This is a genomic window from Pseudomonas sp. GW456-L12 (genome assembly GCF_059424045.1).
Genome location: NZ_JBWKZA010000043.1, coordinates 1 through 40,585 on the forward strand (window position 1 = coordinate 1; position 40,585 = coordinate 40,585).

Genomic DNA, 40,585 nt, shown 5'->3' on the forward strand with positions numbered 1-40,585 from the left:
GAAGTGAAACGATGCATCGCCGATGGTAGTGTGGGGTTTCCCCATGTGAGAGTAGGTCATCGTCAAGATTAAATTCCAAAACCCCAATTGCGAAAGCAATTGGGGTTTTGTTTTTGTGCGCGGAAAAGCCTTTCCAGTCACCGGAGAGCAGTGCGCTTCGACTCAAGAACTACCTCAAGCCGAAGGCACCCTTGGCGGGCGTTAATGTCCCAGGCTGCTGTGGGTCAGCCGGGCTACCCACTTGCCATGCTGCTCGCCATTCTTCAATGCCCGCAGTTTCTCCGGCAGTTGGTTGAAGTCGAACTCAATCAGCGGTGCAGGTTGCAGCAGACCCGATACAGTCCCGCTCATCAGTTGCTCGGCGTACTGACGTAGCTGTTGCCAGTCGGCCCGGCTGCCGTAAACGTGAATACTGTTGAGGGCCACTTCGTGGAGTGAGATCGCGGTGCTGAACGCCGGCAATGGCGCTGCCTCCTGACGATCCTGAATACACACCAAGTGCCCGTTGTAACCCAGCAGTGCTGCCAGCCTGCGCGCCTGAGCCCCGCTGACGGTATCGAACAGCGCATGCAGGCGACGCTCCCCCAGTCGCGATTGCAGCTCGGTTTGCCAGGTGCCTGCCCGATAGTCGAAAACCCCGACCGCGCCTTGCGCCAGCAACCGCGCATGGTGCTGGGTAGACGCCGTCGCCCACACCCGCAAACCGCGTTGCACCGCCAATTGGACCAGCAACGAACCCACCGCGCCTCCGGCCCCCACCACCAGCACATCACGCGCACCCACTACGGGGACCTTATCCAGCGCCTGCAAGGCGGTCAGGCCGGGGCAGGGCAGGCTGGCGGCAACCGCATCATCGAGCGCCTCAGGAACCGGCAACGCCGCATCGGCATCGAGCAGGCAATACTCGGCGAAGCTGCCATCACGGCTCAACGACTGGTGATAAGCCACCCGCGTACCGATCTTCAGCGTCACCGCGGACCCCGCGGCCACCACCACACCAACGCCATCGACACCAGGCACGCGGTCGGTATGCCAATCGGCATGTCCCCACTCGATGATCTTCCAGTCCACCGGGTTGAGGGCGATCGCGCTATTGGCGATCAGCACTTCATTCGCTCCCGGTTGCGGCAATGTCTTGCGGATCAGTTGAAGGCCTTCCAGGCCGGCTCCTGCGGTCCAGCCCCAGGCGTTGTATTCAGTTGGCATGGTGAAACCTCGGCAGTACGAATTCGGCAATTTCCTCGATGGCCTCGGCCACCGGGCGTTCACTGCGGCGCAGATGCAGGCCGACATGCTGCACGCCTGCCTCACGCAGGGCCTGCAGTTCCTCGATCAGTGCCAGGCGCCCACAGCGGCCACCAAAGCGCAGGCGCTGCATGGGGGCATGCGGGTCAGCGGCAAGGTCCAGGTGGACGAAACTGATATAGGGTTTGTCGCCACCGACCTCACGCCAGAGCGCGACGCGTCGGCGATGTTCGTCCGGGGTGCCCGGGTAGGCGAGCCAGCCGTCCATGTGTTCACCGATCCAGGCCGGCGATTGCTGGCCCAGCCCGGCCACCAGTAGCGGTGCGGCTTCAGGACGCTGTGGCAGCAGATGCGCACCCTCGGGTAAATGATCCTGTCCCTGGCTGTGCAACAGCTCGACAGCATCGCGAAAGAGCTCTCCGCGCTGGGCGTAATCGACACCGAACAGCGGATACTCCATCGGCCGGTCACCACTGGCGACCCCCAGCAGCAAGCGACCATCGCTCAACTCGTCGATGCTGTTGGCGGCCTTGAGGGTCAGCCACGGCTGACGCAACGGCAGGACCACCGCGGCGGTTCCGAGCATGATGTTCTGCGTGATGCCGGCCAGATAGCCGAGGTAGGAAAAGGTTTCGAAGACCTGAGCGGCATCGCCGAAATTCGGGTCGTACACCGGTACGTCACGTACCCATAGCGCGCGAAAGCCGGCCTGGTCCGCCAGGCGGGCGAGGGTTGCGTGCTGCTTGAGGTCCGGCACGCCGAAGGGGCGATCTTCGATCTTGCGCAGGCGTTGGCCATCGCTGGACCAGTCGTTATCGAGCGGCAGTTCCAGGCCGACGGAAAAGTTGTTCCTGCCAAGCAGGCGTTGAAAACGAGGATGCATGAAGGGCTCCGGCGTCTCGCCCGTGGCAAGACGGTCATAGGGATCACAGCGCAGCAGTATCCCCAGGCCCGGCCCACAGAAAAATGCATGAATCGGAACAACAATCTTGAGCGGGCATCACGAATCGGCCGAATTCTTCATGAAAGCGCCGGGACGGTTTTTGGTATGGTGCAGCTCGTTTTTCAAGGGACCGACATTCACCCGCACGGATCAGCGTTCACTATTCCACGAGAAGCTGTAGCAATGCCTGAACCGATACCGATCAAGGACCACGAAAAAGAGACGCGTCTGGTCAACAAAAGGCTGTTGGCCTGCGCGCTCCTGGTGGTCGCTATCACCTGCACCCTGATCGGGCGCCTGTACTTCCTGCAGGTGGTCGAATTCGACTATCACTCGACCATCTCCGAAAACAATCGTGTGCACGTGCTGCCCATCACCCCGACTCGCGGCCTGATCTACGACCGCAACGGCGTGCTGCTGGCCGACAACCGTCCCAGCTTCAACCTGACCATCACCCGCGAGCGCACCACCGATCTGAAGGGCGAGCTGGACCAGGTGGTCAGCCTGCTGCACCTGCCCGCTGAAGACCGTGTGCTGTTCGACAAGGCGCTGAAGCAGTCACGCCACCCGTTCGTGCCGGTCACCCTGTTCTATGAGCTGACCGAAGAGCAGATCGCCGTGCTGGCGGTCAACGAGTACCGCTTGCCGGGGCTGGAGGTCGAGGCCCAGTTCGTGCGGCACTATCCGATGGGCGCGCACTTCGCCCATTCCATCGGCTATGTCGGGCGCATCAACGAGAAGGAAGCCAAGGTCCTGGACTCGGTGGAGTACCGCGGCACCCAGTCGATCGGCAAGACCGGGATCGAGCGCTTCTACGAGTCCGAACTGCATGGCCATGTCGGCTACGAAGAGGTGGAAACCAACGCCCAGGGCCGGGTCATGCGGGTGCTCAAGCACACCGATCCGATCCCTGGGAAAAACATCGTGCTCAGCCTCGACGTGAAGTTGCAGGAGGCGGCCGAGGCGGCCCTGGGCGACCGTCGCGGATCGGTGGTGGCCCTCGATCCGCAGACCGGCGAAGTGCTGGCGATGGTCAGCAAGCCGAGCTTCGACCCGAACCTGTTCGTCACCGGCATCAGCTTCAAGGAGTACAGCGCGTTACGCGACTCCATCGACCGGCCGCTGTTCAACCGGGTGCTGCGCGGCCTGTATGCGCCGGGTTCGACCATCAAGCCCGAGGTGGCGATCGCCGGGCTGGATTCCGGGGTGGTCAACGCCTCGACCCGAGTGTTCGATCCGGGTTACTACCAACTGCCGGACGTCGACCACAAATACCGTAACTGGAACCACAGCGGCGACGGCTGGGTGGACCTGGACGCGGCGATCATGCGTTCCAATGACACCTACTTCTACGACCTGGCGCACAAGCTCGGTATCGATCGCCTGCACGATTACCTGGCGATGTTCGGCCTGGGCGAGAAAGTCTCCCTGGACATGTTCGAGGAGGCGTCGGGACTGATGCCGTCCCAGGCCTGGAAGCGCGCCACCCGGCGTCAGCCGTGGTTCCCCGGCGAGACGGTGATTCTCGGCATTGGCCAAGGGTATATGCAGGTCACGCCGCTGCAGCTGGCCCAGGCGACGGCGCTGATCGCCAACAAGGGCGTGTGGAATCGCCCTCATCTGGCCAAGACCGTCGATGGCGTGGCGCCGGTGGACGAACACCCGATGCCGAACATCCGGCTCAAGGACCCGGTCGACTGGGACCTGGTCAGCCACGGCATGCAGATGGTGATGCACGCGCCTCGGGGCACCGCGCGCGACGCGGCGGCCGGCGCGCAATACCGCATCGCCGGCAAGAGCGGTACGGCGCAGGTGGTGGCGATCAAGCAGGGCGAGCGTTACGACCGTCTCAAGACCCGCGAGCGCCATCGTGACAATGCCTTGTTCGTCGGCTTCGCGCCGGCCGAGCACCCGCAGATCGTGGTGGCGGTGATGATCGAGAACGGCGAGGCCGGCGGCCGGGTCGCGGGCCCCGTGGTACGTCAGGTCATGGATGCCTGGCTGCTCGATCAGCAAGGCCACCTGAAGCCGCAGTACGCCAGCCCTGGCAAGGGGCCGGACGTTCCCCACGCCTGAGTCATTTGAACATCAGGCTGTCCGGCACCTGCTCACGAATACTGAGCATGTGCTGGATGTTGTCCAGGAACAGGGTTTCGGCCTGGCTCATCTTCTGCTCCCGGTGCCACAGCAGCTGGATATCGAAATCCACCACGCCTTCGTCCGGCGGCAAACGCCAGAGCAGCCCTTGCTCGACATCCCGCCTGACCAGGTGGATCGGCAGGCAGCCGATCCCGAACCCTGCGCAGATCAGGCGATAGATCTCTTCAAAGCTGGTGGAGGAGGCGACGATCTTGCCGGTAAAGCCCTGCTGGTCGCGAAACAGCGTCAGCGGTGACAGGTTGCCCCCCAACTGGTCGCTGGTGAAGCTGACGAAGTTCTCGTTGGCCAGTTGTTGCAGGCTCAGGTCCTGCTGGCCGAACAGCCGGTGGCGCTGGCCGCAGAAGTAGGCATACCGCTCGCGAAACAGCACCCGCTGTTCCAGCCTGGGTTGTGGCAGGCGGCACAGCCCGACCCCCAGGGTCGCGGTCTTTTGCAGCAGTGAACTGATGATGTCCGAGCTGCCCATCACCTCGACTTCCAGCTCGATTTTCGGGTGGGCCTCATGGAAATCGGCGAGGAACTCGTCGTAATGCGGCGCTTGCACGCCGCTGACGGTAAGGATGCGGATCTTGCCCACCACGTCGTCGTTGCGGCTCTCCAGCACCGTGCCCAGGCGCGAGATATCGCCGTAGATATCGGTGGCGATGCGCAGCACTTCCTCCCCGGTTTCCGTCAGCTCGAAGCGCCGTCCGCTGCGCGCGATCAATACGCAGTCGAGCTGTTCCTCCAGGCGCTTGAGGGCCTGGCTGACCGCCGACTGGGTGATGTGCAGGCGTGCGGCGGCGCGGCTCATGCTGCCTTCCTGGCCGATCACCAGGTAGGTGCGCAGCAGGTTCCAGTCCAGGCGATCGTTGAGGAAACGCCGACCGACCCAGGGGTTGGAGGTGGAGAGCGGTGCGGGCATGGCGGCTCCATGTAGTAGCAGTGCTAATAGCAAAGATAAGAATTTGAAAATTGACTAATCCTTGCACGACGGCGATAAAGCCCACAAGCGCCAGAGAGCGCCGCGTGATCAGCCTTCCGCACCTGCCCAAAACTACAAATACACAGGGTCCTTGCATGCACAGCACTCCTCAGCCGCGCCGAGCCGCGGCGGCGGCCTTTATCGGCACGACCATCGAGTTCTACGACTTCTACATCTACGCCACGGCCGCGGCGCTGGTCCTCGGTCAGGTGTTCTTTCCCAGCAGCGACCCGGTGATGAGCACCCTGGCGGCCTTCGGCAGCTTCGCCGTGGGCTTTATCGCCCGGCCCATGGCCGGCATGGTGTTCGGCCACCTCGGCGATCGCCTCGGGCGCAAGAAGATGCTGCTGGTGACCATGGCGCTGATGGGCCTGGCCACCACCGGCATCGGCTTGCTGCCCAGCTACGCCAGCGTCGGCATCTGGGCGCCCGTCAGCCTGATTGTGCTGCGCATCATCCAGGGCATTTCCGTGGGCGGCGAGTGGGGCGGGGCGGTGCTGATGGCCAGCGAACATGCCCCGGCCAAACGCAAGACCTTCTACGCCTCCTTCGCCCAGCTCGGCAGCCCGGCCGGCCTGCTGCTGGCGTTGATCGCCTTCCGCTTGGTGACCAGCCTGGACCAGCAGGACTTCCTCGACTGGGGCTGGCGCCTGCCGTTCCTCGCCAGCGGCGTGCTGATGATGTTCGGCCTGATGATCCGTTCCGGCGTGCATGAGTCGCCGGAGTTCGCCAAGGCCCGGGACAACAACGAAACCGCCAAGTACCCGGTGATGGAGGTGCTGCGCAGCTGCTGGAAGCAGATCCTGTTCGCCGCCGCCGCGGTGACCATCGGCTCGGCCGGTTTCTTCTTCACCAACACCTTCATGATCACCTACGTGACCCAGTACCAGGGCATTTCCCGGGCGACTATTCTCGATTGCCTGTTCCTGGTGACGATCATCCAGCTGCTGTCCCAGCCGGTCTCCGCGCTGCTGGCCGAGCGTATCGGCGAAGGGCGTTTCCTCAAGTGGGTGGCGCTGCTGTGCATGGCCACGCCGTACCCGATGTTTCTGTTGGTCGGCACCCAGAACATTGTGCTGATGACCCTTGGCATCGCCCTGGCGGTGGTGATTCTCTCGGCGCTGTACGCGGTGATCGCCGGCTACATGACCCAGGCCTTCCCGGTGCACCTGCGCTACTCGGGGATCTCCATCGCCTACCAACTGGCCTGCGCGGTCGCCGGTGGCAGCACGCCGCTGATCGGCACCCTGCTGGCCAGCCAGTTTTCCGGACAGTGGCTGCCGCTGGCGGTGTTCTTCAGCCTGCTGTCGGCCCTGTCATTGATCGGCGTCTGTGGCCTGGCCCGGCTGCGCGCCAACCCGACTGTCCACCACGTTCCTAAAGAGGTGTATTCGTGAGCAAACCCGAACACATGAGCCCGATTGAATGGCAGGCCCGCTGCGAGCTGGCGGCCCTGTATCGACTGGTCGCGCACTTTCGCATGACCGACCTGATCGACACCCACATCACCCTGCGCATTCCAGGGCCGGAGCATCACTTCCTGATCAACCGCTACGGGGTGATCTTCGACCGTATGCGTGCCAGCGACCTGGTGCGTATCGACCAGGAGGGGCGCATCGTCGACCCGCACTACGCCGGGCACCGGGTCAACGCCGCCGGCTTCGTCATCCACTCGGCGATCCACATGGCGCGCCCGGACCTCAACTGCGTGATCCACACCCACACCGCCGCCGGCATCGCAGTGGCCGCGCAGAAACAGGGGCTGTTGCCCATCAGCCAGCACGCGCTGAAGTTCTACGGCAAGCTGGCGTACCACACCTATGAAGGCATTGCCCTGTCCCTGGACGAGCGCGAGCGCCTGATCGCCGACCTTGGCCCGCACAAGGCGATGATCCTGCGTAACCACGGCCTGCTGGTGGGCGGTGCCAGCGTCGCCCATGCGTTCCAGGAGATTCATTTTCTCGAACGTGCCTGCCAGGCCCAGGTCCAGGCGCTGGCCGGCGGTTGCGAGCTGAACTACCCATCGCCGCAGGTCTGCGCCCACACCGCCGAACAGTTCGAGCGCGACGACGCCGACCACATCATCGAGCTGGCCTGGGAGGCCGCCCTGACCTTGATCGAGTCCCAGCGCGAGTCTTATCTGTCATGAGCATCGTGGTGCTGCTGTCCCGCGACAGCCTGTTGCTCAAGCAATTGCAGGCCGCCTTCGCCCGTTGTGCGCCACAGGTCCAGGCGGTGCTGGCCGACGATCCGCGTGCCGCTCAGGCGCAGGTCGCCGCTTGCTGGTTTCCACCCGCCGGCAGCCTGGGGCGCTTGCCCAGCCTGCAAGTGATTCATTCGGTGGCGGCGGGCATCGACCACCTGGAACACGACCCTTCGTGCCCGGACCTGCCGGTGTGCCGGGTGGTGGACCCGGGGCACCGCCAGGGCATGACCGAGTACCTGCGCTGGGCGGTGATCCACTATCACCGCGGCTTCGACCGGGTGCTGCAGCAGCAGCGCGAACGGCACTGGGAGCGGCCGCTGCAACGGCCGGCGCGGCAGTTCAAGGTCGGGGTCATGGGCCTGGGTTCCCTGGGCAGCGCCATTGCCCTCGACCTGGCCGCCGCCGGCTACGACGTGCGCGGCTGGGCTCGCAGCGCCAAGCGCCTGGCGGGGGTGCAGACCTTCGTCGGACCGGGGCAGTTGGAGCCCTTTCTCGACCAAGTGGAACTGCTGATCAACCTGCTGCCCCTGACCGCCGAGACCCGCGGCATTCTCGGGCGCGACAGCTTTGCCCGGCTGGCCCATGGCGCGGCGCTGGTCAACGTCGGGCGCGGCGGCCACCTCAACCTCGACGACCTGCAACAGGCCCTGGCCAGCGGCCAACTGCGTGGCGCCTTGCTCGATGTGTTCGAACAGGAGCCGCTGCCGGCCGATGATCCGCTGTGGACGACACCCGGGGTCATACTCACTCCGCACATGGCCTCGGCGGCCTCCCACGATTGCATCGCCGAGCAGGTGACGGACAACCTGCGGCGCCTGCAAGCCGGCGCCGCGCTGTTGAACGAGGTGGACAGGGCCCAGGGTTACTGAGCGCCCAGGCCGGCCTGCAAGGCCTCGATAAAGACCGTCTCGGCGCGGCTCATGCGTTGTTCGCGGTTCCACAGCAGATGGATGTCGACGTCGGCGATGCCTTCGTCGGGCGGCAGGCGCCACAGCAGCCCGGCTTCGACGTCGGCCGCCACCACATGCTCGGGCAGGCAGCCGATGCCGTAGCCGGCGATCACCAGGCGCCGCACTTCCTCCAGGCTCGGCGACGAGGCGACGATGCGCCCGCTGAAACCCTGCTGGTCGCGAAAGATGGTCAGCGGCGAAAGCATGCCGCCGATCTGGTCGCTGGTGAAGCTGACAAAATTCTCCCGCTGCAAATCGCCTTCGGACACGTTCTGCTGACCGAACAGCCCATGGTGCTTGCCGCAGAAAAACGCATAGCGCTGGCGCAGGAACAGCCGCTGTTCCAGGCGCGGCTGGGGCCGGCGGTTGAGGCTCAGGCCGAGGGTCGCGGTTTTTTCCTGCAGGGCGCTGACGATGTCCGAGCTGCGCAGCACCTCGATCTCCAGGTCGACCCGCGGGTGCTGGCGGTGGAAGTCGGCGAGGAAGTCATCGAAACGCGCGGAAAAGATCCGGCTGATCATCAGCAGGCGCACCTTGCCGATCACCTCGTCGGCCGGCTGCTCCAGCACGCCACTGACCTGGGACATCTGCCCGTAGATCTCGCCGGCCAGGTGGAAGATCTGCTCGCCGACTTCGGTCAGGGCAAAACGTGGTCCGCGCCGGGCGATCAACTGGCGGCCCAATTGTTCCTCCAGGCGCTTGAGGGCCTGGCTCACCGCCGGCTGGGTCAGGTGCAGGCGAGCGGCCGCGCGGCTGATGCTCAGCTCCTGGCCGATCACCCGAAAGGTGCGCAGCAGGTTCCAGTCCAGGCGGTCGTTGAGCAGGCGGTCGGGCAGGCGGTTGGACATGGCGCGGGGCTCTGGGTCGAAGGACAGGGCTGATAATAAGCAGCAGTAATAATTAGCATAATAAATAGAAAATTGACTAATTATAGCCTCGCGACGATAAATCCCTCCCAGACAGGCGCCGTCAGAGCGCCTCTGCATTCCCGTTCTCTCCTGCCAGAAAAATAATCAAAGGAGCACGATCCATGAAGCCTTCAGCTTCGCCCCAGCCGCGCCGTGCGGCCGCCGCCGCCTTTATCGGCACCATGATCGAGTGGTACGACTTCTACATCTACGCCACCGCCGCGGCGCTGGTGTTCGGCGCCTTGTTCTTCCCCTCCGACGACAAACTGTTCAGCACCATGGCGGCCTTCGGCACCTTCGCCGTGGGCTTCTTCGCCCGGCCATTGGGCGGCATCGTGTTCGGCCATATCGGCGATCGCATCGGGCGCAAGAAATCCCTGGTGATCACCCTGCTGATGATGGGCGTGGTCACGGTGTGCATCGGCCTGCTGCCGACTTATGCACAGATCGGCGCGGCGGCGCCGGTGCTGCTGATCCTGCTGCGCATCGTCCAGGGCATCGCCGTCGGTGGCGAGTGGGGCGGGGCGGTGTTGATGGCCGGCGAGCATGCGCCCAAGGGCCGGCGCAACTTTTTTGCTTCCTTTGCGCAGTTGGGCAGCCCGGCCGGGTTGATCCTGTCGCTGCTGGCCTTCAGCGCGGTCACCCGCCTGCCCGAAGAAGACCTGATGAGCTGGGGCTGGCGCCTGCCGTTCCTCGCCAGTGCGCTGTTGCTGGTGGTGGGCCTGGCGATTCGCCTGGGGGTCAATGAGTCGCCGGAATTCCTCGCCAGCCGCGAGCAGGCGCACAAGAGTCTGCGCAAGGAACAGGCGCCGGTGATGGAAGTGCTGCACAGCGCCTGGCGCCCGCTGCTGCTGTGCATCGGCGCCAACACCTTAGGCATCGCCGGGGTGTATTTCACCAACACCTTCATGATCGCCTACAGCACCCAGCAACTGGGGTTGCCGCGTTCGCTGATCCTGGAATGCCTGTTCGTGGTGGCGATCATCCAGTTCTGCATCCAGCCCCTGGCGGCCTGGACCGCCGAGAAGATCGGCGCCACGCGCTTCCTGTGCCTGGTGTCGTTGCTGGCCATGGCCTCGCCCTACCCGATGTTCGTGCTGGTGAGCAGCGGCCAGGCGCCGCTGATCATCCTCGGCATCGCCCTGGCGGTGGTGTGCATGGCGTCTTTCTATGCGGTGATCGCCGGCTACGTCAGCGGCATGTTCGAGACCCGCGTGCGCTACACCGCGATCTCCCTGGCCTATCAGATCTGCGGCGCCGTGGCCGGTGGCCTGACGCCGCTGATCGGCACCTGGCTGGCCCATCAATTCGCCGGCCAGTGGTGGCCGATGGCGTTGTTCTACAGCCTGATCGCGACTATCTCGCTGCTCTGCGTGCTGGCCCTGGCCCGTCGCCATGCAGCCGTCCACCGCCTGGAAATGGCTTGAGCCCCGGCTCTGTACGAAAAGTGGCTGCGCTCGGTCATGCTGCGTTAAAAACAGGCTCGGAATGCTCATTTAGGCCCCTAAACTCCGCTTCCTCGCCTGTTTTTGCCTTGCCTGACCTTCGCTCGCCGACTTTTCGTACAGACCCTAATCGAATCCGGAGAACCGAAGCATGTTGAAGATCAACGGTGAACGCCTGTGGGCGAGCCTGATGGCCATGGCCGAAATCGGCGCGACCGCCCGTGGCGGCAGCTGCCGCCTGGCCCTGAGCGAGGAGGACAAGGCCGGGCGCGAGCTGTTTGCAAGCTGGTGCCGCGAGGCCGGCATGAGCCTGAGTGTCGACCCCATCGGTAACCTGTTTGCCCGGCGTCCGGGCAGCGACCCCGACGCCGCCCCGGTGATGATGGGCAGCCACCTCGACACCCAGCCCGAAGGCGGGCGCTTCGATGGCGTGTACGGCGTACTCGCCGGCCTGGAGGTGGTGCGCCGCCTCAACGATCTGCGGATCCAGACCCGCAAGCCGCTGGAGGTAGCGGTGTGGACCAACGAGGAGGGCGCGCGTTTCACCCCGGCCATGTTCGGCTCGGCGGTGTTCACCGGGATCATGGACCTGGAGAGCGCCCTGGCGGTGCGCGACGCCGATGGCATCAGCGTCGCCGAGGCCCTGCACGCCACCGGCTACGCCGGTACGCGGCCCCTGTGCGGGGCGGTGGATGCCTACTTCGAGGCGCATATCGAACAGGGGCCGATCCTCGAAGACAACGCCAAGAGCATCGGCGTGGTCAGCGGTGGCCAGGCGATCCGCTGGCTCGACGTGCAGGTCGAAGGCCTGGCGGCCCACGCCGGTACCACGCCGATGCCGCTGCGCAAGGATGCGCTCTACGGCGCCGCGCAGATGATCCTGGCGATCGAAACCCTGGCCACGGATTTTGCCCCCGAGGGCCTGACCACCGTCGGTGAGCTGAGCATCGCCAAGTCTTCGCGCAACACCATTCCCGGCCTGTTGCAGTTCACCGTCGATCTGCGGCACCACCGCGACAGCGCCATCGCCGCGATGGACCAGGAGGTCCGCGCGCGGCTTGGCGCCATTGCCGGACAACGCCAGTTGAAGGTGACCATCAGCCCGCACTGGATCAGCCCGGCCACACCCTTCGATGCCGACTGCGTGGCGGCTGTGCAGCAGGCGGTGGACGGCCTGGGCTACGCTCAGCAATCGATCGTCAGCGGCGCCGGCCATGACGCGATTCACCTGGCGCGGTTCTGCCCCACGGCCATGGTCTTCATCCCGTGCGTCGGCGGCCTGAGCCACAACGAAGCCGAAGACGTACTGCCCGAGGATGTGCGCCAGGGCACCGACGTATTGCTCAACGCCGTGCTGGCCCGCGCCGGCCAGGTCGAATGAAAGGAGAAGGTCATGCGCAGTTTTTTCCACCCCGAACAGCTGCTGCACCATCCGCGCAGCTATTACTCCCGCGGCCAGATGCGCACCCCGCAGGAAGTGCCCGAACGCGCCCAGCGCCTGGTCCAGGCCGCGCACTCCCTGGGCTTTGAGGTGCTGCAACCGGAGGATGCCGGCCTGGAGCCGCTGCTGGCGGTGCACGGCGCGGCCTATCTGCAATTCCTCAAGGAAGCCCACCAGCACTGGAAGGAAATTCCCGAGGACTGGGGCGACGAGGTGATGTCGAACATCTTCGTCCGCGAGCCCAACGCCCTGCGCGGCATTCTCGCCCAGGCCGCGCGTTACCTGGCCGATGGCAGCTGCCCGGTGGGCGAACTGACCTGGCGTTCGGCCTACTGGTCGGCACAAAGCGCGATTGCCGGCGCCCGCGCTTTGCTTGACGGCGAACCGGCGGCCTACGCCTTGTGCCGCCCGCCGGGCCATCACGCCCGGGCCGAAGCCGCCGGCGGTTTCTGCTACCTGAACAACGCGGCGATCGCCGCCCAGGTACTGCGCGAAAAATTCGCCCGGGTCGCGGTGCTGGACACCGACATGCACCACGGCCAGGGCATCCAGGAAATCTTCTACGAACGCGACGACGTGCTGTACGTCTCGGTGCACGGCGACCCGACCAACTTCTACCCGGGTGTCGCCGGTTTCGCCGACGAGCGCGGCAGCGGCTCAGGGCAGGGCTACAACCTCAACCTGCCAATGGCCCACGGCGCCAGCGAAGCCGATTTCCTCGCCCAACTGGAAACCGCCCTGGCGGCGGTGAAAAGCTTCGACGCACAAGTGCTGGTGCTGTCCCTGGGGTTCGACATCTACGAGCTCGACCCGCAAAGCAAAGTGGCGGTAACCCGCGCAGGTTTCGCCCGCCTCGGCGAACGCATCCGCAGCCTCGGCCTGCCGTGCCTGATCGTGCAGGAAGGCGGCTACCACCTGGAAAGCCTGGAAGACAATGCACGGGCATTCTTTGCCGAAGCAGGGGCCTGGAAGCTTTGATCGAGGGGATTGTGAGATCGCTTCGCGGGCAAGCCTCGCTCCTACGCAAGCACAGGCGCCGCTGTCCGTAGGAGCGAGGCTTGCCTGCGATGGAGGTCAACGATAACGCGGGGCTCGCCCTTCATGGGCGGTGCTTCGGCAGACAGCCGCTGAGCGGTGAACCACACATATTGCAGATTGCCGAACCCCTCCAATTTGTGCGAAAACCGCACAGACCCTGTGCTACCTGCGCTGTGTTCGAGCTTGAGGTATTTCCCTAGCATTTGCTTATTCACTCGACCGAAGAAGGAAATACCCATGCAACGTTTTACCCGTCGTTTCCTCGCCGCCTGTGCATTTTCCGGCATTGTGGCCAGCACTGCTGCCTTGGCTGAAGGCCATCCGACCATTCGTGCCATGTCGGGCGCCATGCCGATCAACGAGTTGCCGGCCGGCAAGTCCGCATTGCTGGTGATCGACTTCCAGAACGAATACTTCACCGGCAAGATGCCGATCCCGGACGGTGCCAAGGCCCTGGCCAATACCCGTGAGCTGATCAAGTTCGCCGACAGCCACAACCTGCCGGTCTATCACGTCCAGCACGTTGCACCGGCCGGTTCGGCAGTGTTCGCCATCGATGGCGAAACCGTGAAGTTCCACCCCGACATGCAGCCGCGGGCCAAGGACAGGGTGCTGCAGAAAAGCACGGTCAGCGTCTTCGCCAGTACCGATCTGGATAAGCGCCTGAAGAGCGCCGGGATCGAGAACCTGATCATCTCCGGCCTCATGACCCACGCCTGTGTCGCCGGTGCCGCCCGTGATGCCGCGCCCCTGGGCTACAAGGTCATAGTCGCCTCCGACGCCTCGGCCACTCGCGACATTACCCGGGTCAACGGCGACACGATCGACAAGGACACCTTGCACAAGGCCGCGCTGGCCGAGGTCGAGGACACCTTCGGTGACGTGATGACCACGGCCCAGATCCTTAAATTGCCGGTGCGCTAACTCGCTATGAATCAGATGCTCGCCATGCGTGTGTTCCGCTGCATCGTCGAAGCCCAGGGGTTTTCCGCTGCTGCCGAGCGGCTGGACACCACGCACTCCTCGGTGTCGCGACACTTGCAGCAACTGGAGTCCACGCTCGGCGTGCGCCTGATCAATCGCAATACCCGGCGCATGAGCCTCACCGCGGCGGGCGAGCGTTATTACACCGCCTGCGTGGACATCCTGGATCGCGTCGATGCCGCGTCCCAGGCCGTGACACTGGAGCAGGAACGTCCCTCCGGGTTGCTGCGCATCAGTGCTCCGCTGGTGGTCGGCACCCTGGAGCTGGCCCATTGGCTGCCGGCGTTCCAGCAGCGGTATCCGGACATCCAGGTCGACCTGTCCTGCTCGGACCCTTTTGTCGATCTGGTGGCCGATGGCTTCGATGTGGCCATCCGCATCTGCGGGCCCTTGGCCGACAGCAGCCTGGTCGCGCGCTTGCTTACGGTCTCGCCCATGGTGATGGTCGCGTCATCGGCCTACGTCTTCAGGTGTGGCCTGCCACGCAGCGTCGCCGAGCTCAGCGAGCATCGGCTGCTGACCTTTGCCTCGGCCACGCAGTGGTCCCTGGTGAGTGAAAAGGCTGAGCCGGTCACCGTGACCGCCGACAGCCGTTTTCACACCGACACCATCACCGCGCTGCACGCCTGCGCCCTGGCCGGCGGGGGTATTGCCGCCTTTACCCTGGCCACCGTGCAGAACGACCTGCTGGCCGGCAGGCTGGTGCGGATTCTTCCCGACTACACCCTCGGTGTGCGTCATTACTATGCGCTGTATCCCCATGCCCGGAACCTGCCCGCCAAGGTCAGGGTATTTGTCGATTTCATGGCCGAGTATTACCGGGCCAAGTCATGACCTTGGCTCTTCGTCCTGCAACGCGTAAACAGGCCCGCTCCTGTGTGGATTGCGCTTGATTGGCATTGGGAGCGATTGATTACTTTTGCTGTGCATCCTTAGTTAATTCATTGTTCAGCCGCAAAATAATACGTTCAATAACACAGGCCGAAACGTTGTAAGACTCAACGCTCGGGTGTGAAGCGATCCACCCATTGTCTTTGAACTTATGCAGCAGATCATCCAGGCTCATTTTCTGCTCTTCGAATTCCACCCAGGTATTCTTTTCCGCTTCGAAGAGCGCCTTGAGGGTCTGGGTACGGCCTTCGTTCCAGTAGACATTCGGGGTGTCCGCTGGCCCCTGCAGCTCCTTCTTGATGATTCTTTCTTCTGGCAAAACCGTATTGCGCCCATCTTTGCTCAGGCCTAGCTCCTTGCTCATCAACATGTCTTCGCCACCTGCAACCATGTAAGGAGGGTAAATGCCATCCTCCCATTGCTTGCGAAACGGTGCCTTGATTGAAACGAACTGTTCCGCTGGCCCGTTAAGATCTGCTGGCGTGGGCGGGAGTGTTTCTCCGAAAGGTGTGGGAGGCGACTGTCGCGCCGGGTAACCAATACCGTAGCCGGCAATCGGCTGATGGCTTGTCTGGTGCAGACCTTCCACTGCAGTTCGCACCCTTGGGTTGGTATGTCTGGTCTGTTCCGTCTTTACAACATCCTGATCGATCATCATGACTCTTTCAGGGCGATACGAAAGGGAATCGGCAAAGGCCAGGGCCGATGCTCGCGCAGCGCCAAACCCTGTCAACTTTCCACCATCCCAACCGACCAGATGCAGATTCGGGTACTGTTCAAGCAGCTCTTTCATCGTCGAGGCATAGGTCGGGTAATCGAGCTTGTGGACAAGAAGATAGACAGGCTCGGCATGCGTGCCACGCTCATTCGTCATGTTTTTCGGGTGCCATGCCAGGCTGTAGTCCTTACTGAGGTCTGCACTCAGCTTGCTGGCACTTCCACCACTGATGACCAGTGCCGGAACAGTGCCTTTGTTCAGGTGTGGCTCATGTAACTGCGGGCCCCTGACAAATGAAAACCAACTGCCAGCACTGGGTATTGCGCGGTCCATGGCAAGCTCCCGGCAGGTATCAATGCGCTTATCAAGAACCGCCTGCATACTTTTAATGGCGTCTTCCCGAGTGTTTTTAATGGCGTCTTTATGCGGCAGATCGCCTACTTTGACCGGGGAGTATTTACAAGCCGGCCTGGTCTCGGGATTGATCCAGCGCGGATTGCGCTCCAGATTGATAGGCACGGCATTCACAGGGTTCTTGATGTTTTTTGCAGCAGTGACAGCGCCTGTACCCTCCAATTTCACAGGCTCCTGGAGTCCCTCTTGCCACAGCGCTCCCAGCACGGTGCGCTGTTCAAGGGCATTGCTAGCCAACTGTTTGCGAAACTCGGCGGCTTGTTTGTCACTGATCGCATCTACAGAGACATCCCCCCTGACGGCCAGCATCGTTTTAAAAAAAGCATCTTCGCCGCAGGCTGCCCAGACCTCTCCGGATTTGCTTGCCAAGTAGTTGTCCTTGCCGTCGTGGCATATCTCAATACTCTGTTTTTGTTGGTCCGCGGATAACATCCCGACATCCACCCAGCATTTCCCCTCCCCAGGGACAAATGCCGTATAGGGCCGGGTATCAGCATCATGTTTCCAGACCAGGGGCACATCGACGGGCCAGTCCTTGTCCTTGACCAGCGTCAAACTCAATAACTCCAAGGTGCTGCCGTTCAGCGAGCAAGGTGCATCTTGTGCAAGTCGATGGGAGGCATCATCGACCTTGCACAGCATTGCCGCTGATGTGTTGTACGCAAATATGCCGGTGTTGGCTGAGTTGCATTTTTTTTCAGCGGTGTTTTCGTTCTCGGAGAGTTCATGGGGACGACTGGCGGCGTGCAGGTTAGGTAGCGAATGACTCGGCGTCAGCATGGGGGATTTCCTCTTGGGTTAGTTGTTGCTTTCGACTGCTCGTGGAGGCTGGTCATTCAGTTTCACTGTGGTACGAGGCGCTGCTCCCAACTCAATACCAGCCATGTTGTTTACTGCTTTACCCATCCTGGTGTTCCGGCGAAGCCAACAGCAGCGAGCCCAGGGTGTGTAGGAACACCGCGGCACTGCGCAGTGCTGTCGATGGATTTTCCGTTGCGCGGACTTCGGATTGGCGCGCCTGGTCAGGAGCAGCCCCCCCCATGGGGGTTCCCCGGTAGCGGGCCATGACGCGAGTGACATAAGTCTGGGTTTCGGGGTAAGGCGGAATTTCCCGGCCGTACTTTTTTACCGCACCTTCTCCTGCGTTGTAGGCGGCGATGGACAGTTCCAGGTTGTGATCGAAATGATCGAGCAGCCATCTCAGGTAGGCCGCGCCGGCGCGCAGGTTGTCGGGTGCGTTGCTCAGGTCGGTGTAGCCAAATCGCGCGCCTGTGAGGGGCATGACTTGCATCAGGCCGATCGCGCCTTTATTTGAAACAGCGTCCTGTTGATACCGGGACTCCACGTGAATCATGGCGTGCAGCAAACGTGGGTCGAGGTGGTACTCCCTGGCCACGCTGTCAATCAGTGGGCCGTAGGGGAGGAGGGGCGGGGATGGCGCTACGCTGATCGCAGAAGGAGGAGGCGAAGAGGGCGGGACAAGGGTGGCCGGCGCAGGAGAAATATCGCTTTGAAGGTCACCTCGGGTCCAGGTCAGGGGCGCGTCCAACTCGATGTTCTGGGCACAGACCAGGGCAACCGGGCCACAGGCCAGGAGCAGCCCCATGCCGACCACTAACCTTCGCCAGCGGATCATGGCGCTTGCTGCTCGTAGTCCAGCTGCATGGCGATTCGCAGAATATGCGCCACCGGTTCGAACAGCTCGGCGGGAATGTAGCGGCCCACGTCGCACTGGGCAGCCAGGGCGCGGGCGGTGGCGATGTTCTCGACTACCGGAATACCCGCCTTTTCGGCAAGGGCGACGATGTTCAATGCCACATGGTCGTGACCGATTTCGATCACCCGTGGCAAGGGGGTTTCGCCGGGCTTGAAGTACAGGCAGACCGCAATGTGGGTGGGGTTGCGCACTACCGCTGTGGATTTGGCGACATTCGCCGCCAGGCTGCCGCTTTGCACTTCCCGGTGCGCTTCCTTGCGTTTTTGCTTCATGTGCGGATCGCCTTCGGCGTTCTTGTACTCCTGCTTGATGTCCTCCAGCGACATCATCAATTGCTGGTTGGTGTTGTAGCGCTGGAAGGCGAAATCGGCGATGCCGACCATCACGTAGAACCCGATCAGCACCGACCACATCCAGTACAGCAACTGTGTGCTGACCTCCAGGCCGCACGCCACGCTGCATAGGGGAAGGAACTGGATGGACGGCGCGTACTGTCGGATCAGGTAGAAAAATATCAGCGACAGGACCCCGACCTTGGCCAGGGATTTGCCGAACTCGAACAGGCTGTGCATGGAAAACATCTGCTTGGCGTTGGCCAGCGGGTTGAGTTTTTCCAGTGAGGGTTTGAGCGCCTCGGGCGCGAGTAACGGTCCGGTCTGGGCAACGATGGCCACCAGGGTGGTGAGGATGAGCATGGCCGCGATGCCTCCTGCCACCCGCACAACGATCGCCGCGAACAGCTCGCCCAGCTGCTTGAGCGCGGAGGCCAGGTCCAGGTTGATGGCGTTGATCGTGGTGTCGAGCAGTGCCGTGAAGCTGTCGAGCAGGTAGTCGCCTTCGAACATGAAATAACCGAGCATCACCGCCAGTTGCACGCCGCTGGTGACCTCCGTGCTTTTGGCGACCTGGCCCTTGGCGCGAGCTTCGCGGATTTTTTTCGCCGTGGGTTGCTCGGTTTTTTCGCTCATCGCAGGTGGTCCATCAAGGTGAGTACCTGCCGCACCCATTGGCTGCTCTGTTCAAGGGGCGCCTTGAACGCGAAGCCCAGGCTCATGATCAGCATCAGCAGGGCGAAGGCGCTTTTGATCGGCATCGACAGAAAAAACACGTTCAGTTGCTGGGCCGAGCGGTTGACCAGGCCAAGGGCCATATCCACCAGAAGAATGGCGACAATCGCCGGCATCGAGAAACGCAGGCACAACTCATAGGCCAGTTGCCACTGACGGGACAGGAACGCCAGAAAACCCGGGCCGAAATGAAAGACTTCGCCAGGGGGCAAGACGCTGTAGGAGTGATAGATCCCCGCGATCAACTGGTTGAAACCGCCGGTCACCAGGAACAACACGCCAAATACCTGGGTAAACAGGATGCCGAACAGTGACGATTGCTGGCCCAGCAGGGGGTTGAGCACGCTGGCCATGGAAGCGCCCCGCAAGGTGTCGATCAGAAATCCGGCCATATCCATGGCCCAGAACGGGATGGCGGCGCAAAAACCCATCATCAGGCCGATGCTCAACTCACCGCAGATCAGCATCAGGTAGCGTCCGGCCGTGGCGTTCTGGCGAGCGCTTTCCAGGGTTGGCCAGGTGTCATGAAAGGGAATCAGCGGCAGGGCAATCATCAGCACCAGGGCATTGCGCACCAGCGTGCCGCCGAGGGTGGCCTGGTTGAACAGCGGCACCATCAGCATCACCCCCAGGGGGCGCAGCATGCACAGGCCGATCACGGGTAGCCATTGAGCCAGGGTATCCACGCTCAGGCCCTCATCTGGTTGATCAGCTCGAACGACCGGTTGGCATAGGCCAGCAGGATGTCGCCCATCCAGTTGAAGGTCATCGCCAGGGTAATGGCCACAGCCACCAGTTTGATCAGGAATTGAATGGTCTGGTCCTGCACCTGGGTCAGGGCCTGCACCAGGCTGACCAGCACCCCGACCACGGAGGCGACCACCACCACCGGCAACGACAGCAGCAGGACCAACCACATCATCTGCATGGCCAGTTGAGTAATCAGCGCTTCACTCATCCGCCATGCCCTCAGTTGAACGACAACATCAGTTGGCCCAGCAGCTTTTCCCAACCATTCATCAAGACAAACACCAGCAGCTTGAGGGGCATCGAGATGGTCATCGGCGAGACCATCATCATGCCCATGGCGAGCAGGACGTTGGAGACGATCAGGTCGATCGCGATAAAGGGCAGGTACAGCAGCAGGCCGATCTTGAACGCTTCGATCAACTGGCTGACGGTGAAGGCGGGCATCAGCACCAGCAAGGAGCTGTCGGGGAGGCGATCGTGGTACTTCTGTGGCCAGATGTCGCGGCCGATACTTGAGAAGAAGTGCGCCTGGTCCGGCGCGGTATTGCGTTCAAGAAACACTCGATACGGCGCGAGTATTCCACTGTCGACCTGCCTGATGAAATCGTCGGACTCGCTTTGAATGGGATTGGCCGCCAGGTTGTCCTGAATCTCCAGGCCGATGGGCGCCATGATGAACATCGTCAGGATCAACGCCAGGCCGTACAGGGCAATGTTCGGTGGAATCTGCTGGATGCCCAGGGCGTTGCGCAGGAGCGAGAACACCACCGCCAGTTTCAGGAAGGACGTTCCAAGGATCAGCAGCAACGGCAATATGGAGACCGCGGACAGCAGAAGAATCAGGTGCAGCGGCTGGTCCAGCAGGTTCATCGATTCGCTCCGGGGGCTGTTTTTCCATTATCGGGCGAGGACCGCACAGCTCCCATCCGGCACATACCTGAGATTTTCGCCGGGTCAGAAAAGCCGGTCGATCCGCACAGCCAGCCTTCCATCGATCTCCAGCAGCAGGCCATGGGCAATGGTTTTGCCGGCGACCTTCAGGGTGACGAAGTCGTCGATACAGGCCGGACCTTGCAGTACCTCTCCCACCTGTAGATGGGCCAGTTGGTGCAGCGGTACTTCAAGCGAGCCGACTTGAACGACAACGGTCACCAGCAGGTCGCTGCCGAGGGGGGAACCGGGGGCGCCGGGCCCCGGGGTGATGTCCATCCAGTCGTTGAAATCGTCCAAGACAGTCTCCAGGGCAAGGGGCGCGGCATCGTGAGCCGAGAGGGTGGCCAGCGGGCGAGACAGGAACAGCCCCAGCTGGCCCTCGGTCGTCCGGTAGGCGTGGTGTAACAGCAATCCGTCACCGGGCCGCAAGCGTTCAAGAGTGTCTCGATCGACATGGCTCCAGCCGGCGATCAGGGCCGCGGGGAGCGTGCGATGGTCGCTGTCGTCCTGGGTGTCCATCGGCTGGAACAGTTCACTGAGGCTATCGAGCCATTGCACGGGGGCTTCCAGAACCGAGGCGGCCAGCGACCGGCCCTCATGCTCGAAGCACAGGCACCAGCTGGGGGTTGTCTCGACCGTTGCCGCCTCCAGGTGGCTGGCCGTGGGCCAGGCAACCGTGCTGTCCGCCAGCCCGGCTCCCGCCGAGGCGAGGGTCCAGCTCGCCAGGACCTCGTGCAGTTCAGTCGGGGCTGCCGACCAGTCCGGTACATCGAGCAGCGGGCGGATCCAGCGGCACCAGGCAGGGGCAGCGACCCAGAGACGAACCGGTTGGTTCAAGACCTGGGCGTGCACGATCAGTCCGTCGCCCCCGGCCATGTCGTAGGTGAGGGTCATGCCCCCCTCGAGCAGTTCCAGCCGCCGTCCACGACCGAGTTTGCGCAGCAATCGGCCCTCGGCCTGACTCAGTTTCGGCAATTTCACCAGGGCTCTCCGTTCAGCTGTTGCAGCGTCAGTGCCACCGGACGATTGAAGATCGCCGCCAATTGGTTTTCGAGTGACCCGCGGGTGCCGACGATGCGTTCAAAGGTGTCGCGGTCGGCGACCTTGATGTTCAGGCTCAACAGGCTGGCCTGGGCGCTGGCCTGTATCTCCAGTCCCGCCAGCGGGCCGTTGGTCAGCCGCAGGTCGAGGGTACCGGGATGGCGTCGGCCCAGGCCGCGCAACTGGGCGATGGCGGGAGCGAAGGCTTGCGCCAGGGCCGAACGCGGGTGTCGTGGCCACGCAGCCTCGAGGGCCGACGGTGTCGAAGGAATGCTCCTGGGAGTCGCCGGGTTCAACAGTGCGTCGAAGTCTCGTTGCTGTTGGTGGTCCGGGCGCGGGTCGCATGCAATGTGCGATGTGTCGCGCCTCGATGGGCTGGAGAGTGCTTTCAGGCAAGGCATGGTCATTCCAGAAGCCAGTTCAGTTTTTCTTGTTCCACCAGCAGCTTGCGCAGTTGTATCTGCCCCTGCGCCTGTTCACCGCGGATCCGCTGCTGTTCGGCGTGCAACGCTTCCAGCCGTTCGGTCATGGCATGGTCTTGCTGGTGGTATTGGGCGAGTTCGATCTTCAGGTCCCGCAGCGCCCGGTGATCGAGGACTTGTGAAACCTCGCAGCATTCGCGCCACTGGCGCCACAGTTGGCGGCGCTGCTGCAGTAGCTGGGCGATGCTGTCCTGCAGTTGGCTTTCCTGTCGGGCCAGCGCGCTCAGTGCGGCACGCAGGCTTTGTTCGCGCCGCTGCTTGAGTGACAGCAGGCGCCGCAGGGTCAGGCTGTCAGTGTCTGGCATAGGTGCTGGATGGTTTCCTGGAAGCTGTTCTTTTGCGTGGTGGATTGGCACAGCAATCCCCGGATCGCGTCACGACGGGCGAGGGCCTCATCGGCTTCGCTGTCTTGGCCGGCCTGGTATTCACCGACCCTGACCAGCAACTCGATGTCCTTGTAGGCCGCCATCAGGCGCCGCACTTTGCCGGCCATCTGCCGATGCTCGGGATCGACGATCTGGCTCATCACCCGACTGACGCTGGCCCCGATATCGATGGCTGGATAATGGTTGGCCTCGGCGAGCTTGCGTGACAGCACGATATGGCCGTCGAGAATCGAGCGCACCTCGTCGGCCACCGGTTCATTCATGTTGTCGCCCTCGACCAGCACCGTGTAGATCCCCGTGATGCTGCCGATGGCGGCGGGGCCCGCGCGTTCGAGCAAGCGGGGCAGGCGGGCAAAGAAACTGGGCGGATAACCGCCGGCACTGCACAGTTCTCCGGCGGCCAGGCCAATTTCCCGGGCGGCGCGGGCAAACCGGGTCAATGAGTCCATCATCAGCAGGACATTCTTGCCCTGGTCGCGAAAATACTCGGCAATGGTGGTCGCCGTGTAGGCGGCCTTCAACCGTTCGAGCGCCGGGCGATCGGAGGTCGACACCACCACAATGGTGCGTTCGCGGGCGGCCGGGGACAGCGTATGTTCAAGAAACTCACGGACTTCGCGTCCCCGTTCGCCAATCAGGGCAAGCACGATCACGTCAGCCAGGCTGCCATCGCACACCATCCCCAGCAGTGTGCTTTTACCGCCTCCCGCCGCCGCAAAAATGCCGACCCGCTGGCCGACCCCGCAGGTCAGCAGTGCATCGATCGCACGCACGCCCAGCGGCAGGGGCGTGTCGATGATCGGGCGGGTGAGGGCTTCGGGGGCCTCGCGCTCGACGCCGCGCCAGAGGCAATCGGCCGGGGCAGCGCTGCCGTCCAGCGGGCGCCCCAGGCCATCGACGACGCAGCCAAGCAGGAAGTCCCCCAGGGCGATTTCATGGGGTTTGCCCAGTGCGTGCACATGGCTGCCGGTGGTCACGCCGAGGGGCTCACTGAAGGGCGATAACACCGCGTAATCACCCTCCACGGCGACGATCTCGGCCTCGATCCCGGACGGTTCCAGTCGACACCGTTCGCCGAGCCCGACGCCAGGCAGGGACGCCCGCAACAGGGTCGGGCCGACTTCGGTGATTCGACCGTTGAAGTGCTCGCCGACCTCGGCCGTCGTGGCTCCCGCCCGCTCGAAGCCGGGCCTTTGCTCGAGCAAGTCGCGCAGGGTGGTGAGTTCCGGCGCGCGCATATCAAGCCTGCTCGATCAGGTCGATGTTGCCAATGACACGCAACTCGACTTCATCACCCAGTTCCTGGAACGACAGGACGTGCAGGCCCGAGTATTCACGCTCGACAATCTTGCGTACAAACCGCCGGACATCGATGGCGGTAATCAGCACGGCGCGACGTGGGTCGCCGTCGCCGACGCGTTCGCGGATGCCTTCGATAATGGCTTGGTTCTGGGTGGCTTCCAGCGTCGAGTAAGAGCCGGCGGCTGTCTGCCGGATCGATTCACGCACCAGCCCCTCGATGCCGTCGCCGATCATCCAGCCACTGATCCACGCCTGGTTGCCACGGTAGCGCGTGGCAATGTGGCGACGCAGGGCCACCCGTACGTATTCAGTGAGCATGATCGGGTCTTTCTCCCGCGGTGACCATTCTGTCAAGGCTTCGAGAATACTGCGCAGGTCGCGGATGGAAACGCCTTCACCTACCAGGCGTTGCAATACATCGGCAATGCGCCCGATGGGCATTTGCCGCTGCACTTCCTTGACCAGTTCGGCATGGCTGTTTTCCATGGAGTCCATGAGGAAACGGGTTTCCTGGACGCCGATGAAATCGGCGGCATAACGGTCCATGACCAGGGACAGGCAGTGAGTGATGCGGGCCTGGTCCCGATGCAGCACCACACCGAGGGCGGCCAGCGTCTCATGCTGCTCGGGGTCGAGCCATTGCAGGGTATGGCCGCCAAAGGGCAATTTGTCGTGGTGTCGTGCTTGCGCCAGGGGCATCGAGTGCGCATCGGCCAGCAGCAACCCCTCCGGCACCTTCAGGGTCAGGACTGGCTCCTGGTACAAAAGAATGCGCAAGGTCCCGGCTTCGAGCGAGGCATCGATCTGCTGGTGGATGTCGGGTAGCGGAATGCCCAGCTGTTCGAATTTCCTCTGCCGAAGCTGCTGGAAAGCCTCGTCGAGCCCCCTTGAACGCCCGAGGTCGCTGGCCATGAGCACCATCAGTGGAATCGCCCCCGGCGTCATCGCTGGCTGGCTGTCGTCGCCGATCAAGCCTGGCGGTGCATCGGCCGAGGTGCCGTTCGAGGCGGCACGGGGTTGACGTTTCCTGATCCACCAGGCGCCGCCGTAGACCGCCCCGGCCAGGCCGACAAAGTAAATGACCGGGAAACCGGGGATCAGGGCGAACACCAGCAACACCCCGGCGGCCAGGCTCAAGGCCTGGGGTTGTCGGGTGATTTGCTCGCTCAGGTCGCTGGCCAGGTTCTTGCGCTGCTCCCCCGGGACACGGGTCACGATAATGCCGGCGGTGATGGAGATCAGCAGCGCCGGAATCTGGCTGATCAGGCCATCGCCGATGGACAGGATGGCGTAGGTGGACATGGCGGTGCCCGCGCTCATGCCATGGATGAACACGCCGACCGCGGTGCCGCCGAGGATGTTGACCAGGATAATGATGATGCCCGCAATCGCGTCGCCCTTGACGAACTTCATCGCTCCATCCATTGCGCCGTACAGCTGGCTTTCCTTCTGGACCAGGCCGCGTTGGCGGCGGGCTTCATTGGCGTCGATGATCCCGGCGCGCATGTCGCCATCGATACTCATCTGCTTGCCTGGCATCGCATCGAGGGAAAAGCGCGCGCCCACTTCGGCGACCCGTTCGGAGCCTTTGGTGATCACGATGAACTGCACGATGGTGATGATCATGAACACAATCAGGCCGACACCGAGGTTGCCCCCGACGGCGAAGTTGCCAAAGGTGTAGACGATTTCACCGGCGTCCGCCTGCAGCAGAATCAAGCGGGTGGTGCTGATGGTCAGCGCCAGGCGGAACAGGGTGGTGATCAGCAAGACGGCCGGGAAGGTCGAGAACTCCAGCGGCTCGCGGATATACAGGGCCATCATCAACAGCACGATGGAAATCGTGAGGTTGATGGCAATCAGCAGGTCCACCAGTCCAGTGGGCAACGGAACGATCATCATGAACACCGCAAGCAGCAGAAGCACCGCCAGCACGATGTCCTGGCGGCCCGCGGCCAGCGAAAGCCAGTGACCGAGGCGGTTCATTGACGATCCCCGGCGTGGCGTTCGAGCAGCCGCCGCATGCATTTCAGGCACTCGATCCATTGTGTGACGTTACTGTCGGGTACCAGTGCGCCACTGAGCATTTGCTGGTCGCCCACGATATAAGCGCGCAGCGCGACCCCCTGGTTGGATGCCGGGTGGCAGTGCCCCAGCAGGGCTTTGAGCGTACTGAAACGCCGACAGGCTTCGACCGGGTGCGCCAGTGAAAGCAGCACCCGGTCCTGGGTGTATTCGATGTATAACCGAAAGGGCGGCAGGGAAAACTCCATCCGCGCCTCGACACGGCCAGGGCAAAGGTCCGACAAACGCAGGAACTCTTCAAGGCTGCGTTGCGTTTGTAGGTCCATCTGCATCCTTATTTTGTACACAATGGGCTAGCGGGCGCTCCGCTCCACGGCCTTATGGAGCGGGTCTGTGGTGGCTACGTCATCCGGTGGCAATGATCCCGAGTAGGTGGGCCTTCGAGCTATCGGGCCTTCACCTGATTTATCAAGCCTGTCTCGTGGCGTATCGTTTTGTGTGCTGTGCGTTGTGCAGCCTGTCGAGACCGTTATCCACATGCATAAACTTTGGCAAGCCTCACTGACCCGTAGTGTCATCGTCACCCTGACCTGCGCCATGAGCGCATTCTGGCTGCTGTCCGAGACCATCAGTTTTTATTACCGCTACAGCAAGGCCGAGGTCGAAGTCAGGGAAGACCTGGCCTGGGAACTGAACAGGGTGGCCGAGGAAGAGAATCGTCGTTATGAATTGTCCCAGGTCAGGGTCAACACCTTGTTGCGCCTGTGGAGCGAGCTGCTCAGGAATGCGAGCCTGTCGGGTACCCAGAGCAACGAACTGAAACACACGGTGTTCGTCCCCTTCGACGGGGTCGATGTGGACCAGGAACGCATTGCCGTTGCCGGCCAGGTCATTGAGATCTTTGGCAACTCGGACTCGGTCAACCGGACGGAAACCTTTCTGCTGGTGCCGGGGCAGGGCGTGTTTTTCTACCGCCCCGAGGGCCAGACGGCTGCCGACATGCAGGCCAAGATGCATGCGCTGCTGTCGCGTCAGTACCGATCGACCACCAGCGACAACTGCTGGGGCGGCGTGTTCGAGGATGGTCAGGGGCACCTGCGCAGTGCTGTGACCGCGGTTGACGCGCATTCGGGGATCACCGCCGGGCAGTTGTTGCGGATCGACGACCTGAACGCGCGCAAATATGACTTTTCGTACATCCTGCGTGATGCCGGCGGCAGCCTGTTATGGAGCGACAACAGGGAGGAGAGCGCAATGCTTGCCGCCCAGGGCGTGCAACCGGACTGCCAGCGCAAGGCTATGGAAATGGCGGGTTTTATTGTCGACTGTACGCGGCTCAAGGGGCCGCCATGGCAGTTGTTCGCCATCGCGCGCGGTGATGTCGCGATGGACCGGGTACTGCCGTTGCTGGGGTCGACAGCACCCTGGACGCTGCTGGCCCAGTTGTTGTTACTGGTGTTTATCGCGCTGATCCTCCAGCGCCAGCTGGGTCGGCCCCTGAGTCATATCGTCGAGCTCATCCATCGCCAGAAACAGCTCACCGACCTGAGCTATCGCTTGCCGGAAGGGCGCAAGGATGAGCTGGGTCGCATTGCCAGTGCCTATAACACGTTGCTCAAGACCCTCAATGCCTATCACCAGACACTGGAAGACAAGGTCAGGAGGCGAACCCGCGAACTGGATGCGGCCAAGCGTATCGCCGAGCGGGCCAGCCACCGCAAAAGCGAACACCTGACGAGCATCAGCCATGAGATACGCACGCCGCTCAACGGCATTGTCGGCGCGCTCAGCCTGCTCGAGCGCAGTAGCCTGTCCGAGCAACAGCAGGAACTGATCGGCACCGCGCGTCAGTCCTCCGGCTTTTTGTTGAGCATCATCAACAACCTGCTGGACTTCTCTCGAATCGAAGCCGGACAGCTGGAATTGTCCTACGAGCAGACGGCGATCCTGCCAATGCTCGATCAGGTGTTGCTGACGATCAATTTGCGGGCACAGGAAAAACACTTGTCGCTGCGTACCCTGGTGGCGGCCAATGTGCCTCGCTCGATGTCCCTCGACGGCGTGCGGGTGCAACAGATCCTGATCAACCTCCTGGCCAATGCCGTGAAATTCACCGCGCAGGGCGAGGTCTGCGTCCGGCTGGAACGGCGGGCGGAGATGCTGGTCATCGCAGTGCGCGACACCGGTAAAGGCATATCGGAAGAGAATCAGCTCGATATCTTCATGCCTTTCATCCAGGTGCGCGCCCATGACAACGGCAGCGGCCTGGGATTGGCCATTGCATCGCGGCTGGCGAACCTGATGGGCGGGGAAATCCTGCTCGACAGTCAGGTTGGCGTAGGATCGACCTTCACCCTGTTGCTGCCGATATGCGATCCCAGTGAACCCTCATTGGCCTTTTCAGCCCGGCTGCCGGCCCCGGCGGCATTGCAGACGCAGTTGGCCATTTGGGGCATCGAAGCCCAGCCGGGAGACTCGCCCTTGCTCGATATGCCCGAGCTGGTCTATCTGCCTGGCCGGTTATGGCAGAAGGTCAGCGCCATTCTGTTCGAGGAGAAGTTGCCGGGCGATGAACCGGCCTCGATTGCCCCCTGTGCCTGGGCGCTCAAGGTCCTGGTGGTCGATGACATGCAAGTCAATCGCGATATCGTCGGCAAGATGCTCCAGGAGCTTGGGCACCTGGCCTATTCGGCTTCCTCGGGGGAAGAGGCGTTGCGCTGCGGAAGAACCCATGTCTTCGATTGGGTGCTGATGGATATTCGCATGCCGGACATGGACGGCCTGCAAGTCACCCGGCTCTGGCGCGACATGGCCAGCGGGATGCTGGACCCGGACACCCCCATCATGGCGCTCACGGCGAATGCACTGCCCGACGAGCGCTATCGAGCCCGGGCCGCGGGGATGAATGGCTACCTCGCCAAGCCCGTCAGCCTGGAGCAACTGGCGAGCGGGGTCGAGCAGGTCGTTTCGCTGCAGTTGGCGCGGGGCATCGACCTGGCACCGAACCGCAAGTTGCAGCAACCGCTTTTCAACCTTGCGGACACCTCGCTGCGCGCCAGGTTCTATGAAACGCTCGAGATCGTGCACCGGGATATCGAAGCCGCGTGCCGCAAACAGGATCGCGCAGGCCTGCTGATGCTGTTGCACACGCTCAAAGGGTGTGCCGGCCAGGGCGGTCTTGATCGGGTGTACACATGGGCGCAGGACCAGGAGACCCGGGTCAGCCACGGCGAGTGGCTGAGCTGTGAAGAAGTCGGCTACCTGCGCGGGTTGATTTTGCAGAAGACCCATTAGGCCCGTCACACACCTTCAGTGGATACCCAGGCGGCACGCCCAGTTGACCAGGTCCGCAATGTTATGCGCATCGAGCTTGCGCATGAGGTTCAGGCGGTGGGTTTCGACCGTCTTGATGGTAATTGAGAGTTTTTCGGAGATATCCCGGTTACGGTCGCCTTCGGCGATGAGCTTGAGTATCTGGCGTTCCCGGGTGGTCAGGTTGCCCTGCCCGCCGACATTCGGGGCGCTGGTCACGTGCGCCAGGTTGAGCGCGGGATCGAGGAAGACCTGGCCGGCGATGGCGGTTTGCAAGCCGGCCAACAGTACCTGTTGGGAGCTCTTCTTCAAGATGTAGCCGAGCGCGCCCGCGGCCAATGCATCGCGGGCGCGGTGCTCGGAGGCGTCAGCGGTGACCACCACGATGGTCAGCTCGGGTCGGCGTCGTTTCAACTGGCGGATGACATCGATGCCATCCATGCCGGGCAGGCCGAGGTCGAGCAGTACCACGTCGGGCTTGAGCTCCTGGCAGGCCGCGTACACGTTCAGGCCGTCGACGATTTCACCGACGACCTCGTAGCCAGGCATCGCCGAAAGCAGAATCTTGATGCCGTAGATGAGCAAATAATGATCTTCGACGATCAGGATCCGTTGTGGGGCAGGCGTAGTTTGCAGATATGACAGCATGATCAAAAACCTGATTTTTTTTAGGGGCTGGGGCGCGAAGGCTATAGGGTTCAGGTCATTACCGGATTTAGATTTTCCCCAAAACTGACAAAATCGTGTAATTCCCTTCATCGACAACGCTATGAATTTTCCATCTTCCCTGGCTGGACTTGAAACCATTCGCGTGCATTCGAGAGTGGGGCAGCGTTGGCACATGACCCTGTCCGGTGTCCGCGGATGGTGCTGGGAATACCCGTTGGGGTTGTGCGTTGCCTTGGCCATCGAACGCACATCCATCGATGACGAATGGCTGGTTCGCACCAGTTTGTGGCTGGCATCGATACCAGAGAGTCTGGACGACAGTCTGTTACTGGACGGTGAGGATATTTTCCTGATTCGCCGCCATGACAGCCAGTGCCCTCCCCAGGAACTGGAGGCGCGCGTGCAACAACAGTTGTCCGTCGCCTGTTGGTTCGCCACCCATGACGCGTCACCCCCCGCACCCACCGAGACTCGTACCGTGGGACGCCTGGCATGAAGTGGCTGAGAGGCTGCCTGGCGGGAGTGGCGGTCTTGGGCGTAACCCTGGGTGCAAATGGCGCGATTGCGCCCCAGGACGCGCCAGCCTTCTTCTTGAACACCCGTGGCGCCAAGCTGGCCGATGTCTTGCGCGATCTGGGGGCCAACTATCGTGTTCCGGTGATCGTCAGCCCGCAGATTGGCGAGTCCTTTATCGGCCGCCTGGACGGCGGTACGCCCGAACAGACGCTCGAACACCTGGCGCAGCTCTATCAGCTTGCCTGGTACTACGACGGGCAGACGATTCATGTCTACAAGGCGCAGGAGGTGGGCAGCCAATTGCTGACACCGGCGTATCTGCCGGTACAGACCTTGATGACCCAGTTGCAGTCCACCGGCATCCTGGATAAGCGTTACTGCCGGGTGCGCAGTGTCCCAAGCTCCAATGCGCTGGAAGTGCAGGGTGTCCCCGCCTGCATGGAGCGGGTGTCGCGCTTGGCCGAAGGGCTCGATCAGCAGAAATTCAATCGCGAGCGTAACCAGGAGGCCATCGAGCTGTTTGCCTTGAAGTACGCCGCCGCCGCCGACACCCAGTACACCTATCGCAACCAGCAAGTGGTGGTGCCCGGCGTTGTTTCGGTGCTCAAGGACATGGCGCAGGGACGCACCTTGCCGCTCAAGGAAAACCAGGGAGAGCCGTCGGCGGACGATCGAAGCTTGCCGATGTTTTCCGCCGATCCGCGACAGAATGCGGTACTGGTGCGCGATCGCAAGCTCAACCTGTCGCTGTATACCGACCTGATTGCCCGGCTGGATCACAAACCATCGCTGGTCGAGATCTCGGTAGCGATCATCGACGTCAACTCCCAGGACCTTGGTGCCCTGGGGGTCGACTGGTCGGGGGGCGCGCGCATCGGTGGCGTAGGGGTCAGCTTGAACACGGGTGAAGGTTTTGATGCCGGCAATTTTTCTACGGTGATCGCCAACACCGGCAACTTCATGATCCGCCTCAATGCCCTGGAGCAAAACGCCAAGGCGCGCATTTTGTCGCGTCCCTCGGTGGTCACGCTGAACAACATGCAGGCCGTACTTGATCGCAACATCACGTTCTACACCAAACTGGTGGCGGAAAATGTCGCCAAGCTGGAGTCCATATCGGCCGGATCGCTGCTGCGCGTGACTCCGCGCGTGATCGGGGAAGGGAGCAGGCAGGAAGTCATGTTGAGCCTGATTATCCAGGATGGGCGGCAAACCGACCCGATCAGCCAGAGAGAGCCTTTGCCCCAGACGTTGAATTCGGAAATTTCCACCCATGCCTTGCTCAAGGCCGGGCAAGCCTTGTTGCTGGGCGGCTTCGTCCAGGATGAGGAAAGCGAAAGCGTGCGCAAGATCCCATTGCTGGGCGACATCCCCTTCATTGGCCGGTTCTTCAGATCGACGCAGAAGATCAACCGCCAAACGGTCCGTCTGTTTCTGATCAAAGCTGATCCCTGGCATCAACCCTGATAGGCCACTGATGGACTGTACCTACAAACTCAAGTGGCTGAACGGGCCGTTAAGTGGCCGTGAGCTGGCATTGCCCGTGGGCGAACTGCGGATCGGCGGCTCGGACTCGGACATTGCCCTGTGCCTTGAGCAAGATGCCCAGGCGACCTTGTCGATCGAGGAGGAGGCCATCCGGCTGGCGTGCGCGACGCCTGCCTGGGTCGAAGGGCAACCCTGGGAGCTGGAACAGGCACTGCCGCTGGGCCGGGTGATCGATCTTGCCGGACAGGCTTTTGTACTGGGTCGATCCGGCGATGAGCTGTCCACGCCAGGGGTGCCCGCGCGACTGACGCAGCGTAGCCCGGCGCGCGCGTCCGTGTGGCATTGGGGAGCCCTGGCCGCGGTCTGTGGGTTGGTGTTGGCCGTGGGGCTGCTGGCCTGGCAACCGACACTCAGGGTACCGGTCCTTGACCAGGATGAATGGCTGGCCACGCAATTGAAGGATCCGCAGCTCGCCGGCTTGAGTGTCCAGCGGGGCAACCAGGGTAGCCTCGTCCTCAAGGGCCTGTGTCATTCCTCGCCCAGCGTCGCAGGCTTGCGCGCCAAGCTGCGCGCAAGGGGGCTGCTGGTGTATGACGAGAGCGTTTGCGCCGACAGCTTGCTCGACAGTGTGCGCTCGGTGCTGAGCTTGAACGGTTATCGGGATGTCGAGGTCAAGAGTGGGACGCGACTGGATCGCGTGGTGATTTTCGGCAATATCGTCGCGGACACGACATGGCAGCGCACCAGCGCCCAACTGCGGGCGATTCAGGCGCTGGAGGGGTGGCGGGTGGTCAATGACCAGGCGCTGCTGTTCGATGACTTACTATCCCGGCTGACGGCGCGCCAAGTGTTGGGCGGCTTGAGTGTCAGGGTGTCGGACAAGGCCTTGCGGGTCAGCGGCCAACTGGATGCCCAGCGCATGGCCACGGTGACCGAAGTGCTCGATGCCTTCAATCGCGACGGTGCCCCACGCCTGTCGGCGGTTTTCCAGAACATTCCGGGAATGGCCTCGGCCGAACGCTACTTACCCTCATCGATTGTCGGCATTGGCGGCAATGTGGATTCCCCCTATGTGCAACTGGCCAATGGCATGCGCTTGCAGCAAGGCAGTGTTTTACCAAGTGGCTACCGCATTTATGCGCTCGATCGCTTGTCGATGGCCTTGCTCAAGGACCAAGAGCTGATATCGCTGCCACTGCCACTCTGAATCAGCAGATTGAAAAAGGAAGTTGAATGGCCCGTATCACCTATCTGGAAGATGCCTTGTTCGCCGATACCCAGGGCACATTGCGCCGGCACTTGCTGGACAGCCTTCGACAGGCCGAACACCGGGTGCGCGGACAATTGCGTCAGCCACAACCTGCCGCGCAGTTCCAGGCGCTGGAACAATGCGCCAATGCCTGCGCCAGTGCCGTGCAGGTTATCGAGATATTGTGGGGGCGGTATCACTCACCTATGCAAGACATCAGGGGCGCGCGGTGAAAACCGGTATAAAACCGATAAAGTCGTAAGTTGTTGGGGAGCAATCTGGTGACACTGATACTTGCTGCGAAAGTGCATGAAAACTGAAGACTCTTATTCTCTGATCTGAACCTCGGTAGCCACTCATCGTTGGTCGTTATTGAATAAATTCCAAATTTGGGGCGTTCAACGTCTATTCATGCCTTTTGCGTGCTTAATCTTGTTGCCAAGGAGTTCCTATGCACATCCAGAATGCCTCTGTCTTGTCACAACAGCCGCTGTCGTCTACTTCCGGAGTTGATGGCGTTCAGGCCCCAAAGGCCTTTTCCGAAGTTTATCCAAAGAGTGAATTCAAGACGGTCCCGTCCAATATCCATATGGTTTGGGTTGGCTCCCAACCGGGCGGCGACCAGGAAAAATACCTGAGGCAATGGGCGGAAAAGAATCCGGGCAGTACGGTCATGTTATGGGTGGACTCGCAACAGTTCGATGCTTACGCCACCAACAAGACCGCCCGACAAGAGGCCGAGAAGGTATTTCCGGACTACCAGGCCGAGAAGCCTTTGCGCGGCTTGTTCAGCCAGCTCAAGACCACCCTGGGTAACACCGATGCGTTGCTGAACCTGGGGGCACAAAAACAGGCACTGAGCGAACTGAACAAAGAGCTGTCGGCCAAGGGTAACGAGTCCTGGAAAGAGAAGTTATTGTCGGGTGCCGCCAAGGTGACTCCGCAGAATGCGGGTCAAGTGCTGGCGGCATTTCAGCAGCACACGCGCGGCAATGACGACAAATTCCTGCAAGCCGAACGTTTGATCCTGGACCAGACCGTCAAGTCCTGGGACCGCTGCGCGAGCAATCCACAACGCGATACTGCGAAACTGAACGCGTTGCAGGAAAAATTCAGTGATGTCAAAAACATCGAGATCCGTGACTTGAGCAATCGCAGTGATATCCAGCTCAAGAACAAGGATGCCTATCAACATGAAATCATCGGCCGCAATGGCGCGTACCCGGCCGCATCCGACATTGCCCGCTATGAGATCCTGCACGAGCATGGTGGCGTATACGCAGACATCGATCTGGAATGCATGCAGCCACTCAATGGCGTACTGCAGGCGCATCCGAACCTGATGCTGGTGGGGCTGGCCGAAGGCAAGAACGAAGCCAGTGGCAGCGCGACGCCTTATTTTGCCAATGCGTTGCTGGCCAGCCACCCGGGTAGCCAGATGCTCGCCGACTTCATTGACAAGATCGGTGAGGATTACCAGACGCTGAAGGGCAACGAGTTCCGTGGCGATCGCTATTTCAGCCGCCCGAACAAGAGCACGATCGAAGCGACCGGCCCCAACGGATTACGCGGGCACGTCGATAGCGTGGTGCGCCAGGCTCAGGAACAACCCGATCTGATGCGCAACGATGTGTTGTCGCTTTCAGAGCGGATCTGGGACAAGGGCCAGCAGCAGAACCAGGACTTCTGGTCCTCGATGGAGTCGCACTTCAAGTTCCCGGACGATTACGTGAATTTCGAAACCGAAGAGCAACAAAAAAGCGCGACCAAAGCCATGGGGGGCGTCGCACCGTCAACCGCATCCGCACCCCTTGAGGGCACGACTGTAAAAAAGTCTGAAGGCGCGGCCGGGATTGGCGCGCCTATGCGTCCAGGTACGGTGGTAAGCACCGAGAAAGTCGCGGCGCTCATTCTGGAAAAAATCAACGAGAAGCAGCAGCCCGGCAAACCCATGATCATCTTCATCGCCGGTCCTTCTGCATCCGGCAAGTCGGTGTTGACGGGCGCGCTACAGGAGAAAGCATTGCAGTTCGAGTCGGTCAAGACCGACCACTTCCTGAAATCGTTCTCGGAGCTGAGTGCCATTCCCGCCAACCAGGGGTTGCCAGTGGCAGACTGGCCTGTCGTTCACGGGCATGCCGACTCGTTCAATCGCTCACTGACAGAACAGCTTTTAGAGGCCCTCTCAACAGGGCGCGAGTTCAGCTATCCGTTGCCCAGCACCTATCGCGAAGGGGTGATGATTGGCGGGTTTCCACGGGGAGAGCGCGACACCAGCGGCCCCCACAAACAAGTCCAGGTACCGGTGAGCGAAACCTATTTGATTGAAGGCATTTCCACCCCCCATCTGGTCAAGGATGCCACCCATGTTTTGGTGCGCCTGGATTGCGAGTTTGATGAAACCGTCAAACGCCGGGCCGGTCGTGGGCATGATGCATCGATCCCGGCGCAAGTAAGGATCGCCGAGGATAAACGCCAGTATGAGACCTTCCAACAGGCGATGAGCCAACTTGGAGAGAGCGTGACTCCCGATATTCATCTGGACTCGTCCGGCATGACGGCGGGGCATTTCCGCTTGTTTTAATGGGGGCGACGGGGACTTTTTCCTGACCTGAAAAAGTGCCCCTGGAGAACCCTTGCATGGGTATTTCTTCAATTTCGGGAGTAGAGGCATGAACGGTTTGTCGCTCAGTCATATCCAACCCAGTGGTGCCAGCCTTGCATCGCTGAACAAGGCTATAGAAGGCCAAATGGCTCCGGGCTCGGCCAAAAACAGTGTGTCCGACCTATTGCAGGTCATGGAAAAAGTTCAGCATCGGACAGGGATTGTGGCCAGTCACTTAGCGCCCTTGCAGAGCGTAGCGAAAGAGCACAACTGCATTATTGGTATTCGTCCAGTTGAAACTGTGGCGACCGGGCTGATTGAGGAGGGCCATCCCACCAAAGACTTCCATATCAAAGGCAAGAGCGCCAACTGGGGGCCCCAGGCCGGAATGATCTGTGTCGATCAGGCTTTCAGCAAGCTCGAAGGTTGCCTGGCGTCGGATCCGGTGCGTATTGATAAATTCAACGGGCAGACTCGCCAATGCATCGAGGATGGTCACGCCGTTGCCATTCCTCTAGTGATTTCCAGGGAACGCATGGGCACGCTTCTGGCCGCTGATCTCATCACGGACATGCAACCTGCGGATGCCGAGGGCTGCATCAGGTTCAGCGCGAAAGCACCCGGCGGTAGACTGTACAAATTTGAAGCCGTAACCGGTGCGGTCGAGGGCCTGTACCAGATCAGCCAGCAAGGACAGCCGCTGGAAGTCCTGGCGAAAGCGCCGGGGGGTAAGGCGCTGACGGCCGACTATGACTTGCATCTGATCGGACCTCATATCAGCGATCTGGGGCCGCAAGACAATCTTCCGGTCCCGGATGTCGCGCACGACGTGTTCAAGGCTCGCATCGACGGATACAGCGCCAGGACAGCGGATTCGCGCCCCAGAAACCTGGCGCAGGAGCTGCGCCAGGATTATGCAAGCGCCGGCAGCTTTTACAGCAAGGAAGACCCGGATATCGGCAACGCCACGAGCCGTATCGCCGAGATGATTCCAGTGATCAATACGGCCCTGGTGGGCATGGGCGAGCGGGTGGTTCACCACAACGCGGACTCGGGCAGCCCGGCCAGCGATAGCGCCACCAACTATCCGGCGACGTTTTTCTTGCCGGCCAGACTCGGAGCATTTGATGAAATCTGTGTGATCGAGAACAGTCGGCAAATGGCCGAACTGATCCTGCAAGCGAAGAATAGCGGCTACCACATACCAATGAACCCGTTATGGGAACCCGAGGTGACCAGCGTCCGGCGTGCAGACTTTACACAGGCTCAAGCGCTGCTCGATCGCGCCTGATAAAGGGCCCGGGCCGATCCATGGTCGGTCCGGCCGATTTTCACAGGCCTTCGTCCGACAGTTTTTCCTGATACTCGGAAAACACCTCGGTAATCATTTTTCGTTGCTCATCATCCTCGAAGCACTCATCCGTCATTAATTTCACCAACTCCCCCATGTGTCGCACATAGGCGTATTGCCCGCGTGCGTCGGGCACCTGGCGTGAGGTCTGTTGTTCGAGCCAGTCCACATGCATCCACGACTGCTGGACGATTTCCAGTAATGTGCCGATGACTCCATCGCCATCCAGGCCGTCGATAGCCAGTGTGCGGGCAACGCGGTGACAATGATCTTCCATGCCGAAAAACAGCATGATGCGTTTCAGGTCGGTGATCACCGAGCCCAATTGGGCATCCATGGCCGGACCTTCAGCCGAGAGTTCGAAAGCCAGGGTCCGGATCAGCGTTTTCAGTTTGCGTTGGCGATCGTGCAGTTGGCGGAACTCTTCGAACCATTGCACCAGGCGCGTACGACGTGAAGTGGCACGCTGGTAGAGCTGCTTGAGGGCGAGAAAGCTGTTTTTGCCGGTGCTGCCGAACTCCAGGCGATTGAAGAGCTTCAATGTCCATTCGTCATCGTCCATCACTGCGCACAGAGCATCTTCCAGACGTTTACGCTGTGCGCCACCCAGGTTTTTCCGCCCGAGCAGCGATCCCAGCAGCAGGGCCATTTCTCCCGCATCGAGCCCTTTGTCACCCATGCACCCTAGAAGGTCCGACGCTTCATCAATGGCCAATGTGTGTTTATGCAGGTCTTCCATTTGCGCCGAGGCGGTTGCCGTGACGTGCTTGACCAGTTGCTGGAGCATGGCGCGGCTACGCGGGCGTTCAGACTTGCCATCACTTGTCCCGCGACCTGTGGCCTGCTTATAGGAGCCAAGGGCAAACCCCATGTTTTCCAGGGTTTCGGACAATGCATCGCCTGACACCTCGGCGGGCATGAAATCAAGACCCGTGGCCTGCATATCGAATTCGGTGCGCGCCAGTTCAAGGGCAGATTGCGCTGGGAAGACTTGTGTGGCGCCGGGCAGGGGGCGAGGCGCCGGGTTCTGAATCAGCGGAGTCGGCTTGATGCTGGCGGAGTCGGTCTTGGTAATCATTGGCAGGGGACTCATGCGGGACCTGCCGCAAACGCGACAGGAGCGATTGAAGGTGGGCGTCGAGATCGATGCGCAGGGTGAACAGGTGCGTTTCCAGCAAGGCCTGAGTCGTCGCCAGCGAAGAGCTGCCGAGTACCCGGACCTGAGGGTAGTCGGCAAAGGTATGTCGGACGTGCTGCTCGCAATCGGCGCAGACCCGGACAGTCAGAGCGCCCTGGGCAAGAAACGTCAGGAGCCGCTGCCGCACACGTCGAACCATCAGCTCGACGCCATCCTGCTCACCGATGAACTCCTCCAGGACCTGGGCAACGAGGGCGCGTAGCCGTGTGTCGAGGTGTTGGGCCAGGGTGGCTTCCAGAGCGGTTTCAGCGACATGCCAGTCCAGGGTTTCCTCGATGAGGCGTTGGCGCAAAGCCTCACGTTCGCTGGCCGCCTCGGCAATACCTTGATCCCGGGCCTGAATGCGCATCTGCTGGGCTTCTTCCTCGGCCTGGGCCAGGCATTCACGGGCCTGCCGTTGCAGTGCTTCGGCTTCTGCGCGGGCATGGGCAAGCACCGAGGTGGCATTGAAATATTGCGCCAGTTCTGCGGCAGGAATGACCACCGCGTGGGGCGTACTGCCATGCAGGGCAATACAGGGAATGTTGAGTGGGTTCATAAAAAACGACCGAGCTTGGTCAGCCACTGGGTCGCGTTTTCCCGGACCGCGAGCAGGGCATCGGCAACCGGCGGCAAGCGCAGGGTGAGCAGATCATTGAGCGGGGCTTGTTCGATATCGCGTAGCCACCAACGGGTGCCGGCATGCAAGGCCGCCTGGCTCAGGGTGTCAGCGGGCAGGGCCGGCTCGGTGTGGCTCCAGCCTCGGTGCAAGGCCAGCAGATGGTCGCAGTGTCGTTCATCCAGGTAGGGCTCAAGTGCCTGGCGATGGTCCTTGATCAACAGGTGATCGGGACAGTTCAGCGCCACGACCCCGAGGGCGATGACCAGTTGGGGCAAGCGTGGCTCCAGCGCGAGCATGGCGCGCTGCCTGGCGTCGAGGCCGGCGGGCAACGACGTCCAGGTGATGCCGCGGTGTCGCAGGATCAAGCGGTCGATACTCGGTCGACAGGCCGGGCGATTGCGGTAGACCGTGCGCCAGGGAGCGAGTCCGAGGTGGGGCCACCAGCCTTCATGCATCCAGGCGCCTGGTTGCCAGCCCCATTGATGCAAGTGTTGTACGCTCTGGTCGATGGTTACCTGGGTCATTGGCTTCTGGACCGCAGCCATTTGCCAAGCGTGATCGCGAGGATCAGTACCGCCAATGCTGCCAGCAGGAGCATGAGCGGCAGACGATTGCGCTCGAGCCATGTGAGCGGCGCAGGGCTTGGCCCGGGTTGCTCGGGGAGCGGCTGATAGCGGTAGTCGGCGGCCTGCAGGACGATGCTGATATTCTCGGTCAGCAGGTTGGGCACGCTGTTGAAGATCAGACTCTTGATCGCGGTTTCGCGATTGAGCAAATTGCGCTCGGGGCTGTATTTGATGAAGACCGAGGCCGAAGGCTTTGCGGTCTCGCGCGGGTTCTGGCTGATCCCTTCGCCAATCGACACATGGGCGCTGATCACGCCATCCATGGCCTGCAGCATTTTTTCCAGCTGCTGTTCTTTCAGATAGAGGATCTTCGCGTGTTCCTGCACCGGTGAAGTCACCAGCTGGCCGGAGGGAAACAGGTCCTCCAGGGTCGCTACCTTTTCACGTGGCAGCCCTTCCTGGCGCAACAGTTCGACGGCATTGATGAACTGCGTCTTGTCGACCTTGATCGTGACAAGTCCACTCTTGGCGATTTCCTTGCTGGCATCGATATTGCGCAGTAGCAACAGCGCCAGCATCTGGTTGGCGTCGGCTTCGGACAACTCACTGTACAACTCGACCTTGCAGCCGCTGAGCATCAGCACCAGCACGCCGATGCAGCCCAGGCGCAACCAGTCCCTGGTCATTGCATGCTCACCAGCTTGTTCACCCCTTGGGCAAGGGATCCGGCGGTCTTGGCGATCAGGTCGACTTCGACGATGGCGTGCAACATGTTCGACTGTGCAGAGAGCATTTTCAACGGACTGTCGAGCACGCTTTCACGGGCCGTTGCCACAGCACTACTCAGGGTACGGGATTGATTCTGCAACTGGCTGAGGGCCGATATCTCCGCAGGGCTGTCCACCTGGCCGAACAACGCCTGGTTGAACGCGGCAATATCGGTCGGCGTGGGGGGCGAGGGCGCGGAATCTTTCGGCACGTGAAGTGCGGCCATGCGCACAGCTTCGATTTCCATGGGGG

38 protein-coding genes are annotated in these 40,585 nt (G+C 61.7%); 16 read left to right on the forward strand and 22 right to left on the reverse strand.

The window, feature by feature from the left end:
* Nucleotides 1-201: 201 nt before the first annotated feature.
* Together AC07Y9_RS29785 and AC07Y9_RS29790 are read right to left on the reverse strand one after the other, a co-directional pair.
* Nucleotides 202-1,206, reverse strand: a complete 1,005-nt coding sequence (locus AC07Y9_RS29785) for a zinc-binding dehydrogenase (protein ID WP_102681228.1) — start codon at nucleotides 1,204-1,206, stop codon at nucleotides 202-204.
* Nucleotides 1,196-2,128 (reverse strand): TIGR03571 family LLM class oxidoreductase, encoded by a 933-nt coding sequence (locus AC07Y9_RS29790; protein ID WP_102681229.1) that lies wholly within the window; start codon nucleotides 2,126-2,128, stop codon nucleotides 1,196-1,198. The genes AC07Y9_RS29785 and AC07Y9_RS29790 overlap by 11 nt, the downstream gene beginning before the upstream one ends.
* A gap of 243 nt (nucleotides 2,129-2,371) precedes the next feature.
* Between AC07Y9_RS29790 and mrdA the strand changes: the two genes are divergently transcribed.
* Entirely contained in the window at nucleotides 2,372-4,264 is a 1,893-nt protein-coding gene (mrdA, locus tag AC07Y9_RS29795; protein WP_102681230.1) for a penicillin-binding protein 2, read from the forward strand.
* Nucleotide 4,265: 1 nt separating this feature from the next.
* Here the strand turns inward: mrdA and AC07Y9_RS29800 are convergent, their stop codons facing one another.
* The gene (locus tag AC07Y9_RS29800) at nucleotides 4,266-5,252 is read right to left on the reverse strand and encodes a LysR family transcriptional regulator (RefSeq protein WP_102681231.1); all 987 of its coding nucleotides are present in this window, start codon (nucleotides 5,250-5,252) and stop codon (nucleotides 4,266-4,268) included.
* Nucleotides 5,253-5,407: 155 nt separating this feature from the next.
* Here AC07Y9_RS29800 and AC07Y9_RS29805 point away from each other — a divergent pair, with 155 nt between their 5' ends.
* Genes AC07Y9_RS29805 through AC07Y9_RS29815 form a run of 3 tightly spaced genes read left to right on the forward strand, consistent with a single transcriptional unit; the run spans nucleotide 5,408 to nucleotide 8,387 of the window.
* Complete coding sequence (locus AC07Y9_RS29805; protein WP_102681232.1) at nucleotides 5,408-6,709, forward strand: MFS transporter; 1,302 nt, start codon at nucleotides 5,408-5,410, stop codon at nucleotides 6,707-6,709.
* Complete coding sequence (locus AC07Y9_RS29810) at nucleotides 6,706-7,461, forward strand: class II aldolase/adducin family protein (protein WP_007928209.1); 756 nt, start codon at nucleotides 6,706-6,708, stop codon at nucleotides 7,459-7,461. Before AC07Y9_RS29805 ends, AC07Y9_RS29810 begins: the two co-directional genes overlap by 4 nt.
* Entirely contained in the window at nucleotides 7,458-8,387 is a 930-nt protein-coding gene (locus tag AC07Y9_RS29815) for a 2-hydroxyacid dehydrogenase (protein ID WP_102681233.1), read from the forward strand. The genes AC07Y9_RS29810 and AC07Y9_RS29815 overlap by 4 nt, the downstream gene beginning before the upstream one ends.
* Here AC07Y9_RS29815 and AC07Y9_RS29820 read toward each other — a convergent pair.
* Nucleotides 8,381-9,316: a LysR family transcriptional regulator gene (locus AC07Y9_RS29820; RefSeq protein ID WP_102681234.1), complete on the reverse strand. Its 936-nt coding sequence runs from the start codon at nucleotides 9,314-9,316 to the stop codon at nucleotides 8,381-8,383. The two genes, AC07Y9_RS29815 and AC07Y9_RS29820, sit on opposite strands and share 7 nt — an antisense overlap.
* A gap of 182 nt (nucleotides 9,317-9,498) precedes the next feature.
* Between AC07Y9_RS29820 and AC07Y9_RS29825 the strand changes: the two genes are divergently transcribed.
* The 5 genes from AC07Y9_RS29825 to AC07Y9_RS29845 all read left to right on the forward strand — a co-directional run bounded on the left by AC07Y9_RS29825 (nucleotide 9,499) and on the right by AC07Y9_RS29845 (nucleotide 15,118).
* A complete protein-coding gene (locus AC07Y9_RS29825; protein ID WP_092422230.1) occupies nucleotides 9,499-10,803 on the forward strand; it encodes an MFS transporter in 1,305 nt (434 codons plus the stop codon).
* Between the two features lie 169 nt (nucleotides 10,804-10,972).
* Nucleotides 10,973-12,202 carry a Zn-dependent hydrolase gene (locus tag AC07Y9_RS29830; protein WP_102681235.1) on the forward strand — a complete coding sequence of 410 codons (1,230 nt, stop codon included), beginning with the start codon at nucleotides 10,973-10,975 and terminating at the stop codon, nucleotides 12,200-12,202.
* Between the two features lie 12 nt (nucleotides 12,203-12,214).
* Complete coding sequence (locus tag AC07Y9_RS29835) at nucleotides 12,215-13,240, forward strand: histone deacetylase family protein (RefSeq protein ID WP_102681236.1); 1,026 nt, start codon at nucleotides 12,215-12,217, stop codon at nucleotides 13,238-13,240.
* A 297-nt stretch (nucleotides 13,241-13,537) separates the two neighbouring features.
* Nucleotides 13,538-14,224, forward strand: coding sequence for a cysteine hydrolase family protein (locus AC07Y9_RS29840; RefSeq protein ID WP_102681238.1), 687 nt, complete (start codon nucleotides 13,538-13,540; stop codon nucleotides 14,222-14,224).
* A gap of 6 nt (nucleotides 14,225-14,230) precedes the next feature.
* Nucleotides 14,231-15,118 (forward strand): LysR family transcriptional regulator, encoded by an 888-nt coding sequence (locus tag AC07Y9_RS29845; RefSeq protein WP_102681239.1) that lies wholly within the window; start codon nucleotides 14,231-14,233, stop codon nucleotides 15,116-15,118.
* Between the two features lie 79 nt (nucleotides 15,119-15,197).
* Here the strand turns inward: AC07Y9_RS29845 and AC07Y9_RS29850 are convergent, their stop codons facing one another.
* The 12 genes from AC07Y9_RS29850 to AC07Y9_RS29905 all read right to left on the reverse strand — a co-directional run bounded on the left by AC07Y9_RS29850 (nucleotide 15,198) and on the right by AC07Y9_RS29905 (nucleotide 26,336).
* The gene (locus tag AC07Y9_RS29850) at nucleotides 15,198-17,087 is read right to left on the reverse strand and encodes a hypothetical protein (protein WP_256581000.1); all 1,890 of its coding nucleotides are present in this window, start codon (nucleotides 17,085-17,087) and stop codon (nucleotides 15,198-15,200) included.
* Between the two features lie 118 nt (nucleotides 17,088-17,205).
* Complete coding sequence (locus tag AC07Y9_RS29855) at nucleotides 17,206-17,943, reverse strand: lytic transglycosylase domain-containing protein (RefSeq protein ID WP_207240251.1); 738 nt, start codon at nucleotides 17,941-17,943, stop codon at nucleotides 17,206-17,208.
* Nucleotides 17,940-18,992, reverse strand: a complete 1,053-nt coding sequence (locus AC07Y9_RS29860) for an EscU/YscU/HrcU family type III secretion system export apparatus switch protein (RefSeq protein ID WP_102681240.1) — start codon at nucleotides 18,990-18,992, stop codon at nucleotides 17,940-17,942. The genes AC07Y9_RS29855 and AC07Y9_RS29860 overlap by 4 nt, the downstream gene beginning before the upstream one ends.
* The gene (sctT, locus tag AC07Y9_RS29865) at nucleotides 18,989-19,777 is read right to left on the reverse strand and encodes a type III secretion system export apparatus subunit SctT (RefSeq protein ID WP_087091830.1); all 789 of its coding nucleotides are present in this window, start codon (nucleotides 19,775-19,777) and stop codon (nucleotides 18,989-18,991) included. Before sctT ends, AC07Y9_RS29860 begins: the two co-directional genes overlap by 4 nt.
* Before the next feature lie 2 nt (nucleotides 19,778-19,779).
* A complete protein-coding gene (sctS, locus tag AC07Y9_RS29870) occupies nucleotides 19,780-20,049 on the reverse strand; it encodes a type III secretion system export apparatus subunit SctS (RefSeq protein ID WP_053280204.1) in 270 nt (89 codons plus the stop codon).
* An 11-nt stretch (nucleotides 20,050-20,060) separates the two neighbouring features.
* Entirely contained in the window at nucleotides 20,061-20,711 is a 651-nt protein-coding gene (sctR, locus tag AC07Y9_RS29875; protein WP_053280203.1) for a type III secretion system export apparatus subunit SctR, read from the reverse strand.
* 84 nt (nucleotides 20,712-20,795) lie between these two features.
* Nucleotides 20,796-21,755: a type III secretion system cytoplasmic ring protein SctQ gene (sctQ, locus tag AC07Y9_RS29880; RefSeq protein ID WP_102681241.1), complete on the reverse strand. Its 960-nt coding sequence runs from the start codon at nucleotides 21,753-21,755 to the stop codon at nucleotides 20,796-20,798.
* Entirely contained in the window at nucleotides 21,752-22,216 is a 465-nt protein-coding gene (locus AC07Y9_RS29885; RefSeq protein ID WP_146021810.1) for a hypothetical protein, read from the reverse strand. Before AC07Y9_RS29885 ends, sctQ begins: the two co-directional genes overlap by 4 nt.
* A 2-nt stretch (nucleotides 22,217-22,218) precedes the next feature.
* On the reverse strand, nucleotides 22,219-22,602 hold the full coding sequence (locus AC07Y9_RS29890) for a hypothetical protein (protein WP_102681242.1): 384 nt from the start codon (nucleotides 22,600-22,602) through the stop codon (nucleotides 22,219-22,221).
* Entirely contained in the window at nucleotides 22,581-23,921 is a 1,341-nt protein-coding gene (locus AC07Y9_RS29895; protein ID WP_102681243.1) for an EscN/YscN/HrcN family type III secretion system ATPase, read from the reverse strand. The genes AC07Y9_RS29890 and AC07Y9_RS29895 overlap by 22 nt, the downstream gene beginning before the upstream one ends.
* 1 nt (nucleotide 23,922) lies before the next feature.
* Nucleotides 23,923-25,971 (reverse strand): EscV/YscV/HrcV family type III secretion system export apparatus protein, encoded by a 2,049-nt coding sequence (locus AC07Y9_RS29900; RefSeq protein WP_087091825.1) that lies wholly within the window; start codon nucleotides 25,969-25,971, stop codon nucleotides 23,923-23,925.
* Nucleotides 25,968-26,336 carry a type III secretion chaperone SycN gene (locus tag AC07Y9_RS29905; protein WP_102681244.1) on the reverse strand — a complete coding sequence of 123 codons (369 nt, stop codon included), beginning with the start codon at nucleotides 26,334-26,336 and terminating at the stop codon, nucleotides 25,968-25,970. Before AC07Y9_RS29905 ends, AC07Y9_RS29900 begins: the two co-directional genes overlap by 4 nt.
* A 211-nt stretch (nucleotides 26,337-26,547) precedes the next feature.
* Here AC07Y9_RS29905 and AC07Y9_RS29910 point away from each other — a divergent pair, with 211 nt between their 5' ends.
* Nucleotides 26,548-29,304, forward strand: coding sequence for a two component system sensor kinase (locus tag AC07Y9_RS29910; RefSeq protein WP_102681245.1), 2,757 nt, complete (start codon nucleotides 26,548-26,550; stop codon nucleotides 29,302-29,304).
* 15 nt (nucleotides 29,305-29,319) lie between these two features.
* On the opposite strand, the gene AC07Y9_RS29915 is transcribed toward AC07Y9_RS29910, so the two are convergent.
* Nucleotides 29,320-29,970 carry a two component system response regulator gene (locus AC07Y9_RS29915; protein ID WP_087091822.1) on the reverse strand — a complete coding sequence of 217 codons (651 nt, stop codon included), beginning with the start codon at nucleotides 29,968-29,970 and terminating at the stop codon, nucleotides 29,320-29,322.
* Between the two features lie 121 nt (nucleotides 29,971-30,091).
* Between AC07Y9_RS29915 and AC07Y9_RS29920 the strand changes: the two genes are divergently transcribed.
* The 6 genes from AC07Y9_RS29920 to AC07Y9_RS29945 all read left to right on the forward strand — a co-directional run bounded on the left by AC07Y9_RS29920 (nucleotide 30,092) and on the right by AC07Y9_RS29945 (nucleotide 37,140).
* A complete protein-coding gene (locus AC07Y9_RS29920; RefSeq protein ID WP_146021811.1) occupies nucleotides 30,092-30,487 on the forward strand; it encodes a hypothetical protein in 396 nt (131 codons plus the stop codon).
* On the forward strand, nucleotides 30,484-31,974 hold the full coding sequence (locus AC07Y9_RS29925) for an EscC/YscC/HrcC family type III secretion system outer membrane ring protein (protein ID WP_102681247.1): 1,491 nt from the start codon (nucleotides 30,484-30,486) through the stop codon (nucleotides 31,972-31,974). The genes AC07Y9_RS29920 and AC07Y9_RS29925 overlap by 4 nt, the downstream gene beginning before the upstream one ends.
* A 10-nt stretch (nucleotides 31,975-31,984) precedes the next feature.
* Entirely contained in the window at nucleotides 31,985-33,202 is a 1,218-nt protein-coding gene (gene sctD / locus AC07Y9_RS29930; protein WP_102681248.1) for a type III secretion system inner membrane ring subunit SctD, read from the forward strand.
* A 26-nt stretch (nucleotides 33,203-33,228) separates the two neighbouring features.
* Nucleotides 33,229-33,477, forward strand: a complete 249-nt coding sequence (locus tag AC07Y9_RS29935; RefSeq protein ID WP_087091818.1) for an EscE/YscE/SsaE family type III secretion system needle protein co-chaperone — start codon at nucleotides 33,229-33,231, stop codon at nucleotides 33,475-33,477.
* Between the two features lie 218 nt (nucleotides 33,478-33,695).
* Nucleotides 33,696-35,828, forward strand: coding sequence for a TcdA/TcdB catalytic glycosyltransferase domain-containing protein (locus AC07Y9_RS29940; RefSeq protein ID WP_102681249.1), 2,133 nt, complete (start codon nucleotides 33,696-33,698; stop codon nucleotides 35,826-35,828).
* An 88-nt stretch (nucleotides 35,829-35,916) separates the two neighbouring features.
* Nucleotides 35,917-37,140, forward strand: coding sequence for a CyaA/EF/ExoY family adenylyl cyclase toxin (locus AC07Y9_RS29945; protein WP_256581001.1), 1,224 nt, complete (start codon nucleotides 35,917-35,919; stop codon nucleotides 37,138-37,140).
* A gap of 40 nt (nucleotides 37,141-37,180) precedes the next feature.
* Here AC07Y9_RS29945 and sctW read toward each other — a convergent pair whose 3' ends face one another.
* From sctW to sctI, 5 genes are all read right to left on the reverse strand, one after another.
* Entirely contained in the window at nucleotides 37,181-38,278 is a 1,098-nt protein-coding gene (sctW, locus tag AC07Y9_RS29950; protein ID WP_102681250.1) for a type III secretion system gatekeeper subunit SctW, read from the reverse strand.
* Entirely contained in the window at nucleotides 38,166-38,936 is a 771-nt protein-coding gene (locus AC07Y9_RS29955; RefSeq protein ID WP_146021812.1) for a hypothetical protein, read from the reverse strand. Before AC07Y9_RS29955 ends, sctW begins: the two co-directional genes overlap by 113 nt.
* Entirely contained in the window at nucleotides 38,933-39,523 is a 591-nt protein-coding gene (locus tag AC07Y9_RS29960; RefSeq protein WP_158246002.1) for a type III secretion system domain-containing protein, read from the reverse strand. Before AC07Y9_RS29960 ends, AC07Y9_RS29955 begins: the two co-directional genes overlap by 4 nt.
* The gene (sctJ, locus tag AC07Y9_RS29965; protein ID WP_102681253.1) at nucleotides 39,520-40,251 is read right to left on the reverse strand and encodes a type III secretion system inner membrane ring lipoprotein SctJ; all 732 of its coding nucleotides are present in this window, start codon (nucleotides 40,249-40,251) and stop codon (nucleotides 39,520-39,522) included. Before sctJ ends, AC07Y9_RS29960 begins: the two co-directional genes overlap by 4 nt.
* On the reverse strand, nucleotides 40,248-40,585 hold a 338-nt coding region (gene sctI / locus AC07Y9_RS29970; protein WP_218277448.1), incomplete at its 5' end, for a type III secretion system inner rod subunit SctI. The genes sctJ and sctI, both read right to left, overlap by 4 nt.

Excerpts from the sequence above, each read along its gene's own strand:
- AC07Y9_RS29785 (WP_102681228.1), bottom strand. The coding sequence starts at position 1,206 with ATGCCAACTGAATACAACGCCTGGGGCTGGACCGCAGGAGCCGGCCTG.
- AC07Y9_RS29790 (WP_102681229.1), bottom strand. The coding sequence starts at position 2,128 with ATGCATCCTCGTTTTCAACGCCTGCTTGGCAGGAACAACTTTTCCGTC.
- mrdA (WP_102681230.1), top strand. The coding sequence starts at position 2,372 with ATGCCTGAACCGATACCGATCAAGGACCACGAAAAAGAGACGCGTCTG.
- AC07Y9_RS29800 (WP_102681231.1), bottom strand. The coding sequence starts at position 5,252 with ATGCCCGCACCGCTCTCCACCTCCAACCCCTGGGTCGGTCGGCGTTTC.
- AC07Y9_RS29805 (WP_102681232.1), top strand. The coding sequence starts at position 5,408 with ATGCACAGCACTCCTCAGCCGCGCCGAGCCGCGGCGGCGGCCTTTATC.
- AC07Y9_RS29815 (WP_102681233.1), top strand. The coding sequence starts at position 7,458 with ATGAGCATCGTGGTGCTGCTGTCCCGCGACAGCCTGTTGCTCAAGCAA.
- AC07Y9_RS29820 (WP_102681234.1), bottom strand. The coding sequence starts at position 9,316 with ATGTCCAACCGCCTGCCCGACCGCCTGCTCAACGACCGCCTGGACTGG.
- AC07Y9_RS29825 (WP_092422230.1), top strand. The coding sequence starts at position 9,499 with ATGAAGCCTTCAGCTTCGCCCCAGCCGCGCCGTGCGGCCGCCGCCGCC.
- AC07Y9_RS29830 (WP_102681235.1), top strand. The coding sequence starts at position 10,973 with ATGTTGAAGATCAACGGTGAACGCCTGTGGGCGAGCCTGATGGCCATG.
- AC07Y9_RS29835 (WP_102681236.1), top strand. The coding sequence starts at position 12,215 with ATGCGCAGTTTTTTCCACCCCGAACAGCTGCTGCACCATCCGCGCAGC.
- AC07Y9_RS29840 (WP_102681238.1), top strand. The coding sequence starts at position 13,538 with ATGCAACGTTTTACCCGTCGTTTCCTCGCCGCCTGTGCATTTTCCGGC.
- AC07Y9_RS29845 (WP_102681239.1), top strand. The coding sequence starts at position 14,231 with ATGAATCAGATGCTCGCCATGCGTGTGTTCCGCTGCATCGTCGAAGCC.
- AC07Y9_RS29850 (WP_256581000.1), bottom strand. The coding sequence starts at position 17,087 with ATGCTGACGCCGAGTCATTCGCTACCTAACCTGCACGCCGCCAGTCGT.
- AC07Y9_RS29855 (WP_207240251.1), bottom strand. The coding sequence starts at position 17,943 with ATGATCCGCTGGCGAAGGTTAGTGGTCGGCATGGGGCTGCTCCTGGCC.
- AC07Y9_RS29860 (WP_102681240.1), bottom strand. The coding sequence starts at position 18,992 with ATGAGCGAAAAAACCGAGCAACCCACGGCGAAAAAAATCCGCGAAGCT.
- sctS (WP_053280204.1), bottom strand. The coding sequence starts at position 20,049 with ATGAGTGAAGCGCTGATTACTCAACTGGCCATGCAGATGATGTGGTTG.
- sctR (WP_053280203.1), bottom strand. The coding sequence starts at position 20,711 with ATGAACCTGCTGGACCAGCCGCTGCACCTGATTCTTCTGCTGTCCGCG.
- AC07Y9_RS29885 (WP_146021810.1), bottom strand. The coding sequence starts at position 22,216 with ATGCCTTGCCTGAAAGCACTCTCCAGCCCATCGAGGCGCGACACATCG.
- AC07Y9_RS29890 (WP_102681242.1), bottom strand. The coding sequence starts at position 22,602 with ATGCCAGACACTGACAGCCTGACCCTGCGGCGCCTGCTGTCACTCAAG.
- AC07Y9_RS29895 (WP_102681243.1), bottom strand. The coding sequence starts at position 23,921 with ATGCGCGCGCCGGAACTCACCACCCTGCGCGACTTGCTCGAGCAAAGG.
- AC07Y9_RS29900 (WP_087091825.1), bottom strand. The coding sequence starts at position 25,971 with ATGAACCGCCTCGGTCACTGGCTTTCGCTGGCCGCGGGCCGCCAGGAC.
- AC07Y9_RS29905 (WP_102681244.1), bottom strand. The coding sequence starts at position 26,336 with ATGGACCTACAAACGCAACGCAGCCTTGAAGAGTTCCTGCGTTTGTCG.
- AC07Y9_RS29910 (WP_102681245.1), top strand. The coding sequence starts at position 26,548 with ATGCATAAACTTTGGCAAGCCTCACTGACCCGTAGTGTCATCGTCACC.
- AC07Y9_RS29915 (WP_087091822.1), bottom strand. The coding sequence starts at position 29,970 with ATGCTGTCATATCTGCAAACTACGCCTGCCCCACAACGGATCCTGATC.
- AC07Y9_RS29920 (WP_146021811.1), top strand. The coding sequence starts at position 30,092 with ATGAATTTTCCATCTTCCCTGGCTGGACTTGAAACCATTCGCGTGCAT.
- AC07Y9_RS29925 (WP_102681247.1), top strand. The coding sequence starts at position 30,484 with ATGAAGTGGCTGAGAGGCTGCCTGGCGGGAGTGGCGGTCTTGGGCGTA.
- sctD (WP_102681248.1), top strand. The coding sequence starts at position 31,985 with ATGGACTGTACCTACAAACTCAAGTGGCTGAACGGGCCGTTAAGTGGC.
- AC07Y9_RS29935 (WP_087091818.1), top strand. The coding sequence starts at position 33,229 with ATGGCCCGTATCACCTATCTGGAAGATGCCTTGTTCGCCGATACCCAG.
- AC07Y9_RS29940 (WP_102681249.1), top strand. The coding sequence starts at position 33,696 with ATGCACATCCAGAATGCCTCTGTCTTGTCACAACAGCCGCTGTCGTCT.
- AC07Y9_RS29945 (WP_256581001.1), top strand. The coding sequence starts at position 35,917 with ATGAACGGTTTGTCGCTCAGTCATATCCAACCCAGTGGTGCCAGCCTT.
- sctW (WP_102681250.1), bottom strand. The coding sequence starts at position 38,278 with ATGATTACCAAGACCGACTCCGCCAGCATCAAGCCGACTCCGCTGATT.
- AC07Y9_RS29955 (WP_146021812.1), bottom strand. The coding sequence starts at position 38,936 with ATGAACCCACTCAACATTCCCTGTATTGCCCTGCATGGCAGTACGCCC.
- AC07Y9_RS29960 (WP_158246002.1), bottom strand. The coding sequence starts at position 39,523 with ATGACCCAGGTAACCATCGACCAGAGCGTACAACACTTGCATCAATGG.
- sctJ (WP_102681253.1), bottom strand. The coding sequence starts at position 40,251 with ATGACCAGGGACTGGTTGCGCCTGGGCTGCATCGGCGTGCTGGTGCTG.